The sequence below is a fragment of the Neorhizobium sp. P1_A6 genome (assembly GCF_056406795.1).
This window is the reverse complement of the sequence record NZ_JBFTZM010000004.1, coordinates 451,549-492,406: the sequence shown is the minus strand read 5'-3', so window position 1 is coordinate 492,406 and position 40,858 is coordinate 451,549. Positions and strand designations below refer to the sequence as shown.

At 62.3% G+C, this 40,858-nt stretch carries 38 protein-coding genes (1 of these 38 cut by a window edge); 19 read left to right on the top strand and 19 right to left on the bottom strand.

Translation table 11 applies throughout. From position 1 onward, the window contains the following. Positions 1 to 239 (top strand): integrase core domain-containing protein (locus tag AC1D3C_RS11820; protein ID WP_477483002.1); only part of this gene is annotated, 239 nt, incomplete at its 5' end. A gap of 115 nt (positions 240 to 354) precedes the next feature. Then, the gene (locus AC1D3C_RS11815; protein ID WP_477483001.1) at positions 355 to 1,503 is read left to right on the top strand and encodes a DUF2333 family protein; all 1,149 of its coding nucleotides are present in this window, start codon (positions 355 to 357) and stop codon (positions 1,501 to 1,503) included. 15 nt (positions 1,504 to 1,518) lie between these two features. Here AC1D3C_RS11815 and AC1D3C_RS11810 read toward each other — a convergent pair whose 3' ends face one another. From AC1D3C_RS11810 to AC1D3C_RS11800, 3 genes are all read right to left on the bottom strand, one after another. Continuing rightward, positions 1,519 to 1,989, bottom strand: a complete 471-nt coding sequence (locus AC1D3C_RS11810; RefSeq protein ID WP_477483000.1) for a PAS domain-containing protein — start codon at positions 1,987 to 1,989, stop codon at positions 1,519 to 1,521. 38 nt (positions 1,990 to 2,027) lie between these two features. Continuing rightward, positions 2,028 to 2,693 (bottom strand): helix-turn-helix transcriptional regulator, encoded by a 666-nt coding sequence (locus tag AC1D3C_RS11805; protein ID WP_477482999.1) that lies wholly within the window; start codon positions 2,691 to 2,693, stop codon positions 2,028 to 2,030. A 216-nt stretch (positions 2,694 to 2,909) separates the two neighbouring features. Beyond that, positions 2,910 to 3,371 carry an Lrp/AsnC ligand binding domain-containing protein gene (locus tag AC1D3C_RS11800; protein WP_038544317.1) on the bottom strand — a complete coding sequence of 154 codons (462 nt, stop codon included), beginning with the start codon at positions 3,369 to 3,371 and terminating at the stop codon, positions 2,910 to 2,912. A gap of 110 nt (positions 3,372 to 3,481) precedes the next feature. On the opposite strand from AC1D3C_RS11800, the gene putA reads away from it, so the two are divergent. From putA to AC1D3C_RS11780, 4 genes are all read left to right on the top strand, one after another. Continuing rightward, entirely contained in the window at positions 3,482 to 6,607 is a 3,126-nt protein-coding gene (putA, locus tag AC1D3C_RS11795) for a bifunctional proline dehydrogenase/L-glutamate gamma-semialdehyde dehydrogenase PutA (protein ID WP_477482998.1), read from the top strand. Positions 6,608 to 7,092: 485 nt separating this feature from the next. Next, positions 7,093 to 9,324, top strand: a complete 2,232-nt coding sequence (locus tag AC1D3C_RS11790) for a TonB-dependent hemoglobin/transferrin/lactoferrin family receptor (protein ID WP_477482997.1) — start codon at positions 7,093 to 7,095, stop codon at positions 9,322 to 9,324. Positions 9,325 to 9,497: 173 nt separating this feature from the next. Then, positions 9,498 to 11,177 carry a formate--tetrahydrofolate ligase gene (locus AC1D3C_RS11785; RefSeq protein ID WP_477482996.1) on the top strand — a complete coding sequence of 560 codons (1,680 nt, stop codon included), beginning with the start codon at positions 9,498 to 9,500 and terminating at the stop codon, positions 11,175 to 11,177. 225 nt (positions 11,178 to 11,402) lie between these two features. Further along, the gene (locus AC1D3C_RS11780; protein ID WP_477482995.1) at positions 11,403 to 11,780 is read left to right on the top strand and encodes a VOC family protein; all 378 of its coding nucleotides are present in this window, start codon (positions 11,403 to 11,405) and stop codon (positions 11,778 to 11,780) included. Positions 11,781 to 12,028: 248 nt separating this feature from the next. On the opposite strand, the gene AC1D3C_RS11775 is transcribed toward AC1D3C_RS11780, so the two are convergent. Then, positions 12,029 to 13,243, bottom strand: a complete 1,215-nt coding sequence (locus AC1D3C_RS11775) for an extensin-like domain-containing protein (protein ID WP_477482994.1) — start codon at positions 13,241 to 13,243, stop codon at positions 12,029 to 12,031. Beyond that, positions 13,201 to 13,554 carry a hypothetical protein gene (locus AC1D3C_RS11770; RefSeq protein ID WP_477482993.1) on the bottom strand — a complete coding sequence of 118 codons (354 nt, stop codon included), beginning with the start codon at positions 13,552 to 13,554 and terminating at the stop codon, positions 13,201 to 13,203. Before AC1D3C_RS11770 ends, AC1D3C_RS11775 begins: the two co-directional genes overlap by 43 nt. Between AC1D3C_RS11770 and AC1D3C_RS11765 the strand changes: the two genes are divergently transcribed. Both AC1D3C_RS11765 and AC1D3C_RS11760 read left to right on the top strand, forming a co-directional pair. After that, the gene (locus AC1D3C_RS11765) at positions 13,554 to 15,743 is read left to right on the top strand and encodes an anthranilate synthase (RefSeq protein WP_477482992.1); all 2,190 of its coding nucleotides are present in this window, start codon (positions 13,554 to 13,556) and stop codon (positions 15,741 to 15,743) included. The two genes, AC1D3C_RS11770 and AC1D3C_RS11765, sit on opposite strands and share 1 nt — an antisense overlap. A gap of 1 nt (position 15,744) precedes the next feature. Continuing rightward, positions 15,745 to 16,248, top strand: coding sequence for a GNAT family N-acetyltransferase (locus tag AC1D3C_RS11760; RefSeq protein ID WP_477482991.1), 504 nt, complete (start codon positions 15,745 to 15,747; stop codon positions 16,246 to 16,248). A gap of 4 nt (positions 16,249 to 16,252) precedes the next feature. On the opposite strand, the gene AC1D3C_RS11755 is transcribed toward AC1D3C_RS11760, so the two are convergent. Both AC1D3C_RS11755 and AC1D3C_RS11750 read right to left on the bottom strand, forming a co-directional pair. After that, positions 16,253 to 16,837 (bottom strand): hypothetical protein, encoded by a 585-nt coding sequence (locus AC1D3C_RS11755; RefSeq protein ID WP_477482990.1) that lies wholly within the window; start codon positions 16,835 to 16,837, stop codon positions 16,253 to 16,255. An 81-nt stretch (positions 16,838 to 16,918) separates the two neighbouring features. Next, on the bottom strand, positions 16,919 to 17,830 hold the full coding sequence (locus tag AC1D3C_RS11750; protein ID WP_477482989.1) for a LysR family transcriptional regulator: 912 nt from the start codon (positions 17,828 to 17,830) through the stop codon (positions 16,919 to 16,921). A 183-nt stretch (positions 17,831 to 18,013) separates the two neighbouring features. Between AC1D3C_RS11750 and AC1D3C_RS11745 the strand changes: the two genes are divergently transcribed. The 3 genes from AC1D3C_RS11745 (at position 18,014) to queF (ending at position 21,114) form a co-directional block, all read left to right on the top strand. Then, positions 18,014 to 19,594 carry an MFS transporter gene (locus AC1D3C_RS11745; protein ID WP_477482988.1) on the top strand — a complete coding sequence of 527 codons (1,581 nt, stop codon included), beginning with the start codon at positions 18,014 to 18,016 and terminating at the stop codon, positions 19,592 to 19,594. Positions 19,595 to 19,738: 144 nt separating this feature from the next. Then, positions 19,739 to 20,653 (top strand): cation diffusion facilitator family transporter, encoded by a 915-nt coding sequence (locus AC1D3C_RS11740; protein WP_477482987.1) that lies wholly within the window; start codon positions 19,739 to 19,741, stop codon positions 20,651 to 20,653. Beyond that, entirely contained in the window at positions 20,650 to 21,114 is a 465-nt protein-coding gene (gene queF / locus AC1D3C_RS11735; RefSeq protein WP_038544303.1) for a preQ(1) synthase, read from the top strand. The genes AC1D3C_RS11740 and queF overlap by 4 nt, the downstream gene beginning before the upstream one ends. Before the next feature lie 390 nt (positions 21,115 to 21,504). On the opposite strand, the gene AC1D3C_RS11730 is transcribed toward queF, so the two are convergent. Both AC1D3C_RS11730 and AC1D3C_RS11725 read right to left on the bottom strand, forming a co-directional pair. Then, positions 21,505 to 22,383: a DUF2076 domain-containing protein gene (locus AC1D3C_RS11730; protein WP_477482986.1), complete on the bottom strand. Its 879-nt coding sequence runs from the start codon at positions 22,381 to 22,383 to the stop codon at positions 21,505 to 21,507. Positions 22,384 to 22,491: 108 nt separating this feature from the next. After that, positions 22,492 to 23,076 carry a HupE/UreJ family protein gene (locus AC1D3C_RS11725; protein ID WP_477482985.1) on the bottom strand — a complete coding sequence of 195 codons (585 nt, stop codon included), beginning with the start codon at positions 23,074 to 23,076 and terminating at the stop codon, positions 22,492 to 22,494. Positions 23,077 to 23,290: 214 nt separating this feature from the next. On the opposite strand from AC1D3C_RS11725, the gene AC1D3C_RS11720 reads away from it, so the two are divergent. Further along, complete coding sequence (locus AC1D3C_RS11720; RefSeq protein WP_244446555.1) at positions 23,291 to 23,881, top strand: ATP-dependent Clp protease proteolytic subunit; 591 nt, start codon at positions 23,291 to 23,293, stop codon at positions 23,879 to 23,881. 126 nt (positions 23,882 to 24,007) lie between these two features. Here AC1D3C_RS11720 and AC1D3C_RS11715 read toward each other — a convergent pair whose 3' ends face one another. From AC1D3C_RS11715 to AC1D3C_RS11705, 3 genes are all read right to left on the bottom strand, one after another. Continuing rightward, positions 24,008 to 25,042 (bottom strand): MerR family transcriptional regulator, encoded by a 1,035-nt coding sequence (locus AC1D3C_RS11715; protein ID WP_477482984.1) that lies wholly within the window; start codon positions 25,040 to 25,042, stop codon positions 24,008 to 24,010. A 107-nt stretch (positions 25,043 to 25,149) separates the two neighbouring features. Continuing rightward, complete coding sequence (locus AC1D3C_RS11710; protein ID WP_477482983.1) at positions 25,150 to 27,846, bottom strand: bifunctional diguanylate cyclase/phosphodiesterase; 2,697 nt, start codon at positions 27,844 to 27,846, stop codon at positions 25,150 to 25,152. Between the two features lie 136 nt (positions 27,847 to 27,982). After that, positions 27,983 to 28,927: a GGDEF domain-containing protein gene (locus AC1D3C_RS11705; RefSeq protein ID WP_247038718.1), complete on the bottom strand. Its 945-nt coding sequence runs from the start codon at positions 28,925 to 28,927 to the stop codon at positions 27,983 to 27,985. Positions 28,928 to 29,214: 287 nt separating this feature from the next. Between AC1D3C_RS11705 and AC1D3C_RS11700 the strand changes: the two genes are divergently transcribed. The 4 genes from AC1D3C_RS11700 (at position 29,215) to leuA (ending at position 32,963) form a co-directional block, all read left to right on the top strand. After that, positions 29,215 to 30,393 carry a benzoate/H(+) symporter BenE family transporter gene (locus AC1D3C_RS11700; RefSeq protein ID WP_477482982.1) on the top strand — a complete coding sequence of 393 codons (1,179 nt, stop codon included), beginning with the start codon at positions 29,215 to 29,217 and terminating at the stop codon, positions 30,391 to 30,393. Positions 30,394 to 30,431: 38 nt separating this feature from the next. Next, positions 30,432 to 30,701, top strand: a complete 270-nt coding sequence (locus tag AC1D3C_RS11695) for a BrnT family toxin (protein WP_477482981.1) — start codon at positions 30,432 to 30,434, stop codon at positions 30,699 to 30,701. Next, on the top strand, positions 30,682 to 30,918 hold the full coding sequence (gene brnA, locus AC1D3C_RS11690; RefSeq protein ID WP_247038725.1) for a type II toxin-antitoxin system BrnA family antitoxin: 237 nt from the start codon (positions 30,682 to 30,684) through the stop codon (positions 30,916 to 30,918). Before AC1D3C_RS11695 ends, brnA begins: the two co-directional genes overlap by 20 nt. A gap of 326 nt (positions 30,919 to 31,244) precedes the next feature. Beyond that, a complete protein-coding gene (gene leuA, locus AC1D3C_RS11685; protein ID WP_477482980.1) occupies positions 31,245 to 32,963 on the top strand; it encodes a 2-isopropylmalate synthase in 1,719 nt (572 codons plus the stop codon). Positions 32,964 to 33,438: 475 nt separating this feature from the next. Here leuA and AC1D3C_RS11680 read toward each other — a convergent pair whose 3' ends face one another. The 3 genes from AC1D3C_RS11680 to AC1D3C_RS11670 form a co-directional block, all read right to left on the bottom strand. After that, a complete protein-coding gene (locus AC1D3C_RS11680) occupies positions 33,439 to 34,284 on the bottom strand; it encodes an anti-sigma factor family protein (protein WP_038544288.1) in 846 nt (281 codons plus the stop codon). 2 nt (positions 34,285 to 34,286) lie between these two features. Beyond that, complete coding sequence (locus AC1D3C_RS11675; RefSeq protein WP_247038730.1) at positions 34,287 to 34,766, bottom strand: RNA polymerase sigma factor; 480 nt, start codon at positions 34,764 to 34,766, stop codon at positions 34,287 to 34,289. A 98-nt stretch (positions 34,767 to 34,864) separates the two neighbouring features. After that, positions 34,865 to 35,818 (bottom strand): metallophosphoesterase family protein, encoded by a 954-nt coding sequence (locus AC1D3C_RS11670; RefSeq protein WP_477482979.1) that lies wholly within the window; start codon positions 35,816 to 35,818, stop codon positions 34,865 to 34,867. 65 nt (positions 35,819 to 35,883) lie between these two features. Between AC1D3C_RS11670 and AC1D3C_RS11665 the strand changes: the two genes are divergently transcribed. Beyond that, positions 35,884 to 36,372, top strand: a complete 489-nt coding sequence (locus AC1D3C_RS11665) for an NUDIX domain-containing protein (protein ID WP_477482978.1) — start codon at positions 35,884 to 35,886, stop codon at positions 36,370 to 36,372. A gap of 197 nt (positions 36,373 to 36,569) precedes the next feature. On the opposite strand, the gene AC1D3C_RS11660 is transcribed toward AC1D3C_RS11665, so the two are convergent. Beyond that, positions 36,570 to 37,559 (bottom strand): glutathione S-transferase family protein, encoded by a 990-nt coding sequence (locus AC1D3C_RS11660; RefSeq protein WP_477482977.1) that lies wholly within the window; start codon positions 37,557 to 37,559, stop codon positions 36,570 to 36,572. Between the two features lie 262 nt (positions 37,560 to 37,821). Here AC1D3C_RS11660 and AC1D3C_RS11655 point away from each other — a divergent pair, with 262 nt between their 5' ends. Beyond that, positions 37,822 to 38,340 (top strand): GNAT family N-acetyltransferase, encoded by a 519-nt coding sequence (locus AC1D3C_RS11655; RefSeq protein WP_477482976.1) that lies wholly within the window; start codon positions 37,822 to 37,824, stop codon positions 38,338 to 38,340. A gap of 76 nt (positions 38,341 to 38,416) precedes the next feature. Continuing rightward, on the top strand, positions 38,417 to 39,730 hold the full coding sequence (locus AC1D3C_RS11650; RefSeq protein WP_477482975.1) for an MFS transporter: 1,314 nt from the start codon (positions 38,417 to 38,419) through the stop codon (positions 39,728 to 39,730). A 1-nt stretch (position 39,731) separates the two neighbouring features. Here the strand turns inward: AC1D3C_RS11650 and AC1D3C_RS11645 are convergent, their stop codons facing one another. The 3 genes in view from AC1D3C_RS11645 to AC1D3C_RS11635 are tightly spaced (at most 42 nt apart) and all read right to left on the bottom strand, a layout consistent with a single transcriptional unit that may run on beyond the window. Next, positions 39,732 to 40,151, bottom strand: coding sequence for a GNAT family N-acetyltransferase (locus tag AC1D3C_RS11645; protein WP_477482974.1), 420 nt, complete (start codon positions 40,149 to 40,151; stop codon positions 39,732 to 39,734). A gap of 42 nt (positions 40,152 to 40,193) precedes the next feature. Continuing rightward, entirely contained in the window at positions 40,194 to 40,610 is a 417-nt protein-coding gene (locus tag AC1D3C_RS11640; RefSeq protein ID WP_477482973.1) for a GNAT family N-acetyltransferase, read from the bottom strand. A gap of 3 nt (positions 40,611 to 40,613) precedes the next feature. Beyond that, positions 40,614 to 40,858, bottom strand: partial view of a hypothetical protein gene (locus AC1D3C_RS11635; RefSeq protein WP_477482972.1) — the final stretch only. The gene runs 1,822 nt beyond the window's last position; only the last 245 of its 2,067 coding nucleotides appear in the window; its start codon lies beyond the right edge, outside the window — the gene reads right to left on this strand; its stop codon occupies positions 40,614 to 40,616.

The following is a 40,858-nucleotide window of genomic DNA, read 5'->3' as shown; positions in this document are numbered from 1 at the left end:
GTCAAGTCGAGAGGATGAACCGAACCATCAAGGATGCCACCGTCAGGCGCTTCTACTATGAAAGCCACAATCAACTTCGTCAGCACCTCGCCGACTTCGTCGCCGCTTACAATTTTGGCCGCAGGCTTAAGACCCTCAACGGCCTCACGCCTTACGAGTTCATTTGCAAAGCATGGACTTCACAGCCCGAACGCTTCACCCTCAATCCGCTCCATCAAATGCCGGGACTAAACAGCTAGGCATTCGTTTCTTGCGGTTGCGACGAAACGCTGCGCCCCGTTGTGCTTGTGACGCCGAGCACATATGTGTGAGCCAAGCCCAATCGGATGCACCCCGCCTCACGAGGAGACAGCGATGCTCGACCGGATTACCGCCTTCTTTCAAGGGATCGGCCAGGCCGTCGGGCGAGGCATAGGGCTGTTGATCGCCTGGATCGTCTGGCCGTTCATGGCCGCACATGGGTGGTACCGTCAGCGTCACTGGATGGTGAAGGGCCCGATCCTCGCCTTCCTGGTGCTGATGATCGGGCTCTACGGTTATTTCTTCTGGCAGACGCAGGTCTGGACCAATTTCAACCCGAATTTCGTCGACAGCTACCGCTGGTCGGAGCGCAACGTGCCGGCCGGCCAGGAACTGCCGGCAACGGCCCCTGCAAGCGCCAACGCGACCGCTCCGGCGACCGGCGCGAAACAATGCCAGTCGTCGGCGATCGTCGATGCCGCCGCCGATCTCACCGACATGAACGTCAACCAGAATGCCTGGATTTCCTCGATGCTGCTCTACCGGCTCGGGTTCTTCGGCATCGACTGGGATCACACGCCTTTCCTCGACAACAAGGCTTCCTTCCAGCGGGGCGTCAATCAGGCGGTACGGCGCACCGCAACGGAACTCGTCGATTCGCTTGGGCGCGTGCGCGGCACGTCGAGCATCAACAACAACCTCCAGGACGCCCGTGGCAACCTGCAGTTCGACGAATTTTCCTGGTATTTCGGGCTCAGCCCCTTTGGGCCGAAGACCCCGACCCCAAGCTATTATCGCGCGGCGATCAGCAAGCTGAGGGCGTTCAATACCGATCTGACCTCCTGCAACGCGACCTTCGACGGCCGCGCCGACAACCTGATCCAGTTCATCGACCGGATCGCCAACGATCTCGGCGGCACGTCGGCGATCCTGCGGGAGCGCTCGGAGAACTATAATGCCGGCTGGTTCGATACGCGCGCCGATGACCGCTTCTGGTTCGCCTACGGCCAGCTCTACGGCTATTATGCGGTGCTTGCAGCGGCAGGGGCGGATTTTTCCCAGGTGATCCGCGAGCGTAATATCGGGCCGCTGTGGACCGATACGCTGTCGCAGTTCAAGTCGGCGCTGCGCATCCAGCCGGCGATCATCTCCAACGGCCGCGAGGACGGCTGGATCATGCCGAGCCATCTGGCGGTGATGGGTTTCTACACGCTCAGGGTTCGCTCGAACCTGGTGGAATTGCGCTCGGTGCTCGACCGGTAAGCCGGCCGGTACCGGTCAGGTTTTCGGAAGGCTTGGCTCGTCGAGAAAGAACGTCACGCCGGGACGTTCGGCAAAGAACTCATAGGTCATGCCGACGACCTCGCCACTCGTGCCCGGCTTGTCGCGGAATTTGCCGACGCTGCGAACATATTTGTAGTCCTCCGCATCGGCTCGGATACGATAGATATTGTGGTAGGTCAGGCGCTCGCCGCTGGCGCGCTCGAAGGTTTCCATCAGTTGCGGCATGTCGTCGGGATGGATGCGCGCGGTGAGGGCAACCAAGTTCAAAGGACCGTTCTTCGGCTCCAGTCCGAAGATACGGCAGACGTCTTCGGTCGCGAAGAAGTGGCCGGTATCCAGGTCGATCCGCCAGTAACCGTAGAAACGGAAGGCCGAGGCGAGTTCCACCACCTCGTCGGCCGAGAGCCCCACTTCCTTGTATTGAGTATTGACGCGTTTTTCGGTGTGTTCGACCCAAAACGTCAATCTTTTTCTCCCATAGGCCGGGAGATAACGCCCCAACCTCACACTATGAGTCTCAATCTCAGAGCCTTAGCTACCAACTGGGTGCGGTTGACGCAATCCAGTTTCTTTATGGCATTGGTCATATATGCGTTAACGGTGTGGTCCGAGAGCGAGAGAATCCGTCCGATTTCGGACGATGTCTTGCCCTGTGCCGTCCAGCGGACGACCTCCAGCTCGCGGGTGGTGAGGGGGCCAGCGGTACCGGTCCTGGCACTTCGGCGGATCTTGTCGAAGACATCGAAGGCATGCAGCACGATCATGCCGATCTCGTTGAGCTCCATCTGGCTCAGCCGATGCCGGACGCCGTCGAAGCGCAGCATGAAGCGGCCGCCATCGATCGAATGCACTGCCATCGCGACGCTGGTGATGATGTCGTAGCGGCGCTGCAACTCGTCCATCTCGACCGGCACCGGGAAACCGCGCACGCTTTCGGGATCGTCGATCGACCAACAATAGGGAAGGGCCGATTTCGAGATGATCGGTGCGACCGGGCAAAGCTTCAGAAGCCGACGGCGGTCAAATTCCTGGACATAGCTTACCGGCAGCGTCGTCTCGACGATCATCCGCGACAAAAGCGTCTCGTCCGCTCTGGTGGCAGCGAAAAGCGTGATGTGGCGAAACCCGAACTCGTGGGCAACGCGCTTCATCGCAGCAAATATTTCCAATCGCGAATCCGCGGCGGAAATCTCGCTGTTCAGAATCGATTGCCGTTCCAAAGTGATCATGCGGGCGAGCAGACAGGTGATTTATGTGATCGTTAACAAATATACAAATCGGTTTGAATAGCCAGCGAAATTTCGTGCACTGCAACGGAAACCAGGATGGTTTCCGATATAGGCTCACTTTATTTCCATGAATTCATGGAGTTACGGGGTCAAGATTTATACGGGGATATATCCGGTTCCCTTAATTTCCTCCATGACGGCATAGGTGTGGGTTTCCCTGACCCCCGGAAGCGGGAGAATCACCTCCGAGAGGAACTGCCGGTAGGCTTCCATTCCGGCGACGCGTGCCTTCACCAGATAATCGAAGCCGCCTGCCACCATATGGCATTCCATCACGTCGTCGCTGCGCTTCACCGCGGCGGCGAATGCGTCGAAAACGTCGGGCGTGGTGCGGTCGAGCTTGACCTGTACGAAGACGAGCAGATTGCGCCCGAGCTTTTCCGGCGACAGCAAAGCGCTATAACCGGTGATGTATCCTTCGCGGGTCAGCCGCTTGACCCGTTCGGCGGTCGCCGTTGGAGAAAGCGAGACGCGATCGGCGAGCTCGAGATTGCTCAGGCGCCCCTCTTTCTGGAGCGCCCGGAGGATTTTTCGGTCGAGACGGTCGATGTCTTTCATATTTCGCTACATCTTGCTGAAATTGCCGTGAGATATCTCGTTAATGCCATAAAGATCCGCCGAAATCTCCACGAAATTCCAGCTATGGGGAGAATGAAACGGAGATGCATATGAGCCAGATTCTGACCGAGCCCTTTATTCCCTTCAATGCGCCTTATGCCGGCGACGACGACCGGCTGATCCGGCAGTTCGCCGCCCGCACCAGCTTTACCTCGGCGCAGGATGCGGCGATCGACCAGCGGGCGCGGCGGATGATCAATGCCATCCGCGACGGGGCCGGCAAGGTCGGCGGTGTCGAGGATTTTTTGCGCGAGTATGGGCTTTCGACGCGGGAAGGGCTGGCGCTGATGGTGCTTGCCGAGGCGCTGCTGCGCGTGCCCGATGCCCTGACCCAGGACCGGCTGATCGAGGACAAGCTGCGCGAAGGTGGCTGGAGCACCCATGAGGCTTCCGGCGAAAGCTGGTTCGTGTCGGCCTCCGCCTGGGCGCTCGCGGTTTCGGCGCGCGTCATAGGCCCCGGCGAGACGCCCGAGGGAATTTTGCGCGGTCTCGTCAAGCGCGTCGGCCTGCCGACCGTGCGCACCGCCACCAAGCAGGCGATGCGTTTCCTCGGCCACCACTTCGTGCTCGGCGAGACGATGAAGGATGCGCTTGTCCGGGCCGCCAAGAGCGAGGAGAAAGGGTACCGCCATTCCTTCGACATGCTGGGCGAGGGCGCCCGCACGGCAGAAGACGCCAAGCGTTATTTCCGCTCCTATGCGGACGCGATCCAGTCGATCGGTGCGCATATGAAAAAACACGGCAAGGGCAGGCAGCTTCCCGACCGGATGGGCATTTCCGTCAAACTTTCGGCGCTGCATCCGCGCTACCTCGCCACCCACCATGACCGGGTGATGGCGGAACTGGTGCCTGACCTTCTCGATCTCGCCCGGATGGCCAAGGAACACCAGCTCAACTTCACCGTCGACGCGGAAGAGGCCGACCGGCTGGAACTGTCGCTCGACGTGATCGCCGCCACCTTCTCCGATCCGTCGCTTTCCGGATGGGACGGGTTCGGCCTGGCGATCCAGGCCTATCAGAAGCGGGCGCCCCAGGTGATCGACTATATCGACCAGCTCTGCACCATGCATGGCCGACGGATGATGGTGCGGCTCGTCAAGGGCGCCTATTGGGACACCGAGGTGAAGCGGGCGCAGGAGCGGGGAATCGAGGACTATCCGGTCTGGACCCGCAAACCGGCGACGGACCTTGCCTATCTCGCCTGCGCCCAGCAGCTTCTCGCCAAGCGGGCGCGGATCTTTCCGCAATTTGCCACCCACAACGCGCTGACCGTCTCGACTATCCTGGAACTTGCCGGCCCCGACCGCACGGGCTTCGAGTTCCAGCGGCTGCACGGGATGGGCGAGGCGCTTTACGACGACCTGCTCGAAAGCAACGACCGGATCGCCTGCCGCATCTATGCGCCGGTCGGCGGTTATCGCGACCTGCTTGCCTATCTCGTCCGCCGGCTTCTGGAAAACGGCGCCAACTCCTCCTTCGTGGCGGTTGCGGGCGACAAACAGGTACCAGTCGAAAAGCTGCTGGAACGGCCGTCGGCGCGGCTCGGCCTCGATGACGGAATCAGCGCCCGGCATAAGCAGATCCCGCTTCCCTCCGACATCTACGGCCGCCGCAAGAACAGTGCCGGTTTCGAATTCGGCCACCGGGTCGAGCTCGAAAGGCTGATGGCCAGCGTTTCCAAGCCGTGGGGCGAGGTGAAGGCGGGGCCGCTGGTAGCAGGCGTCACCTCCAAGGCGGAGGAAAAGCCGGTTCGGTCTCCCTCAGATCGTTCGAAGATCGTCGGCACCGTGCGCGATGCGACGCCGGCCGATGTGGATGCAGCCTTCACGGCTGCGGCCAAGGCTTTCCGGGCCTGGTCGCGCCAGCCGGTGGAAATCCGCGCTGCCTGCCTGGAGCGAGCCGCCGGGCTGATGGAGGAAAACCGCGACCGGCTGCTGGCGCTGCTGGCCGCCGAGGCCGGCAAGACGCTGGATGACGGGATTGCCGAAATCCGCGAGGCGGTGGATTTCTGCCGCTACTACGCCGACAAGGGCCGGGAGCTATTCGCCATGCCCACGACGATGCCGGGACCGACCGGCGAGGACAACCGCCATTTTTGGCGCGGCCGCGGCGTGTTCGGCTGTATTTCGCCGTGGAACTTCCCGCTGGCGATTTTCCTCGGGCAGATTTCGGCGGCGCTGGTGGCCGGCAATACGGTCGTCGCAAAGCCGGCGCCACAAACGCCGCTGATCGCCCATGAGGCGATCAAGCTGTTCCACCAGGCAGGCGTTCCGGCCGAAGTGCTGGCACTGGTGCCGGGCGGCCCGGATGTCGGCTCGGCGATCACTGCGCATCGCAAGCTCGCCGGTATCGCCTTCACTGGTTCGACGAAGACGGCGCACGCGATCAACCGGGCGCTGGCCGCCAAGGACGGGCCGATCGTGCCTTTCATCGCCGAGACCGGCGGCATCAACGCGATGATCGTCGATGCGACGGCACTTTCGGAACAGGTGGCGGACGACGTGGTCGTTTCGGCGTTCCGCTCCGCCGGCCAGCGCTGTTCGGCGCTGCGCATCCTCTTCCTGCAGGAGGATATCGCCGACGGCATGCTGAAGATGATCGAGGGGGCGGCGGCCGAGCTCAATCTCGCCGACCCGGCGAAACAGAATACCGATGTCGGGCCGATCATCGACGAGAACCAGAGACAAATGCTGGCCGATCACGTCGCGGACATGCGGGCGAGAAAGCAGAAGATACGTTACGCCGGGGGGGAGGCGCCGCAGACCGGCAATTTCTTCGCCCCCCACATCATCGAACTCGACAGCGCCGCCGTGCTGACCAAGGAAGTGTTCGGCCCGGTCCTGCATGTGGTGCGCTGGAAGGCGAAGGAGTTCGACAAGGTGCTTTCGGCGATCGACGCCACCGGTTACGGCCTGACGCTCGGCATTCACAGCCGCATCGAGGCGACAATCCGCAAGGTGACGGAGGCGCTCGACACCGGCAATGTCTATGTCAACCGCAACATGATCGGCGCTGTGGTCGGCACCCAGCCTTTCGGCGGCTCCGGCCTTTCCGGCACCGGCTTCAAGGCGGGTGGCCCGGCCTATCTGATGCGGTTTGCCGAAGAGCAGGTGATCTCGGTCAACACCGCTGCCGCCGGCGGCAACGCCAGCCTGATCGCCATCGGGGAGGGGTGAGACGCGACGGCGCAGCCGGCAAAACGCTCCAGTGGAGCGTTTTGAGCGTCGAACGCGCCGAGCCCAAGCGAGGCGCCGGGAGCAGGAACGGTCCGGCGCAGCCGGAGCAATCGATCCAGTGAATCGATTGCAGTGACGAACGCGCGGAGCGAAAGCGAAGCGCCGGGGGCGTTTTGGAGCCAGATACGGCAGACCATCTCTTGCCCCCCGCGGACGGCGCGACTACCCAGAACCAAAAGGCTCGGAGCGATCCGGGCCTTCTTGCATTCGGTCCTGTTGTATTTTTGCCATCGGACCAGCCTCGCATAAATATGATGATTAGAGTCATGTTTTAATAATTGACAATAACACTCATGTTTTCTAATGGCATGAATAAGGCATTTCCTGCCTTCCGCCACATTCTTGCCAGAATTGAAAAGGGCCGCCGCCTTTCCGGTGCGTTCGCGCGCGCCAACGGTTTCGCGTGCCCTGTTGAAAGGACAGTCATGGTCACGCGACGTCTGCGATCCACCCTTGCCACCTGCACCGCGCTCGCGGTGTTGTCCCTCGCCTGCGGTGCGGCCGCCCAGCAGGCTACCCAGCCCCAGACGGACACGACGCTGAAGCCGATCGTGCTGAAGGGGAAACGGGTGAAGGCGGGGGATCCCGAAAGCACGCCGCTTGCCACGCAAACCACCGAAGCGCAGATCGACAACAAGCAGATCCGCAGCATCGAGGACCTGGGCCGCACGATCGATCCGGGCGTGAACTTCAGCCGTGCGACGAACTCATTGAACATCCGCGGTCTGGAAGGCAGCCGTGTCACGACACTCGTCGACGGTATTCCGTTGACCTACCTGCGTGACAACGCGCGCAGCAATAGCGGCGGCGCCGATACCATGGATTTCTTTGCGCTGACGGCAGTCAATGTCGTGAAGGGCGGGGATTCGAGCCGCATAGGCGACGGGGCGCTCGGTGGCGCGCTTCTCGTTCGCACCTTGGAGCCGGAAGACCTCATCGGCGAAGGCAAGGATTGGGGCGGCAAGGTAGGCACCGGTTATGACAGCATGGACAAGAGCTGGTACGGAGGCGCCGCGGTCGCCAAGAAGATCGAGAACACCTCGATCATGTTTCTGGGTACCTACAAGAAGGGTCATGAGCGCCAGAACCACGGTTCAGTCGGGGGCTTCGGCCCGACACGCACGGCGACCAATCCGGCCGACTATGATCAGAGCAACCTGCTGTTCAAGCTGCGTCGGGATACCGAATCCGGTCATCGGTTCGGCTTCACCGCTGAGCGTTTCTCGACCGAGAAGGATATCGATTTGCGCCAGGCGCAGACGTTGACCGGCAACTATCGTCCCGGAAACCACGAATCCGGCGAAGAAAACCGCCGCACACGTGTTTCGCTCGACTACGAATACGACGCGCCGAGCACTGACGGACTGATCGACGCTGCGCAGGCGACGCTTTACTGGCAGCGTCAGGAGCGGGCGCTTACCCAGGATTCGTTCCGCTTTACGACAGTTCCCGGCATCTACACGCGCGACAACCAGATAGAAGAAGCCGGCGTCGGCTTTACCGGGTTCCTGGACAACAACTTCCGGACGGGAACGGTCGACCATGTCTTTACGCTCGGCACGAACATCTTCCTGTCGAGGGCAGAGCAATATTCCGCGGGCGTCGACTCATGCCCGGCCGCGCCGCCCTATGCTGGTGTCTTCGCGGGGTGCGCCAATCTGCACACCAATCAAGCGGATATGCCGGATGTGGACAGCACCAAGATCGGCATCTACGCCCAAGACCGCATGACGTTTGGCGACAGCGGCTTCTCGTTGACGCCAGGCCTGCGTTTCGACTGGTATGATCATTCGCCGAGGAACACCCCTTCCTTCACTAATAACGCATCCAACCCTTCCATGCCGGGCGGTTCGCAGGATAGCGCATTTTCACCCAAGTTGCTGGCCGAATATCAGCTTAATGATGACGTCACGCTTTTCGCCCAATGGGCGATGGGCTTCCGTTCGCCCACGGCGACCGAGCTTTATCTGAGCTATGGAAGCGTCGGCAGCTACGCGTCGATCGGCAATCCCGATCTGGAGCCGGAGACCAGCAGCGGGTTCGAAGTGGGCTCACGCCTGGGCGACGACAATTTCGGCGGTTCGGTGAACTTCTTCTATACCCGCTATAAGAACTTCATCGATGGGCGGAACCTGACGGCTGCGGAAATCATCGCTCGTGGTCTCAACCCGCTCGATTACCAATTCTTCCAGCAGCAGATCAACCTGTCCAAGGTCGAGATCTTCGGGGCAGAGTTCTCGGCTCATAAGCGCTTCGACAGCGGCTTCAACGTCCGCGCCGGGCTGGCATTCACACGCGGTATCGACCTCGTCAACCACACCCACCTCGCTTCCGTCGCACCGGTCAAGGCAATCGTCGGCGCAGGGTACGAGGCAGAGACCTGGGGCGTCGACGTGCTGTGGACAGGTGTCGGCAACGTTTCCTACAAGTCCAGCGCCACCTACAAGGCAGCGGGTTACGGGCTTGTCGACCTGACGGCATGGTGGGAGCCCGAGCAAGTCAAAGGCCTGCGCATCAATGCCGGCATCTACAACCTGTTCGACAAGAAGTATTGGGACGCACTCAACAACAAGAGCACGACGGTACCGGCGGCCACCGCAGACTACTATTCCGAGCCGGGGCGCACCTTCAAAGTCTCGCTGACCCAGCGATTCTGATCCGGACAAAGGGGCGGGGGCGCCTGAGAAGGGTGGTGCGAGCGATCGCGCCGCCCTTTTCCTTGTGCACGTTCCCGGCAGCTATCCGGTTGCGGCTATTCACATAGCCTTTCCTTCGCTAACCATAACCGCAAGGACATGTTTGATCCGAAAGCACTTGGGGGAGCGAAGCTATGGCAGAGGTCAGATCCGACATCGAAATCGCACGCGCCGCGAAAAAGAAGCCGATCACGGAGATCGGCGCGAAGCTCGGCATCCCCGTCGAGGCGCTCGCTCCCTATGGCCACGACAAGGCGAAGGTCGGGGCGGAGTTCATCGCGTCGCTTTTGGGAAAGAAGGATGGGAAGCTGATCCTCGTGACCGCCATCAACCCGACGCCGGCGGGCGAGGGGAAGACGACCACCACCGTGGGCCTCGGCGACGGGCTGAACCGGATCGGAAAGAGGGCGGTGATCTGCGTGCGCGAGCCTTCGCTTGGCCCCTGTTTCGGGGTCAAGGGTGGAGCGGCCGGCGGCGGATATGCGCAGGTCATTCCGATGGAAGACATCAACCTGCATTTCACCGGCGATTTCCACGCCATCACGTCTGCCCATAACCTGCTGTCGACGATGATCGACAACCATATCTACTGGGGCAATGCCGAGAACATGGATACAAGGCGGATCAGCTGGCGGCGGGTGATGGACATGAACGACCGGGCGCTGCGCCAGACGGTCGTATCGCTCGGCGGCGTCGCCAACGGTTTTCCACGCGAGAGCGGCTTCGATATCACCGTCGCCTCGGAAGTGATGGCGATCCTGTGCCTGGCGGCCGACCTCAAGGACCTCGAAAGGCGGCTCGGCGACATCGTCATCGGTTACCGGTTCGACCGCTCGCCGGTGTTTGCCCGCGACCTCAAGGCCGACAAGGCGATGACGGTACTGTTGAAGGACGCGATGCAGCCGAACCTGGTGCAGACGCTCGAAAACAATCCGGCCTTTGTGCATGGCGGGCCGTTCGCCAATATCGCCCATGGCTGCAATTCGGTGATCGCCACGCGCACGGCGCTGAAGCTCGGCGACTATGTGGTGACGGAAGCGGGTTTCGGGGCCGATCTCGGCGCCGAAAAATTCTTCGACATCAAGTGCCGCAAGGCGGGGCTGAAGCCGAATGCGGCCGTCATCGTCGCCACCGTGCGGGCATTGAAGATGAACGGCGGGGTGAAAAAAGAGGATCTGGGCCAGGAGAATGTCGAGGCGCTGAAGCGGGGTGCTGCCAATCTCGGCCGCCATATCGCCAATGTGCGGAAATTCGGCGTGCCGGTGGTCGTCGCCATCAACCATTTCACCTCGGATACGGAGGATGAGATCGCCGCCGTCAAGGACTACGCAGCGCGGCACGGCGCCGACGGCATCGTCTGCCGGCATTGGGCCGAAGGGTCTGCCGGCATCGAGGAGCTTGCCCTCAAGGTGGTCGAGCTTGCCGAGGGCGGCCAGGCGAAATTCCAGCCGCTCTATCCCGATCACCTGCCGCTCCTCGAAAAGATCGAGATCATCGCCTCGAAGATCTATCATGCCGGCGAAGTCACTACCGACCGGGGCGTGCGCGACCAGTTGAAGGCCTGGGAGGAGCAGGGTTACGGCGACCTGCCGATCTGCATCGCCAAGACGCAATATTCCTTCTCGACCGACCCCGCCTTGCGCGGTGCGCCGGAGGGTCACATCGTGCATGTGCGCGAAGTGCGGCTTTCGGCCGGCGCCGGTTTTGTCGTCGCGATCACCGGCGAGATCATGACCATGCCCGGTCTGCCGCGCGTGCCGTCCGCGGAACGCATCTTTCTGAACGAGGATGGTTTCGTGGAGGGGTTGTTCTGAGGGGGATGAGGGCTTGAGCGCCCGAGCCGGCTCGTGTTAAAGCTCATCCGTCGAAAAAGGCAGGGCCGGATATGGTAAGCACGGCCCCTTCCGCAAGGAAGCTCTGATCCTTCGGTCCACCGTTGAGAACCCGCGACGAGAAACGGCACATCCCGTGCCGCTCTCGGCGGATTCTCGTGGCCTTTTCCGCGTCGCGTTCCGTCGGGGTAACCTCGCGAGAAAACGTTGCGTATGAACCATATCGATATCCACGTGCCCGACGTTGCGGCAACCAGCGCCTTCCTCGTCCGGCATTTCGGCCTGACTCTGCGTGAGATGCGCGGCGCGAACGGCCTGGCCATCCTCAACGACGATTCAGGCCTCGAAATCGTCGTCAGCCACCCGGTCGAGAAATTCGGCGGGGCCGAGCAGCAGGCGCTCGGGGTCGTCACCTACCATCTCGGTTTCATCCAGCCGGAGAAAGCCGAGGTCGACAGGCTCTACCGGGAATTGAAGGACGGTGATGCCGAGCTGGTGGGGGAGCCGCGGGAGATGCGCGGCGGGTACCTGTTCTATTGCCTGGCGCCCGGCCGGGTGATGATCGAGGTAGGCTGGCGGGGTTAGAGGTTTGGCTTGTTCCTCGGCCGCGTCCAGGGCGGTATTGGGAGGAGCGGAGACAGCGCGGCATATGTCCTTCTCCCCGCTTGCGGGGAGAAGGTGCCGGCAGGCGGATGAGGGGTCGCTATCCCTCGGCTGCCGGCATGAATTTCAGATCCGGCGCATCCTCAGGCTCATTCAACCTGCCGCGCCGTCGTCTCAATCTCAACGTCCGCGTAGCCGGTATGCGTGCGTTGTGGCGGGCGGCAGACGGCCTACCGGCAATACCGATATCCATCCTTCCGCTCCAGAACGTCGAGATGCAGATGGTTCTGGTGGGCGGCGTCGCTGCCTGGTGACAGGACGGTGGTGAAGTGGAGGCAGGCGCCGGCAGTAGCGGTGCGCTGGAAGGCGCCTTCCATGGTCGAGTCCTCGGCCCTAGGCTTCATCTCCAGCTTCTCGCCGTTGTCGAGCTTGAACGCGGCGACGTCGAAGGCGTTGCCGCGGGCATGTTCGGAAATCTTGCCGGTCGAGGCGCTGTTGCGCAGGCGGCAGGCGTAGGTGGAGCCGGGCACCAGCCCGGTGATCCTGCGGCCCGGCATGGCGATATTGAGCGCCGGCTGGACGGTGTCCTTCAGCCAGTGCGCCAGACTGACCGCCGTCTTGCAGCGCATCGTCGCACCGCCGACCTCGACCCCCGGCAGGACTGTGGCAACATCAATCGGGCTCTCTATGCCGCAGCCATTGCCTTCGTCGATCGGATCGGTGGCTTCGAATTTCGCGCCGAGCGAGGTGAGTTCGGCGAGGCAGGCCTTCAGCTCTTCGGGGTCTTCCTTGACAAGTGGTGGCGGTGGAGGTGGCGGAGGGGCTTCTGCCTTCTGCTCGTCCGGTTGCTTGCCGTCTTCCTTGCCGTCCGGCTTGGTTTCGCTCTGCTTGGTCTCCTCCGGCTTTGCCGCATCCGTTTTGGGCGTCGCCGCCTGGCCAGGTTTGTCAATCGGCTGCGCCTCGGCGGCCGTGGCGCCCGGCTTTGGCAGGGGCTTCGGAACTTCGGCCTCATGGGCCGGCTCGGAAGCGGTGCCGGGTTGCTCGACAACGGGCGGCTTTTCAGGATTTTCGGCCGGATTTTCGCTCAACCGGTTCTGCGCCACGGGTGCCGGCGCCTCGGGAACGGTGGGTTTTTCGGCGGGGCGCTCCGCCTGCTGAGGCGCCTCGGTCGGTTTCTGCACTTCTTCGACGGGCTTCGGGATCGGCAGGGGAACGTTTGCCAGCGCCGGCGGTTCGGGAATTGCAGTGCGTCCCTGTGATCGCGGGGACGCGCGGCGGCGCGGTGCGCGATCATGCGATCCGTCCTGCAGAAGGCGGGTCAGGAAGTTCACCTCCACGATGCCGGGCGGGACGTTGGAGTGTTGGGGTATCGGTCTTTCGGGCGGCAACCCGGCCCCGATGATCAGGGGCAGGCCTGCGAGAATTGCGATCCACGGATGCTGCATGCCGTATCCTTCTCGGCTGCGTTTCTTCGATCCTTGCGGGACGCTAAACGCCTCTCTCCGGTTTTGGTCGCATCGCAGCGCCAGAATTCTGTTTCCGGCTCGTGGAAATTCGCTTGCGTGGCTCGAAAACCCCAGCTAACAATTCGGCCCATGATGAACTCGATGACCATTGCTAACTGGTGGCCGGCACGCTCAACGCGGCCTTGACCAGTCATGTCCATCGACAAGACCACAAGCCGCCCGGAACCCGAGGCGGCTTTTTTGTTATCCGCCGCAGGCACCCGGGCAAAGACATTGGAGAGGCAGGACAATGGTAACGATCATTCGGGATGACGGTTCGGAGGTCTACGAGACGAGGGGCGGGATTGCGGTCAGCCGCCAGCGGCGCGCCGCACCTTATGCGGATGCGATCTCCTCCTATGTCGACAGGCTCGACGAACGGCGCGGCGCGGTGTTTTCCTCCAATTACGAATATCCGGGCCGTTATACCCGCTGGGATACGGCGATCGCCGATCCGCCGCTTGGGATCTCCTCGAATGGCCGCAGGGTGTGGATTGAGGCCTTCAACGGCCGCGGCGAGGTGCTGCTCGGTTTCGTCGCGGACAAGCTGAAGACGGTGGCCGAACTGACGCTCGGGGAGCGGACGGTCCGGCGCCTCGATCTCACCGTCAACGAGCCAACGCGCGTGTTCACCGAGGAAGAGCGCTCGAAGATGCCGACGGTGTTTTCCGTGCTGCGGGCAATCGTCGACCTGTTTCATTCGGAAGCGGATTCGGCGATCGGCCTGTTCGGCGCCTTCGGTTACGACATCGCCTTCCAGTTCGACGCGATCAAGCTTTCGATGCAGCGGCCGGAAGACCAGCGCGACATGGTTCTGTTCCTGCCCGACGAGATTCTCGTCGTCGACCATCATGCCGCCAAGGCCTGGATCGACCGCTACGACTTTTCCAAGGACGGCGTGACGACGGAAGGCAAGGACCAGGAGATCGCGCCCGATCCGTTCCAGCGCAATGATACGATACCGCCGAAGGGCGACCATCGGCCCGGCGAATATGCGGCGCTCGTCACCAAGGCGAAGGAAAGCTTTCGTCGCGGCGACCTGTTCGAAGTGGTGCCGGGGCAGAAGTTCATGGAGCGCTGCGACTCGAAGCCTTCGGAAATCTCCAACCGGCTGAAGGCGATCAATCCGTCGCCCTATTCCTTCTTCATCAATCTCGGCCATCAGGAATATCTGGTCGGCGCCTCGCCGGAAATGTTCGTGCGGGTGTCGGGCCGGCGTATCGAGACATGCCCGATTTCGGGCACGATCAAGCGCGGCGAAGACCCGATCGCCGACTCGGAGCAGATCCTCAAGCTCCTGAACTCCAAGAAGGACGAGTCCGAGCTCACCATGTGCTCGGATGTCGACCGAAACGACAAGAGCCGCGTCTGCGAGCCGGGGTCGGTCAAGGTGATCGGCCGCCGGCAGATCGAGATGTATTCGCGGCTCATCCATACCGTCGACCATATCGAAGGGCGCCTCAGGCCCGACATGGACGCGTTCGACGGTTTTCTCAGCCACGCCTGGGCCGTCACAGTCACCGGTGCGCCGAAGCTTTGGGCGATGCGGTTCATCGAGAACCACGAAAAGAGCCCGCGCGCCTGGTATGGCGGGGCGATCGGCATGGTCGGTTTCAACGGCGACATGAATACCGGGCTGACGCTGCGCACCATCCGCATCAAGGACGGCATTGCCGAGGTGCGCGCCGGCGCGACGCTGCTCAACGACAGCGATCCGAACGAGGAAGAAGCCGAAACCGAACTGAAGGCCTCCGCCATGCTGACAGCGATCCGTGATGCAAAGGCCGGCAATGCGGCGAAGGCCGGCCGCGACGTGGCGCGAGTAGGCCAAGGGGTCAAGATCCTGCTCGTCGACCACGAGGATAGTTTTGTCCATACGCTCGCCAACTACTTCCGCCAGACGGGTGCGACTGTCTCGACCGTGCGCACGCCGGTGCCGGAAGAGGTGTTCGACCGCTTCGATCCGGATCTCGTCGTGCTCTCGCCCGGGCCTGGCAATCCGAAAGATTTCGACTGCAAGGCGACCATCAAGATGGCGCGGTCGAAGGGCCTGCCGATCTTCGGCGTCTGCCTCGGCCTGCAGGCGCTCGCCGAGGCCTATGGCGGCGAGCTTAGGCATCTGGCGGTGCCGATGCACGGCAAGCCGTCGCGCATCCGCGTGCTGGAGCCGGGTATCGTCTTTTCGGGGCTCGCCAAGGAAGTCACTGTCGGGCGCTATCACTCGATCTTTGCCGATCCGAAGACGCTGCATCCGGATTTCATGATCACCGCCGAAAGCGAGGACGGCACGATTATGGGTATCGAGCACGTCAAGGAGCCGGTGGCGGCCGTGCAGTTCCACCCGGAATCGATCATGACGCTCGGCGGCGATGCCGGCATGCGGATGATCGAGAACGTCGTGGCACATCTGTCGCGGCGGGCAAAGACCAAGGCGGCGTAAGGTGTCGGCCGAAGCCATCGCGATCGACTCTATCCGCGAGGACCATATCGAAAGCTTCCACAAGGCGCTCGACACGGTCTCGCGCGAGCGGAAATATCTGACCTTCCTGGAGGCGCCGCCGCTCGAAAGCGTGCGGACATTCGTGCTCGACATGATCGAGAACGGCCATCCGCAGGTCGTCGCCGTTGCCGGCGGCGACGTGGTCGGCTGGTGCGACATCCGCCGGTATCCCCAGCCGACGCATGCCCATTGCGGCACGCTCGGCATGGGCATCATCCCCGGCTATCGCGAAAAGGGGCTCGGCACGCGGCTGATCCGCGCCGCGGTCGGGCAGGCCCGAGACCGCGGCTTCCACCGCGTCGAGTTGCATGTGCACGCCGACAACCTGCGGGCCATCGCGCTCTATGAAAAGGTAGGCTTCGTGCGCGAGGGCGTGGCGCGCGACGCGGTGAGGATCGACGGGCGGTATATCGACAGCATCGGGATGGCGGTGGTTTTGAATTGAATGATTAAGTTGCGGATTTTTCAATTAGATCGTTAAGTTGATTTAGCGTATTTTTGTCCGGCTTCTTCGTAAAGATATTCCGGAATTTTAGCTTCATCTCAGGTGAGTACAAAACGTAACCTGCAAGATTGGCGAGTAGTTGGTTAGTATATTGGGCCCTATTTGAAAAATCCCGCAGGGCGTGAATATCAAGTGCTGATTTGTCTCTTCCGACAAATGTCTTCCACGGCATTAGTTTTGAGACAACAGGGGAAGGCATTTTTCCCGCTTGGTCGCGGGGGCCATCTTGATACACCTCTACCCAATGGACAATTTTATTCCGCATGGCATCGAGATTCTCGATACGCTCTCGGGTTCCCTTCCAAAAAGGCAGAGCTTCGCTGACCGATTGCTCTATCAGTTCTTCAACTAAAACTAAACGAGATCTGGAATTTAACATGCCAGATGCGATGGAAATCGCCTGTTCATGTTGGATTTTTAGCAATATCGAAATTATCGCAATATAGTTATGCTCCATTGCGATGTATTTTTCTATGGCGTCGAGTCGCGCGGCTTTGAATGCGGATATCTGAACTTGTTCTTGTTCCATGGTTAAAGTAGCGAATCCTAAGATAAATCAGGAGAGCCTGTCTCGGCAATCTATGTTATACTGGCACTGAGTGGTAGTCACTTACGAGGATAGCTTCTCGCATCTCTCCGCAAACAGTTTCTCGCTCAAAAAATCGACGAGGACCCGGACTTTCGGCGACAGGTGCCGACTGGAGGGCCAGAGGAGGTGGAACTGGCCGGGGGCGTTGAGGTGTTCGTCGAGGATCGTCCGCAGCCGGCCGTCGGCGACGGGTGCCCTTGCCAGGAAGTCCGGCATGCAGCCGATGCCGAGGCCGGCGATGACGGTGCTGCGCAGTGCTTCCATGTTGTTGCAGGTGAGCGCCGTGCGCAGGTGCGGCTCCGCGCCTTCGGGCGGCAGGGTGACCGGCAAATCCTGGATCTTACGGCTGTTCGGATAGCGGAAACGGATCGCCAGATGGCCGTCGAGTTCGCGCGGGCATTCGGGAGTGCCGTGGCGTTCCAGGTAGGAAGGCGCGGCGCAGAGAAGCATCTGGAAAGGCCTGAGTGTCCGTGACATCAGCCGTGAATCCGGCAGGTTGCCGCTGCGGATCGCCACGTCGACCTCTTCGTCGATCAGGTCGACGACCCGGTCGTTGAAATCGAGATCGAGTTCGATCTCGGGGTAACGCTCGACGAATTCCGGCAGGACCGGCAGCAGAAGATGATAGGTGACGATCGGCACGCTGACCCTGAGTTTTCCGCGCGGCACGGCGATGGCGCTTGCAAGCGAGGCTTCGGCATCGTTCAGGTCGTCCAGCACGCGACGGCAGCGTTCGTGGAACAGCCGGCCTTCTTCGGTCAGGCGCAAGCTGCGCGTCGAGCGCTGGAAAAGCCGGACGCCGACATCCTTTTCGAGATTGGTGACGGCCTTGCCGACCGCCGAAGCCGAAAGACCGAGCACGCGGCCGGCTGCAACGAAACTGCCGAGATCAGCGGTGCGCACGAAGGCCGTCAGTCCACCCAGGCGATCCATAACCATCTCCCATTCGAGCGTTTTCTTCCGTCATATAAGGAACAGACGGAGGATTTTCTAATCATTGTGTCAAAACTATCTTGTGTTGGTCAATCGATACCCTTCCGGCCGGATCGGTTTAGGTGACGGCTTCTCCCAGGCCGCCAGCCTTTCTTTTTGCTCCAACACAGCGGAATCTCGGATATGAGAGACAACACACATGCTGCAACGGCGGCCGGACGGCTGTTCGTTCTGTTCGCAGTCTGCTGCGCGGCGGCCGCCATGCCGCTCACCTTCACCGGCACGGCCGTCGGCCTGCCCGCCATCAGCCGGGCGCTCGGCGGCAGCCCGATTGCCCTCAACTGGGCCACCAATGCCTTCATGCTTTCCTTCGGCAGCACCCTGATGGCCGCCGGCGCGCTCGCTGACAGTTATGGGCGCAAGCGAATTTTCCTGAGCGGCCTCGGTATCTTCGCGCTGTTTTCGATCGGTCTCGCCTTCGCTGGCGATATCGTCTGGTTCGATGTGCTGCGGGCGCTGCAGGGCATCGGCGCGGCAGCCGCCTTTTCTGGCGGCATGGCGTCGCTCGCGCAGGAATTCGACGGCGCGGCACGGCTCAGGGCTTTCAGCATCGTCGGCGCCAGTTTTGGCATCGGGCTCGCCTTCGGGCCGATCGCATCGGGATGGATGATCGCCATGTTCGGCTGGCCGGCAATCTTCTTGCTGGTCGTCGCGCTGGCGGCGGTGGCACTGATACTCGGCGCAATCTTCATGCGGGAATCGCGCGATCCCGATGCTTCCGGTCTCGACTGGAAGGGGGCGCTCAGTTTCACCGCGGCGTTGACCGCTCTGACCTTCGGCGTGCTGCGGGCGCCGGAAAGCGGCTGGGGCGACCCGCTTGTCATCGTCATGCTTCTGGTAGCCGTCCTGCTTTTCCTCGCCTTCGGCTTGATCGAACGGACCGTGGCGCGGCCGATGCTCGACCTCACGCTGTTCCGTTATCCGCGTTTCGTCGGTGTGCAATTGCTGGCGGCGGCGCCGGCCTATGCGTTCGTGGTGCTGCTCATCCTCCTGCCGGTGCGATTCATCGGCATCGAAGGCATGGACGAGATCGCCGGCGGGCGGATGATGATCGCGCTGTCCGGGCCGCTCCTCGTCCTGCCGATCGCCGCCGGGCTGCTGACGCGCTGGTTCGCGCCGGCGACGATTTGTGGCGCCGGCCTTGCGGTTTCGGCGGCCGGCCTGCTCTGGCTCAGCCAGTTTCCGGTGGGCTCCGCGCCGGTGGCGCTGATTGCGCCGCTCGTGACGATCGGCGTCGGCATCAGCCTGCCCTGGGGCCTGATGGATGGTCTCGCCGTCAGCGTCGTGCCGAAGGAAAGAGCCGGCATGGCGACCGGCATTTTCAGCACCACGCGGGTTGCCGGCGAAGGCGTGGCGCTTGCGGTGGTGACGGCGGTGCTTTCGGCGCTCACCAGCGCGAACCTCGGCAGCGGCGCCGGCGACCAGGCGGGCGCGATTGCCCAGCGGCTGGTGACCGGCGACCTGCGGGATGCGGCGGGACTGCTGCCGTCGATGGGACAGGTGGCCCTGCTGCAGGGTTACAGCCACGGGTTCTCCTCGCTCCTGTGGCTGCTGACCGCGATCACGGCACTGACAGCGGTCGTGGTGTTCCTTTTCCTCGGGCGGGGAGGGGAGACGGCGGAGGGTCTCGCGGAGGAGGCGGAACTGGCCGCCGCTGCCGCGACGCGATCCGACGAGAACCGATTACGCCAGCCGGCCCTTTGACAAACGGCCTTTGACAAACCGGTTCATCTGAGCCATATGCAGGCTATCCGGAACCGCCGCAGCGAGACGATCTCGCTGCGGCGGTTTCGCCGTTTTGGGCCATCGGTCCTGCAAATCATTCGCACGCGCAAAAAGGAAGACATCGTGGCGAGGGAAGTCAAAATCGTCGAGCGGCTGGCTTTCTGGGGCATGCCGCTGTCGCTCGGCGTCATGTTCTTGAAGATGCTGGCCTGGTGGGTGACAGGCTCTGTCGCGCTGCTCTCGGACGGGCTGGAATCCTTCGTCAATGTCGCCGCCGCCTTCATCGCCTATTTCGTCATCCGCTATGCGCAGCGGCCGGCAGACCACGACCATCAGTTCGGCCATCACAAGGCGGAATATATCTCGGCGGTCGTTGAAGGCGGGTTGATCATCGTCGCGGCGTTCCTGATCCTCAGCGAGGCCTGGGACGGACTGTTCTCGCCGAAACTGCCGGATGCGCCGGTGCTGGGCCTGGCGATCAACGGACTGGCGGCGGTCATCAATGCCGTCTGGGCGACGACGCTGATCCGGGTCGGCACCGCCCATTATTCGCCTGCAATGGCAGCCGATGGCCGGCACATCATGTCCGACGTGGTGACTTCGGCCGGGGTCTTCGTCGGCCTCGTCCTCGCCGTTGCCACGGGATACGCGATCCTCGACCCGGTGCTCGCCATCCTGGTCGCGATCAACATCCTCTGGCAGGGCTACAAGGTGATCGCCCACTCCATCGGCGGGCTGATGGACCGGGCGCTGGAGCCGGACGAGGAGGCGGCGGTGCGCGAGGCGATCGCCACCCATTCGGTCGGCGCGCTTGGCGTCCACGACTTGAAATCGCGCCGGGCGGGGGCGGCTGTCTTCATCGATTTCCATCTGGTCGTACCGGCTGGCATGAGCGTCGCAGAAGCGCATGCGATCTGTGACCGCTTGGAAGATGCGATCAAAGCGAGTATTGCCGGCGCCACATTGGCAATCCATGTGGAGCCCGAAGGCGAGCGTGCCCATGGACAGAAAGTAGACGTTGAAGGAACAGGCAAATGACGATGACCGATGTCACCGGGCTCTCGCAGCTCGGATCCCAGGTGGAGGCTCCGCGGAGCCCCGAGACCGCAGTGCTGGAAAAGGTGCCGAACGGCAACCAGGGCACCGATTACGTGGTGCGCTTCACGGCGCCGGAATTCACCTCGCTCTGCCCGATGACCGGCCAGCCGGATTTCGCGCATATCGTCATCGACTATATTCCGGACGGGTTCCTGGTGGAATCGAAGTCGCTGAAGCTGTTCCTGCATTCGTTCCGGAACCACGGCGCGTTCCATGAGGACTGCTCGATCTACATCGCCAAGCGGATCGTCGATCTGCTCGCCCCGAAGTGGCTGAGGATCGGCGCCTACTGGTATCCGCGCGGCGGCATTCCGATCGACGTGTTCTGGCAGACGGGCGAGGCGCCGGCAGGCGTGTGGCTGCCGGAGCAGGGGGTCGCGACATATCGCGGGCGTGGGTGAGGCGCAACGGCTTGCCGGCAAAACGCTCCAGTGGAGCGTTTTGAGCGCCGGGATGGTGCGGCAGGCTCTTTCATCCCGTCACTTCAAAACCGAGCGAGTGTGGCGTGCGATCGACATTGATGTTGGAATCCGCCAGCCCCCCTCTGCCCTGCCGGGCATCTCCCCCACGGGTGGGGAGATCACAAGCGGCACGACCGCCGCTTTCAAAGAACGGCTGCGGGGAAAGAGACGTCAGATTAAAGGCGACGAGAAGGCCGCCAGCCGATCTCCCCCCTTGAGGGGGAGATGCCCGGCAGGGCAGAGCGGGGCGGACGCACTCCAACGTCGAAGGTAGGCCTTCCGTCCTTACATCAAGGGACCCGGCGCTTCAGCCACCGCAGAGCCTCTCACTCACACATCCATCGAATCGTCGCTGCCCATGTCGCTGTTGTCGAAATCGGCCTGGTCGTCGGAAAAGTCGTCGTTGCCGTAATCGGCCTGCTGGAAGCCGGCATTCGAGCCAGAATTGTCGGGCCCATCGTTGGTGTTGGCGGCTGTGCTGTCGTTACCCGAGGCTTGGCGCACCGCGTCATCCCCGAAATAGTTGTTGTTGATGACGGTTTCCTCGACGGGACCGTTGCCGCTGCCGAACGGGTTGCTGCCGGCGAGCGGCGAGCCCCAGCCGAGGGAGTTCATGTGGCTGCCGAAAATGCCGGAGAGCGAATTGGCGAGCAGCATGCCGCCCGCGACGCCGGCTGCGGTGCCGAGCGCGCCGCGCAAGAAGCTGCCACCGGCTGACGGTACCGACGTCTGGCCGCTCCAGGGGGCGACAGGCGGCGGGGGCGCGCGATAACCGTCATCATAGTCGCTGCCGGTGCGGTAGTTCTGGCGTGGGGTGCTGCCCCATGGGCCCGACTGAGGGCCTGCCTGGGGCGCTTGCAGCGGACCGGGGCCGGTTCGAAGACCGGGCTGCGGGGCGGGGGATTGCTGTGCCTGGCCAGTGCCGAAGATCGAACTCAAGAACCCGCCGCTCTGTTCGGCACGGTGATGATCGCTCGTCTCCGCTTCAAGCTGGCGGACGCGGTCTTCCAGTTCCTTGATGTGGTTGGAGGCGGCTTCCAGGCCCTTTTCCTGCACGATGACGGCCTGTGCCAGGTAGTAGGTGGCGTAGGGCTGTTCGCGGGTGGCCTGGTCGATGAGGGTTTCGGCGTCGCGGTCGCGCGGGGTGGCTGCGGCGGTGCGGACGCGATCGAAAAGGGTGGTCAGGAGCTGGCGTTCTTCCGGTGACATGCTTGCCTCCTTGGGGGCGTTTGCCGTGGACAAGAAGGTAGGCAGGGATTCCGGCATTTCAAAGCCGGAATCCCTTACATTTCGGTAATCTTAGCGCGGGACCGGGGCTCACGCGAATGCCAGCGACATACCGAGAAGCGCGGTCGCGGCGCCGAGGATACGGGCGATATAAGGGCTGAGGCGGGCAATGCCGAGGCCGAGCGCGATGCCGGCGGCATGCAGGAGGGCGGTGGCGATCATGAAGCCGATGCCGAACTGCAAGGCGCCTGCCGAGCCAAGTTCGCCGCCATGGGCGTGACCGTGGAACAGCGCGAACACGCCGACGACGGCAGCTGCCGCCGTAACCGGCAGTTTCACCGCCGTTGCAACAAGCAGGCCAAGCCCGATGACCGAGGCGAGGATCGCCGGTTCGACGAAGGGAAGGCTTATGCCGCCGAGCGCGAGCAGGAAACCGGCGGCCATGGTGCCGACGAAAGCTGCGGCGACGATCCACAGCGCATTGCGGTTGCCGTCGGTTCCGATCTGCGCCGCCCAGAGGCCGACTGCGACCATGACCAGGATATGGTCGGCGCCGAACAGCGGATGGGAGAAACCGGCGAGGAGCGATCCGTGTTCTGCCGGATTGAGATGCGCGAAGGCAGGTGCGGTGGCGGCGGCAAGAATGGCGGCGGCGAGCGAAAGGCGTTTCAGCATCTGGGTCCCCTGGAAATTATGTGCATGCGGAATGACTGCGAAGATAGGCAAGGGCTTTGTGGCCGTCCATCGGCAATTGCCGCGGCGGAAGGCTCGGTACTACGTCATTCACCTTAGTCCGTGGAAGGTGCCGTCTTAGACTCTACGCTCCATTGTTTTACGGCGGCGAACACATTATGTCCGGTATATGAATCTGATGCAGGAGACTCTCAGCGTGCTCGACGACGAAGACGACAAGGACGACAAGACCAAGGAACTGCCGCTCGGCAAGGAAACGGAAGCGAATCTTTTCAAGTCGCGTTCGATCTTCATCTATGGAACGATTACCCAGGAACTGGCGCAGAAGGTCAACACGCAGCTCGTGGCGCTTGCCGCCGCCAGCGACGAAGACATCCGCGTTTATGTGAGCTCGCCCGGCGGCCACGTGGAATCGGGCGATTCGATCCATGACATGATCAAGTTCATCAAGCCGAAGGTCTGGATGATCGGTACGGGCTGGGTCGCATCGGCCGGCGCGCTGATCTATGTGTCCGTTCCGAAGGAACGCCGCATCTGCTTGCCGAACACCCGCTTCCTGCTTCATCAACCGTCCGGCGGCACCCGCGGCATGGCATCCGACATCGAGATCCAGGCTCGCGAAATCATCAAGATGAACGAGCGGCTGAACAGGATCATGGCCGAAGCCACTGGCCAGTCGGTCGAGAAGATCGCCGCCGACACGGACCGCGATTATTGGCTGTCAGCCGAAGAGGCCAAGGTCTACGGCCTCGTTTCGAGGATCGTGACGTCGCAGAGCGAAATCTGATCGCTCTCTGCCATTTGAATTTGAAAAGCCCCGCCGGCTGCCGCCGCGGGGCTTTTTGTTGTTTGCGGCTCGCGTTACCAAGGATGGCGCCTGCCGGACGACCGGCAGACTTTTCCACCTGTGTGTTCAGGCGACCTGCGGACGCCAGGCGATGACGCCTTCGGTGCGGGCGCGAACGTCGGGAGCGGCAAGGCAGGTGGCGACGGCCTCGTAACCCGGTGCACCCGGGACAGGCGCGACGCGGCTCGGCGGGCTGTGGTTGGCGGGGCAAAGGATGATCGCCTCGTCCGGTCCGACGGCGCCGAGATCGAGGATCGCCGAGGAACGGGTCATGATGAAGAGCGGGCAGACGCCGGGACCGCGGTTGCGTAGATAGGCCGACACCGCCTCCTGCGATGGCTGGTCCAGACCCTGCTCGATCATGTCGATGACCGGGATGCGGGCCGCATCGGCTTCGATGGCGACGAGGAGGGCGGTGAGGGCAGGCGTTGCCGTAGCGCCCTCCTCGACAAGCCAGGCGAGCGATTGCTCGACGCGCTGCTTCAGCGCCGGATCGGTTTCCATCCGTGCCCGCGCCTCGGCGGCATTGTTGGCGGCGCGATCGAGGTCGACGAAGACCGCGCCCGGAAGATGTTCGGCGATCGCCTTGGAGAACCGGGTCTTGCCGCTGCCGAGCGGGCCGATGATGTAGTTGAGCGGTCTTATATCTCTGAGTTCGAAGCGTTCGCCGCCCCAGGGCCAGGGAAGGTCGAAAGCAGTGACGATCTCGGCCGCCGGCCGCGCTAGCCGCGTCAACTCGTGCAGCCCCGGCGGTTCGCCGCCGGCAAGGCCCGCGCGCAGATTGCGGACTTTTTCGACCGTTTCGGCGATCCTTCGGGCCTCCGCTTCGAGCTTCGCCTGATGGGCGGCAAGTGCTGGAGCGAGTTCCTGTGCCTCGCCTTTCAGCACGCGCGCCACCTGCGCGAGGCTGAGGCCGAGGGCTCGCAATGCGGCGATCTCGCCGGCGCGGGCCATTTCAGCCGGGCCGTAGGTCCGCCATCCGGCGGCGGTGCGGACAGGGGCGATCAGGCCCCGCTGTTCATAAAGGCGCAGCGCCTTTGGCGATATGCCGAGCCGTTCGGCGGCGTCGGACGGGCTCAGGTAATGTGCGGAAGAACTCAAGGAATCACCTCGTCGGTTGTTGACCGCTCCTCCTATCGGGGCAGCCCCAGGGGCCGGGTCAACAGGTGTTTTGCGAGGTTTCGATTTTTTTCCGGCGGCCGCCCCGCTCAGTCGACCAGCGCCGTCGATGACGCGAACCGTGAATGGTTGCCGGCCTCCCAATCGATCGCGAATGTGATGAACTCGTTGGCCGGCATCGGCTTTGCGAAGACGTAACCCTGCAGGGTCTGGCAGCCGAGGCTGCGCAGGATGTCCACATGGGCTGCCGTCTCCACCCCTTCGGCAACGATCTCAATGCCCTGCGAGCGGCCGATCTCGATAATCGAGGCGACCAGCCGGCGTTGAGAGCCAGCAGCTTCGAGCGGGGCAATCAGCTTGCGGTCGATTTTCAGCCGCTTGGGCCCGAGTTCGATAAGGCTGACGATCGAAGCGTGGCCGGTGCCGAAATCGTCGATCTCGATATCGATGCCGAGCGCCTTGAGGCTGAGGATCGCGGACCTCAGCTCCTTGTCCTGATCTTCGAAGGAAATCGATTCGAGAAGTTCGAACGACAGGGTCCCGGGGAGGATCGGCAGTTCGGCCAGTCGTTTGAACAGCCTTTCGTCCTTCAGGCGCTGCGCCGAGATGTTGACGGAGAGATGCGGGATGTCGAGCCCGAGTGCACGCCATCTCACCGACTGGAAGAGCGCCTTTTCAAGGATGATCGCATCGATATCGGCCGACCGGTGCAAGCTCTCGGCGATCGCCAGGAAACTGTCCGGCGCCAGCAGGCCGCGTTTGGGATGCTGCCAGCGCGCCAGCGCCTCGACGCCGACGATAGCGAGCGAATGCGCGTCGAATTGCGGCTGGAAGAAAGGGATGATCTGGTCGCCTTCGAGCGCCGTCAAGAATTCGTCGGACATGCGCTTGCGCAGCACCACTGCCGAGCGCAGTTCCTTGGAGAACAGCTCGACGCGGTTGCGGCCGCGCTTCTTGGCCTCATAGAGCGCGATATCGGCATTGATCAGCAATTGGCTCAGTTCCTCGCCAGCTGCGGTCTGGCAGGCGATGCCGGCGCTGCAGCCGATGCGACATTGATGCCCGTCGATATCGATGGGGCGGGCAAGCGTGCCGACGATCGACTGGGCGAGATATTCGGCCCGGCGTTGCGGCTCAGCGCCCCCGGTTACGACGACGAATTCGTCACCGCCGATGCGCGAGGCGAACTCGTCGTGGTCAATCAGTTCGAGCAGGCGGGACGTGGTGGCCTTCAGGACCGCGTCGCCCGCCGCATGGCCGAGCGTATCGTTGACTTCCTTGAAGCGATCGAGATCGATGTGGATGAATGCCAGCCGGTGACCTGCAGCCTGTTTCTCCCCGGCAGTCATGAACTGGTCGAGGAAGCGCCGGTTCGGCAGGCCCGTCAAGGCGTCGTGCAGCGACTGATGTTCGAGCGTGCGCCTTGCCGAACGCAATTCGTCGTTCTGCAGCTCGGCCTTCGTCTGCGCCTGCCGCAGTTCGGAATGCAGCGTGACGTCCCTGGTAACGTCCCAATTGGCGCCGACGACCCGCTTGACGCCTCCCGCGGTCCGGTAGGTGGCGCCGTGTGCACGGATGTGACGGATCTCGCCGTTGCCGGACACGACGCGGAACTCGGTGCGGTAGCTCGTTTCGTTCTTGAGCGCGTCGCGGAAGTATGCTTCGGCGGCTTCCACGTCGTCGGGATGCAGCGCATTGCGCCAGTCCGCGTATTCGCGAACCGTGCGGTCCGGGGAAGAGTCGTAGAGCTCGCGCATGCGCCGATCCCAGATCAGCGTATCGGTCGAAGGTTCATATTCCCAGACGCCGACGCCCGAGGCCTGGAGCGCCAGTTCGAGGCGCTGGGACAGCGTTTCCAGCTGTTCCTCGCGCTGCTGCAGGGTGAGGATGTTGCCGTGGCGTTGCTTCATCAAGAGGCCCGCCCAGAGGAGCGGCGCGGCGATGCAGAAGGCGATTAGAAGGGCGGTGACCCGGAAGCCGAACATGTCCAGCGGCGCGCCCTCCCATCCGCCCTTCGGGACTGCTGCGAGATACCAGGTGTCGTAACCGAGCTCGATCCTTGATTTGACCGGATCTTGCGAAAATATCGCACCGTTTCCGAGGAAGATGTCGCGCTCGGCGGGGATGGGCCGCTGCGAGATTGCGATGTTCAGCGTCTGCCGCTGGGTATTGACGTTGCTGTCCGTATAGAGCCGATCGAGATCGATGACCGCCGAAACGACACCCCAGAACCGGCCGTTGGCAAGCGAGAAGACCGGATAGCGCGCAATCAGCCCCTGGCCGCCCTGCACCAGATTGACCGGGCCGGTGATGACGAGCGTCCGCCGCTCGACCGCTCTCATCACGGCATCCCGCTGCAGCTCGTTGGTGCGGTAGTCGAGGCCGAGGGCCTTCTTGTTCGCCTCTTCGGGATAGACCAGGCCGACCACCAGGTCCTTGGCGGCGACAACATTGCGCAGCTGTGACGGAACGTCGAAAACCCGCTCCGAAAGCGCCGTGAATTGGGGTTGGTTAATGTTCGGATTGGCGGCAATGGCGGCGACCAGTCCGTAGATCAGATTGACGTTGCCATGAATATTGGTCTCGAGACTTGCGGCCACTCTGGCGAGCTGCTCGGCCGCCTTGACCTGTTGTGCCACATGGTACTGCTCGCGCTTCTCGATATCGGCGCGGACCACGCCGACCAGCAGGCCGGCGACCGCAAGGATGGCCGGGAAAAAATAGCCGAGGCCGAAGAACTGAAGACGAGACGATTTCGATTTCGAGAGAAATGGCAGCGAGGTCATGGAGATTTCCGATGGTGTCCCCCACTGTCGCCGACAAAATTTAAGATTGTCTAATTTACCTGCGTATCAACTACGCAACTATGTGCGGAAGAGGCACAAATTTTTCGTTTGTACGGAAATGGGACCTCGGCCGTGCCTATGCGGGGCTGATCCGGTTCCTGCCGGCACGCTTGGAACGGTAGAGGCCATCGTCGGCCCGTTTCAGAATGTCCTCGGAGGACGCATCCGCCGACAGAAATTCGCTCAAGCCGCCGCTGATCGTGGCGTGGTGGCCGAGCGTCTCCCGGACCTCGGTTGCGACGCGCTGGCGCAGCCGGTTGGCGATGACAATGCCGTGCTCCTGCCGGGTGGCGGGCATGACCACGACGAACTCATCGCCGCCGAGGCGGGCGAGAAAGTCGGTCTTGCGCAATTCCAGACGACAGACGCCGGCAATTGCTTTCAGAACAGCGTCGCCCATCGCATGTCCAAGCTCGTCGTTGACGGTCTTGAAGTGGTCGATGTCGAACATGAAAACGGATGTCGGGATATGCTCGTCGCGGAAAAGCTCGAACTTCAGGGCGAGCACGTCCATCAGCTTGCGGCGGTTGAAGAAGCCGGTCAGCGCGTCGGTCTCGCTCTGATGACGCAGCTGGTTTTCGACGGCGTTCTTTTCGGTGATATTGCTGGCGACCCAGACGATCGCATCCTCGCCGTCGACCTGGAAATCAAGCGCCTGCAGGCGCCCCTCGAACCAGATCGGATGTTCGGGACCGTCGTTCTGCAGCCCCTTCACGTCGCTGCCGGAGAGGCTGTATTCGATGATATGCAGGGCGCGCGAGGCCAGCGCCTTTTCGATCTCCCGCACAAACCGTTCCGCCTTCTCGAAGGCGAGGACGTCATAGAGGCTCTTGCCAACGAGATAGCTGCCCTCATGATAATAGCGCGTGTCCTTGCCGCCGAAGAGCGCGGCATAACGGCCGCTGCGGGTGAGGACGAAACAAGGGTCCGGGAGCGCCGACAGAATGAAATAGAGCTGATCGCGGGAAAAGGCGGTTTCCCGTCCGATCTCGATCTCTGGCGCAAGGTGAGCTGCCGTCATTGCTTTTCCCGGGGCGTTGATGCAATCCGGGCTGCATGGCCGGACCGACCGGAAGCAACGGGCGCACGGTCCGGAGACTACCGCCAAACTCCTTCCAAATTATCAACAGATGCGAATATTCGCAGACACGAACAAAGGGCGGTTGCTCGTGGCCCGGCAAAGCCGAATGGCTGGCTGCAGCCATGGCTTTCCATCTCGGCCGTACCCTTTTGCGGCAAACGCACCTTGCCTTTGCCGGCGGGCCTATGTTCGATTGCGGACTTTCAAATTCATGAGTCCCCGCCCGCATGTTCAAGGATTTTTCCGTTTCAGCCCTGATGATGGGGTTGCTCACTGCCTTTGTCGGGTTCATCAGTTCGTTTGCGGTCATCATGCAGGGGCTGCAGACGATGGGTGCGACCGCACCGGAAATCGCCTCGGCGCTCCTGGCGCAATCGATCTCGATGGGCTTGCTGGCGATCGTGTTCTCGAGCTGGTACCGGATGCCGATCAGCATCGCCTGGTCGACACCGGGGGCGGCGCTTCTATCCGGCATCAGCGTGATCGAAGGCGGATTTCCGGCCGTTGTCGGCGCCTTCGTGGTCTGCGGCGTACTGATCATTCTCTCCGGCCTGTTCCGGCCGCTCAGCCGGGCGATCCGGCTGATCCCGGCGCCGCTCGCCAATGCCATGCTGGCCGGCATTCTCCTCAGCCTTTGCCTCGCGCCGGTGAAGGCTGTCGCCTTCAATGCGGCGCTCGGCCTGCCGATCGTGCTGACCTGGATGGTCGTGGTTTCGAGATGGCGTCTCTGGGCGGTGCCGGCCTCGCTCGGCGCGCTGATCCTGGTGCTGGTCTTCGGCGTCGACCTTCCCTCGGACGCGATGGCGCAGATCGGTCAGGCGATCCATCCGAGCCTCACCTTCGTCACGCCGGTCTTCACCCTGCATGGGGTGATCTCGGTGGCGCTGCCTCTGTTCATCGTCACCATGGCCTCGCAGAACATTCCCGGCATGGCGATCCTGAAAGTGCATCACTACGAGCCACCGGCGGGCGTGATGTTTGTCGGCACCGGCATCTTCTCGATCCTCGGCGGGCTGGTCGGCGGCGTGCCGGTCAACATGGCGGCGATCACGGCGGCGATGTGCGCCAGCGAGGATGCCCACCCCGACCCCGCCAAACGCTACTGGGCGGCGATCCTTGCCGGCTTCGGTTACATCGTGTTCGGCCTGATCGCCGGCGGCATCATCGCCTTCGTGTCGCTGGCGCCGCCGATCCTGCTGCAGGCGGTGGCAGGTCTCGGACTGATCGGCGCCTTTGCCAATGCGGCCTTTGCGGCCTATCGCGACCCGGAAACGCGCGAAGCCGCGGCGATCACCTTCCTCGTGACGGCGTCGGGTCTTTCGTTTGCGGGGATTTCCGGGCCTTTCTGGGGGCTCGTCGCCGGCGGCGTGATGATGGGATTGCAGAGCCTCGTCAAGCGTGCTTGAATGACTGGAAATGGTATAATTTCTATATTATATTGGTCATGAAGTTCGAATTCGATTCTGACAAGAGCGCCACGAACAAGGATAAGCACGGAATCGATTTCGTGGAGGCGCAAGCGCTATGGGCGGATGAGAATCTATTCATCATGCTGGCCAAGGATGATCAGGAGCCACGTTTCATGGCGATCGGAGAAATAGGAGACAAGCTGTGGTCTGCCATCTGCGTCCATCGCGGAAACAGGATCAGAATTATCTCCGTCCGCCGGTCGCGCAAGCTTGAGGTAGAGATTTATGAAAGCCAGCAAACTTGACGAGATCTTTGACAAGGGTGAGGAAGACGTCCTTGAGTATTTCGATGTCGCCAAAGGATATCGCCCCAATCTCGAACCCAAGCGCGTCAATATCGATTTTCCGACCTGGGTCGTGAACGGGCTGGATCAGGAGGCGCAGCGTCTTGGTGTTACGCGGCAGTCGCTGGTGAAACTCTGGATCGCCGAACGGCTTGAGGCAAGACGCCAAGGCAAGTGAAAGCCCACTTGCCTCTCTTCCACTCTGAGGTTATACACTTCGCCCATGACCATGACAGGCGCAATCATGTCCGACCGTTCGTCTACCCGCCGCACCGCGGCCGGGACGATGGTATTTGCGCTTTCCTCGCTTCTTAGCCTCGACCTTACGCGCGGTTGCCGGGTCCGTTGAGGAGCGCCCGGCGGCCGAAAGCCCGCCCGGCATAAGAGCTCCTCTCACGAACATTCAAGACCGAGCCACAAAAGACCGCTAAAGGTCCGCATCGACGACGGCCAATTCCTCAGATGGATGCCGAGCGACGCGTGAAGCGAGAAGAGACGACGACAATGGACGCCAAGACCAATTCCCCTGTTTCCGGCCCGAAATCCGGCATGCCCGACGCGGCAGTGAAATATCGCGCCTACCCGACCATCAACATTCCCGACCGCACCTGGCCTTCGAAGGTCATCGACAAGGCGCCGATCTGGTGTTCGGTCGACCTGCGCGATGGCAACCAGTCGCTGGTCAACCCGATGGGCCATGACCGCAAGGCCCGCATGTTCCGCATGCTGCTCGACATGGGCTTCAAGGAAATCGAGATCGGCTTCCCGTCCGCCTCGCAGACCGATTTCGATTTTGCCCGCTGGTGCGTGGAAGAGGCCGGCGTGCCGGAAGATGTGTCCATGCAGGTGCTGGTCCAGTGCCGGCCGGAGCTGATCACGCGCACCTTCGAATCTCTGGAGGGCGCCCACAAGCCGATCATCCATTTCTACAACTCGACCTCCGAGCTGCAGCGCCGCGTGGTGTTCGCCAAGGACGTCGCCGGTATCAAGCAGATCGCGGTCGATGCGGCCAAGATGATCACCGACATGGCAGCCAAGGCGGGCGGCGGTTTTCGTTTCCAGTATTCGCCGGAAAGCTTTACCGGCACCGAACTGGAAGTGGCGCTGGAAATCTGCAATGCGGTTACCGAGGTGATCAGGCCGACCGCGGAGGACAAGCTGATCCTCAACCTGCCCTCGACGGTGGAGATGGCGACCCCGAACATCTATGCGGACCAGATCGAATGGATGTGCCGCAATCTCGACAACCGCGAGAACATCATCATCTCGCTGCATCCGCATAACGACCGCGGCACCGGTATCGCTGCGACCGAGCTCGGCCTGATGGCGGGTGCGGATCGTGTCGAAGGCACGCTGTTCGGCAATGGCGAGCGCACCGGCAATGTCGACGTGGTGACGCTGGCCTTGAACATGTACACGCAGGGCGTCGATCCCGAACTGGATTGCTCCGATATCGAGCGGATCAAGGCGGTCTACGAATATTCCAACCAGATGGTCATTCCCGAACGGCATCCTTATGTCGGCGAACTGGTCTATACGGCCTTTTCCGGCTCGCACCAGGATGCGATCAACAAGGGCATGAAGGCGATCAGGCAAGCCAATCACCCCGTCTGGGAAGTGCCTTACCTGCCGATCGACCCGCGCGATGTCGGCCGTTCCTACGAGGCGATCATCCGCATCAACTCGCAGTCCGGCAAGGGTGGCATCGCCTATATCCTCTCGGAGGATTACGGCCTGAACCTGCCGCGTAACCTGCAGGTCGAGTTCCGCGAGGAGATCCAGCGGATCACCGACGAAGAGGGCGTGGAGCTTCCCGCCAGGCGCATCTATGAAAGCTTCATCGAGCGCTATGTCGAGCAGCCCGGCGGACGGCTGAAATTCGTCGATCACCACACCTTTCCGGCCGGGGTCGATCACAAGGGCGTTCGCGTCGTCGCAGCGGAGATCACAGATGGCGGCGAGACGAAGCGGATCGAAGGCACGGGCACGGGGCCGATCGACGGTTTCATCAACGCGCTGTCGAACTATCTCGGTATCGAGCTTTCAGTCGCCGACTATTCCGAACATTCGCTGCAGCACGGCTCGAACGCGTCTGCCATCGCCTATGTGGAGATGGAGCACCCGAACGGAAAACTGTTCGGCGCCGGCATCAACAAGAACATCGTCGCGGCTTCGCTGGAGGCGATCGTCTCGGCGGCGAACCGGGTGCTGGCGGCGCGCTAAGCGGTTAGCGTAGTCAATGTACTAAAAGACAGGCCGCCCGAAATCTTCAGGCGGCCTTTTGAGTGTGTAAGGTGATCCACTGTTCCGGGTATTTTAGGCAACGAAAACTGGCGGGTGCCTTTGCGTCCTAGCTCAACCTTATGCCGCAATAGCGTTGGGGATACCCGTAGGCTGTGTAGAATGATGATGCATACTCCTCGGCATCGTCACGTGTTCGAAAGCGTTCGAGAGGGCCTCTCCAGGTCGATGAGCACCAATACACGATATGGTAGCCTGCTCGGCCTTCACATTGAACAGTCACGATGAGGATTGGTAGATCCATGTTCGCTCTCCTTTGATCGGAGAACAATCCATCACGAATGGTTGCTTACACCACTCTGAGCTTAGGGAGGTATCAACAGGAGCGACCGAAGGGCAAATGCTTAGTCCGCATTAACCCGCATTGTCTGATGCGCTTTTCAGTCCCACAACCGCTCTAAATCAGCCCAGCAGCCTTGGCCGCGATATCATCCAGATCTGCCGCAGACGAGGGGCCGACGACCATGTAGGTGGCGAGTGGCGTGACCCAGGAGACGAGGCCGGTGTCGTTGCGGATTTCCTCGATCGAGCGGTTGCCCTCGGGCCGGGCCTTGGTGAAGGAAATGGCGATCACGTCGCCGTCCCCATCGCCGTCGGTGCGTCGGTAGAGAAGCTGGCCGACCGGCGCGCCGCCGGCGGCAAACAGGCGGGCACCCTGGAAGGTCAGGCCGCTGTCGCTAAGATCGGGGATCCGAAAACCGACGCCGGTGTTGGTCGTCAGCCATTCGAGGATATCGGCTGGCCTTTCGGCGGGGATTTCGGCGAGATGATTGGTCTGGCGCGCATAGAGGCGGTAGTGGGCGATGATATCGTCCAGCCAGTCGCGGCTGCTGGTGCCGGGAATGGAAATCATCGAAAACTGCGGAGCCGCCGGGTTGCCGCCGATCATATAGCCGATACCGCCGCCGAGCACGAAAAGCAGGGCACAGGCGGCGACCGCCTGCAGGCCGGACGGCTTGAAGGAAAGCGTCGGGCGCGGCCCCTGCGGCAGGCGTATGGCCCGGCGCGGCAACGGCGCATTCTTGATGGTGCGCACCAGATTGAGCGGCACCGGTTCCTTCAGCATGTCGTCAAACGCGCGCCGGCCGAGATCGGCGCCGCGCTTCAGGGCATCTTGCAGGGATCGTGCCTGCGGATCGTTGACCAGCAGTTCCTCGACATCGTGCCGGTCCTGCTCGTCGATCTGGCCATCGATATGGGCGGAAAGCCGCAGTTCGAGCGACGACGGATGGGGGATGTTCATCCTCACGCTCTCCGCTCGCTCGTCTGGGCGGCGGCGGTGGCCAGGCTGAGACGTGCAGCGCAAAGACGGGCGGCGAAGAGATCCGGCTGGATGCCGAGGATGGCGGCCGCCTCGGCATAGGCGAACCCCTCCACGTCGGCGAGCAGGAAAACGCTTGCCAAGCCGTCCGGCAGGCAGACGAGGGCAGTCGACGGACGGGAGTTTTCGGCCGGGGAGGCATCGTCGGCAGCATGGATATCGGCGCGCCGGCGCTTCTTGGCCTCGTCGACGAAGGTGCTGCGGATCATGCTGAAAAGCCAGCTTTCCAGCCGGCCTTCGCCCTTCCAGTGATGGCTTTTCTGGATCGCCCGGCCAGCCGCTTCGCGCACCAGGTCATCGGCCTCGACAGCACTTCCCGTAAGCGTCAGCGCAAAACGGCGCAGGCGCGGCAGGAGCGCTACGAGATCGCGCCGAATGTCGGTCGATGGGCTCGGTTGGGTCATGGATAGGAGCGGCTTACCTGTAATCTACTGCAATAACCGGAACGAAGTAATAGCTATGACGAGATTGTGGCGATTCCGCAACAATCGCGCCATTGATTCTACAACATTCTCGCGACTTGCGGAATCGACATCGTCGCCGGCTCTTCGCCATAGAGGAGGCGGCTGTTGTCGAGCGCGACGCCGTCGCCGCATTCCGTCAGGCCGTAACGTTCGCAGAGCAGGTTCCAGGCGCCGGCTTCACCGGAAAGTGTGAAGAGGTTGTAGGCGGCGCGCGGCTTGTGTCCGCCGGGGCCCTGGGATGCCGATGCGATGCCGACCACCGGCACGTTGCCGCTATGGCTTCGCAGCCAGTAGAGCGTGTTGAGATGCGTATGCCCGTGCAGTACCAGTTCGGCGCCGCCGGTGGAGATCGCTGCCGCGAAACGGCGGATGCCGAGCATGCGCTTGTGCGAAGAGGCGGCGCCGCGGATCGGGGGGTGGTGGATCAGCACGACCCGGAAGAGACCCTCATCTCCCGCTTTCTTCAACAGGTTGACCGTTTCACGCGCCTGCCGCGAGCCGTAATAACCGGACGCCGAAAAGGGCAGGGTGGCATTGGAGGTCGAGCAGCCGATGATGGCAAGCGGACCGCGCCGGCGCAGCGTCGGGAAGATATGATCCTCTTCCGGCCATTCGGCCGGGTCGTCGTCGCTCTTGATGAACGGATACCATTCGTTGACCGACTTGTCGTGCGCGCCGGGTACATAGGCGTCGTGGTTGCCGGGCACCACAGTCGTATCATAGGGGTCGCCGATCGTGCGCAGCCACTCGCCGGCAAGCCGCGTCTCGATCTTCGTCGCCAGGTTGACGAGATCGCCGGTGATGACCAACTGGTCCGGTTCGCGCGTCTTCAAATCGCTCAAAAGCAGGTCGAGCGTGTTGACGAAAAGGTGCTTGCGCCGATTGCGGTGCCAGTTCACAAAACCGGTGATCCGCTTCGAGAAAAGCTCGCGAAGCGTCAGGTTTGGAAGCGGCCCCAGATGGATGTCGGAAATATGCGCGAATTTGAACATGGCGCACACATAACGCATGAGCGCAGAAATCGTTATCGATTTTCTGGGCGCTCCCGGAGTTATGAATGAGCAGCGAAGGGGTGCCGGAAATCCGCAGTTGGCGCACCCGGATCGTGGTCTGGCTGCTGCGCCGCGTCTTCATGCTGACGCGCGGCATGACGCTCGGCGTACGCGCCGCCTGTTTCGACGCAGAAGGCCGTATCTTCCTCGTCCGTCATACCTATGTGCCCGGCTGGTACATGCCGGGGGGCGGCGTCGAGCGAGGAGAGACGGTGCTCGATGCGCTGCGCAAGGAGTTGCGCGAGGAGGGCAATCTGGAAATCCGCGGAGAGATCGCGCTTTTCCACGCCTACTACAACCGCAATGCCAGCAGGCGCGACCATGTGCTGTTCTATCGGGTGACTGTGGAGCAGACGAAGCCGCGTGCGCCGGATCGGGAGATTGCCGAGAGCGGCTTTTTTACGCTTGATGCGCTGCCGGAGGAGACGACCGGGGCGACACTGCGGCGGTTGCGAGAGTTGAAGGGCGAGGTGGAGCGGGCGGAATATTGGTGAGGTATCCCAGGTTGCCCCTCATCCGCCTGCCGGCACCTTCTCCCCGTTCTGACGGGGAGAAGGACAGATGCCGCACCGTCTCACCCTATCCGCAACGCTTTGGTTTAAAGAGGAACGGGAGCTTGCCGCTTGCGTCCTTCGCCCTGCTTTGCGGGGAGAAGGTGTCGGCAGGCGGATGAGGGGCAGATGCGTCTCGATCAAGCCAGCCGCGTCACCTTCTCCCTCCCATGCGGCGCGTCGAGATCCACTACCGGGCCGACGGGGACGATGCCGGTCGGGTTGATGGTCTTGTGGCTCTCATAATAGTGGTGCTTGATGTGGAACAGGTTGCAGGTCTCGGCGATGCCCGGTTGCTGATAGAGATCAGCGAGATAGCCGGACAGGTTCGGGTAGTCCGCGATGCGGCGGATGTTGCACTTGAAGTGCCCGACATAGACGGGATCGAAGCGCAGCAGCGTGGTGAACAGGCGCCAATCGGCTTCGGTCGTCGTCTCGCCGAACAGGTAACGGCTGCCCGAGAGGCGCTTTTCCAGCATGTCGAGCGTCTCGAACAGGCGGGTGACGGCACTCTCATAGGCGTCCTGGGCAGTTGCGAAACCGGCCTTGTAGACACCGTTGTTGACGGTGTCGTAGATGACCGCATTGAGTTCATCGATCTCGCCGCGCAGCGCCTGCGGATAGAAATCCGCCGTCGAGCCGGTCAGGCCGTCGAAGGCGCCGTTGAACATGCGGATGATTTCCGAACTCTCGTTCGAGACGATGGTGTTCTCAAGCTTGTCCCAGAGGACGGGCACGGTGACGCGGCCGGAATAGTTCGGATCGGCCTTCAGGTAGACCTGGTAGAGATAGTCCGAGCCGAACAGGTCGTCGCCGGTGGCGCCATCGCGTTTCTTGAACTCCCAGCCGTTCTCCAGCATCAGGTAGTCGACGACCGAGACCGAGATCAGGTCTTCGAGCTTCTTCAGCTTGCGGAAGATCAGCGTGCGGTGCGCCCAGGGACAGGCATAGGAGACATATAGATGATAACGCCCGGCCTCAGCCTTGAAGCCTTGCTTGCCGGTAGGGCCGGCGGAACCATCGGCGGTCACCCAGTTGCGGAACTGCGATTCGGCGCGCTTGAAATGGCCCTTGTTTTCCTTGGTGTCGTACCAGACGTCCTGCCATTTTCCTTCGACGAGCCTGCCCATGATTATCTCCTTGGATTTTCCTTGAGGGGATAGATACGGCACCGGCTGCCGAATACGAGGCAGGATTTTATGAACGGTGTGTTTTTGCGTTGGACGCGGGAAATTTTTCCTGCTAATTCGCTTTCCGGATTTTAAGGATACTTTCCTCTATGACCGAAATGCGGACACTGCGACGACGCTGATCATCGACCACGACGCTAGAACAAGCGTCATCGATATCCCTTGTCCTGTCCGCTCCTTATCCTACGGCTTCGGTCCATCCATGTCTCAGCACAACGTTCTCTACAAACACGACCTCGTTTACCTCACGGAAGATACGTCTCACGACGAGGTCATCGAACTGATCAACGCGGAAGCCTTCGGCCCCGGCCGGCATACCCGCGCCGCCGCCCGCATCCGCGAGCAGGGGCCGCATGACCGGACCCTCTCCTTCGTCTGCGCCGACGATGGCGAAACGATCGCTTCGGTCAGGATGACGCCGGTCCATGCGGGTTCGGTGAAGGGCCACCTGCTCGGGCCGCTTGCGGTCCGGCCGTCGCACAAGAACCGGGGCATCGGCCGCGAACTGGTGCGGATCGCCATCGAGGCGGCAAGACGCAAGGGTTCGGAAGCGGTGATCCTGGTCGGCGACCCGCCCTATTACGGCCCGCTCGGGTTCGAGAAGGTTGCCTATGGCGCACTGGAATTTCCGGGGCCTGTCGATCCCGGCCGGGTTCTGGTCGTGCCGATCGCAGCCGACGTGCATGCCCGGCTCAAGGGCGTCATCGGCTGGCGCGGATAGGCCATTTCCTTTAAGCAGATGATGGATCGGTCGGTGAAAGCCGGCTGGAGGTGTCGTCGAAGCGAGGGACAGGCGGATGGCTGCAATCACCATGGACGAGGCGCTCGACCGCGCCGGAGCGGGGACCTATCAGCGGCGATTGATGGGCATTTTCGGGCTCGTCTGGGCGGCCGATGCCATGCAGGTTCTGGCGGTCGGTTTCACCGCTGCCTCGATCGCGGCAAGTTTCGGGCTGACCGTGCCGCAGGCGCTGCAGACCGGCACGGCCTTCTTCCTCGGCATGCTGCTCGGCGCGCTCGGTTTCGGCAGGCTCGCCGACCGGATCGGCCGGCGCCGGGTGCTGATCGTCACGGTCGCCTGCGACGCGGTGTTCGGTACCCTTTCCATCTTTGCGCCGGATTTCACCATCCTGCTTCTCTTGCGTTTCTTTACCGGCGCTGCGGTCGGCGGCACGCTGCCGGTCGACTACGCGATGATGGCGGAATTCCTGCCTGCCAGGAACCGCGGCCGCTGGCTGGTGCTGCTCGAAGGGTTCTGGGCGATCGGAACGCTGATCGTGGCGCTCGCCGCCTGGGCCGCAAGCCTTGCCGGCGTCGCCGATGCCTGGCGTTATATCTTTGCGGTCACCGCCATTCCGGCGATTGCCGGCATCGGCCTGCGCTTCCTGGTGCCGGAATCGCCGCTCTATCTGATGCGCTCCGGGCGCCACGACGAAGCGAGGGTAATCGTCGACCGGATGCTCGCCGTCAACGGACACACGCCCCTCGGGGCAGGCACCAGCCTGGTCTCGCCGCCGCCGGTCAAGACGACCGGCATCTTTTCCGGCGAGCTTCGCCAGCGCAGCGTCATGATCCTGGCGATCTGGTTCCTTGTCTCCGTCTCCTATTACGGCGTCTTCACCTGGATGCCCGCGAAGCTTGCCGGCGAGGGGTTTGGTTTCGTGCGCGGTTACGGCTTTCTGGTACTGGTCGCACTTGCCCAGCTTCCGGGGTATGCGCTTGCCGCCTATGGTGTGGAAAAATGGGGCCGCAAGCCGACGCTGATCGGCTTCTGCCTGCTCTCGGCGATCGGCTGCCTGATGTTTGTCGTCGCACCAAGCGCCCTCCTGGTCGGGGCTGCGCTGCTGATCATGAGCTTTGCGCTGCTCGGCACCTGGGGTGCGCTCTACGCCTATACGCCGGAACTTTACCCGACCGCGTCGCGGGCGACCGGCATGGGGGCAGCCGGTGCCATGGCGCGTCTCGGCGGACTGCTGGCGCCGTCGCTGGTGGGTTATGTCGTGGTCCAGGGTCTCGGCCTGACGATCGGCATCTTTGCCGGCCTGCTGGTGATCGCGGCGATTGCCGCCACGATGATCAATGCGGAGACGCGCCAGGTCTCTCTCGCCTGAGCTAGAACCGTTTTTGCAGCCACGTCACCGAATGGCCTCCTTCGAGGCCTTTCAGCGTGCCGATCTCGGTATAACCCTGTTTCAGGTATAGCTTGAGCGCTTCCGGGTTCATCGTGTCGATATAGGCGCCGATCGCGCCGCGAGCTTTGGCTTCGGCTTCGGCCATGTCGAGCATGCGGGCGCCGAGGCCTTGGCCGCGCAACTCGTCCGGGACATAGAGCATCGAGATATAAAGCCAGCCGCGGCCGGTATAGCCGGTCAGCCCGCCGATGAGGTCGCCGTTCCCGTCATGCAGCGGCACCGCCAGTTCGCGGCGGTTGCTGGGGCCGAACGTTGCGGCATTGTGGGTCATCAGCCGTTCGAGGATGAAATCCTCCTCGTCGGCGTTCATGCCTTCGGTGAGTTTCAGGTCGATATCCATGCGGCGCTTCTTCGTCCCCATTTTTCGGAGCGAATGGATAACCTACAGAGCTTTCCTGAGGAAGGTGCGGGTGCGGCCCTTCGGAAATTCCGGCAGTTCCCCGAAGACTTCGTAGCCCTGGCGCATATAGGCCTTGCGGGCGAGCGGGCTGAACGTGTCGATCCAAGCGCCGTGGCAACCGCGGGCGCGGGCTTCCTCTTCGGCTTGGCTCAGCAGCTTGCCGGCCATGCCTTCACCCCGCAATGTTTCCGGGACGAAAAGCCATTGGGTGAAGAGCCAGCCCCAGGCGGTGTAACCGGAAAGCCCGCCGATCACCTTTTCCTCCACATCGCGGATCAGCACAGCGAGCGGCTTGCGCTCGGATGGGCCGACATCGGCGTCGTTGAAGGCGGTCAGTCCTTCGCCGATCACGGCCAGTTCCTCGGGCGAGGGCGAGGCGGTCACATCGAGCTGCGTCATATGTCAGCGACCCTCGCGCCACCACATCGCCGCGACCGCGAAGAGCAGCGCGGAGAGGCCGGCGAAACCTGCAAACAGCGGCAGCGTGTTGATGCCGCGCAGCACCGTCTCGTCGGTCATGCGGATGACCATGCGGTTGGGATCGTTGACGCGCACTTCACCGCGAACCGGCAGGATGTCCGGCAGCGAAATACCATCGCCTGAGGCGACGCGGGTCACGAGGCCACGGGTCTTGTCGGCATAAGGTT

What these genes read in the sequence shown, in the direction of transcription:
- AC1D3C_RS11815 (WP_477483001.1), top strand. Translation starts at nt 355, where the DNA reads ATGCTCGACCGGATTACCGCCTTCTTTCAAGGGATCGGCCAGGCCGTC.
- AC1D3C_RS11800 (WP_038544317.1), bottom strand. Translation starts at nt 3,371, where the DNA reads ATGAAAGACATCGACCGTCTCGACCGAAAAATCCTCCGGGCGCTCCAG.
- putA (WP_477482998.1), top strand. Translation starts at nt 3,482, where the DNA reads ATGAGCCAGATTCTGACCGAGCCCTTTATTCCCTTCAATGCGCCTTAT.
- AC1D3C_RS11790 (WP_477482997.1), top strand. Translation starts at nt 7,093, where the DNA reads ATGGTCACGCGACGTCTGCGATCCACCCTTGCCACCTGCACCGCGCTC.
- AC1D3C_RS11785 (WP_477482996.1), top strand. Translation starts at nt 9,498, where the DNA reads ATGGCAGAGGTCAGATCCGACATCGAAATCGCACGCGCCGCGAAAAAG.
- AC1D3C_RS11775 (WP_477482994.1), bottom strand. Translation starts at nt 13,243, where the DNA reads ATGCAGCATCCGTGGATCGCAATTCTCGCAGGCCTGCCCCTGATCATC.
- AC1D3C_RS11765 (WP_477482992.1), top strand. Translation starts at nt 13,554, where the DNA reads ATGGTAACGATCATTCGGGATGACGGTTCGGAGGTCTACGAGACGAGG.
- AC1D3C_RS11755 (WP_477482990.1), bottom strand. Translation starts at nt 16,837, where the DNA reads ATGGAACAAGAACAAGTTCAGATATCCGCATTCAAAGCCGCGCGACTC.
- AC1D3C_RS11750 (WP_477482989.1), bottom strand. Translation starts at nt 17,830, where the DNA reads ATGGATCGCCTGGGTGGACTGACGGCCTTCGTGCGCACCGCTGATCTC.
- AC1D3C_RS11745 (WP_477482988.1), top strand. Translation starts at nt 18,014, where the DNA reads ATGAGAGACAACACACATGCTGCAACGGCGGCCGGACGGCTGTTCGTT.
- queF (WP_038544303.1), top strand. Translation starts at nt 20,650, where the DNA reads ATGACGATGACCGATGTCACCGGGCTCTCGCAGCTCGGATCCCAGGTG.
- AC1D3C_RS11730 (WP_477482986.1), bottom strand. Translation starts at nt 22,383, where the DNA reads ATGTCACCGGAAGAACGCCAGCTCCTGACCACCCTTTTCGATCGCGTC.
- AC1D3C_RS11725 (WP_477482985.1), bottom strand. Translation starts at nt 23,076, where the DNA reads ATGCTGAAACGCCTTTCGCTCGCCGCCGCCATTCTTGCCGCCGCCACC.
- AC1D3C_RS11710 (WP_477482983.1), bottom strand. Translation starts at nt 27,846, where the DNA reads ATGACCTCGCTGCCATTTCTCTCGAAATCGAAATCGTCTCGTCTTCAG.
- AC1D3C_RS11705 (WP_247038718.1), bottom strand. Translation starts at nt 28,927, where the DNA reads ATGACGGCAGCTCACCTTGCGCCAGAGATCGAGATCGGACGGGAAACC.
- AC1D3C_RS11700 (WP_477482982.1), top strand. Translation starts at nt 29,215, where the DNA reads ATGTTCAAGGATTTTTCCGTTTCAGCCCTGATGATGGGGTTGCTCACT.
- AC1D3C_RS11695 (WP_477482981.1), top strand. Translation starts at nt 30,432, where the DNA reads ATGAAGTTCGAATTCGATTCTGACAAGAGCGCCACGAACAAGGATAAG.
- brnA (WP_247038725.1), top strand. Translation starts at nt 30,682, where the DNA reads ATGAAAGCCAGCAAACTTGACGAGATCTTTGACAAGGGTGAGGAAGAC.
- leuA (WP_477482980.1), top strand. Translation starts at nt 31,245, where the DNA reads ATGGACGCCAAGACCAATTCCCCTGTTTCCGGCCCGAAATCCGGCATG.
- AC1D3C_RS11680 (WP_038544288.1), bottom strand. Translation starts at nt 34,284, where the DNA reads ATGAACATCCCCCATCCGTCGTCGCTCGAACTGCGGCTTTCCGCCCAT.
- AC1D3C_RS11675 (WP_247038730.1), bottom strand. Translation starts at nt 34,766, where the DNA reads ATGACCCAACCGAGCCCATCGACCGACATTCGGCGCGATCTCGTAGCG.
- AC1D3C_RS11670 (WP_477482979.1), bottom strand. Translation starts at nt 35,818, where the DNA reads ATGTTCAAATTCGCGCATATTTCCGACATCCATCTGGGGCCGCTTCCA.
- AC1D3C_RS11665 (WP_477482978.1), top strand. Translation starts at nt 35,884, where the DNA reads ATGAGCAGCGAAGGGGTGCCGGAAATCCGCAGTTGGCGCACCCGGATC.
- AC1D3C_RS11660 (WP_477482977.1), bottom strand. Translation starts at nt 37,559, where the DNA reads ATGGGCAGGCTCGTCGAAGGAAAATGGCAGGACGTCTGGTACGACACC.
- AC1D3C_RS11655 (WP_477482976.1), top strand. Translation starts at nt 37,822, where the DNA reads ATGTCTCAGCACAACGTTCTCTACAAACACGACCTCGTTTACCTCACG.
- AC1D3C_RS11650 (WP_477482975.1), top strand. Translation starts at nt 38,417, where the DNA reads ATGGCTGCAATCACCATGGACGAGGCGCTCGACCGCGCCGGAGCGGGG.
- AC1D3C_RS11645 (WP_477482974.1), bottom strand. Translation starts at nt 40,151, where the DNA reads ATGGATATCGACCTGAAACTCACCGAAGGCATGAACGCCGACGAGGAG.
- AC1D3C_RS11640 (WP_477482973.1), bottom strand. Translation starts at nt 40,610, where the DNA reads ATGACGCAGCTCGATGTGACCGCCTCGCCCTCGCCCGAGGAACTGGCC.